This is a genomic window from Streptomyces nymphaeiformis (assembly GCF_014203895.1).
In the GTDB taxonomy this organism is placed as follows: Bacteria; Actinomycetota; Actinomycetes; order Streptomycetales; family Streptomycetaceae; genus Streptomyces; species Streptomyces nymphaeiformis.
The window spans coordinates 1-56,865 of the sequence record NZ_JACHJY010000008.1 but is presented as its reverse complement, the minus strand read 5'-3'; the positions used below and the strand labels follow the sequence as shown (position 1 = coordinate 56,865).

The 56,865-nt window shown below is 72.9% G+C and carries 48 protein-coding genes (1 of these 48 only partly in view); 20 read left to right on the top strand and 28 right to left on the bottom strand.

The genetic code is table 11. The annotated features are described in order from the left end of the window. On the top strand, nt 1-889 hold the 3' portion of the coding sequence (locus tag GGE06_RS26280) for an ArsR/SmtB family transcription factor (protein WP_184931988.1). Its footprint begins 140 nt before the window's first position; only the last 889 of its 1,029 coding nucleotides appear in the window; its start codon lies beyond the left edge, outside the window; its stop codon occupies nt 887-889. A gap of 69 nt (nt 890-958) precedes the next feature. On the opposite strand, the gene gcl is transcribed toward GGE06_RS26280, so the two are convergent. Further along, on the bottom strand, nt 959-2,746 hold the full coding sequence (gcl, locus tag GGE06_RS26275; protein ID WP_116158148.1) for a glyoxylate carboligase: 1,788 nt from the start codon (nt 2,744-2,746) through the stop codon (nt 959-961). Nucleotides 2,747-3,704: 958 nt separating this feature from the next. Here gcl and GGE06_RS43810 point away from each other — a divergent pair. The 3 genes from GGE06_RS43810 to GGE06_RS26260 all read left to right on the top strand — a co-directional run bounded on the left by GGE06_RS43810 (nt 3,705) and on the right by GGE06_RS26260 (nt 6,085). Then, on the top strand, nt 3,705-4,676 hold the full coding sequence (locus GGE06_RS43810; RefSeq protein WP_312883340.1) for a hypothetical protein: 972 nt from the start codon (nt 3,705-3,707) through the stop codon (nt 4,674-4,676). An 88-nt stretch (nt 4,677-4,764) separates the two neighbouring features. Continuing rightward, nucleotides 4,765-5,550 carry a TIGR04222 domain-containing membrane protein gene (locus GGE06_RS26265; RefSeq protein WP_184931987.1) on the top strand — a complete coding sequence of 262 codons (786 nt, stop codon included), beginning with the start codon at nt 4,765-4,767 and terminating at the stop codon, nt 5,548-5,550. A 19-nt stretch (nt 5,551-5,569) separates the two neighbouring features. Then, a complete protein-coding gene (locus GGE06_RS26260) occupies nt 5,570-6,085 on the top strand; it encodes a GNAT family N-acetyltransferase (RefSeq protein ID WP_116158149.1) in 516 nt (171 codons plus the stop codon). Here the strand turns inward: GGE06_RS26260 and GGE06_RS26255 are convergent. Together GGE06_RS26255 and GGE06_RS26250 are read right to left on the bottom strand one after the other, a co-directional pair. Next, a complete protein-coding gene (locus GGE06_RS26255; protein WP_116158150.1) occupies nt 6,082-7,668 on the bottom strand; it encodes an AMP-binding protein in 1,587 nt (528 codons plus the stop codon). The genes GGE06_RS26260 and GGE06_RS26255 overlap by 4 nt on opposite strands. Next, entirely contained in the window at nt 7,665-9,350 is a 1,686-nt protein-coding gene (locus GGE06_RS26250; protein ID WP_116158151.1) for an AMP-binding protein, read from the bottom strand. Before GGE06_RS26250 ends, GGE06_RS26255 begins: the two co-directional genes overlap by 4 nt. Nucleotides 9,351-9,441: 91 nt before the next feature. Here GGE06_RS26250 and GGE06_RS26245 point away from each other — a divergent pair, with 91 nt between their 5' ends. Further along, nucleotides 9,442-10,257, top strand: a complete 816-nt coding sequence (locus GGE06_RS26245; protein ID WP_116158152.1) for a helix-turn-helix transcriptional regulator — start codon at nt 9,442-9,444, stop codon at nt 10,255-10,257. A gap of 9 nt (nt 10,258-10,266) precedes the next feature. On the opposite strand, the gene GGE06_RS26240 is transcribed toward GGE06_RS26245, so the two are convergent. Further along, nucleotides 10,267-11,367 (bottom strand): winged helix DNA-binding domain-containing protein, encoded by a 1,101-nt coding sequence (locus tag GGE06_RS26240; RefSeq protein WP_184931986.1) that lies wholly within the window; start codon nt 11,365-11,367, stop codon nt 10,267-10,269. Nucleotides 11,368-11,568: 201 nt separating this feature from the next. Between GGE06_RS26240 and GGE06_RS26235 the strand changes: the two genes are divergently transcribed. The 3 genes from GGE06_RS26235 (at nt 11,569) to GGE06_RS26225 (ending at nt 14,586) form a co-directional block, all read left to right on the top strand. Next, nucleotides 11,569-12,675 (top strand): magnesium and cobalt transport protein CorA, encoded by a 1,107-nt coding sequence (locus tag GGE06_RS26235; RefSeq protein WP_184931985.1) that lies wholly within the window; start codon nt 11,569-11,571, stop codon nt 12,673-12,675. Nucleotides 12,676-12,810: 135 nt separating this feature from the next. After that, entirely contained in the window at nt 12,811-13,788 is a 978-nt protein-coding gene (locus GGE06_RS26230; RefSeq protein ID WP_116158154.1) for a GlxA family transcriptional regulator, read from the top strand. Between the two features lie 72 nt (nt 13,789-13,860). Further along, nucleotides 13,861-14,586 carry an MBL fold metallo-hydrolase gene (locus GGE06_RS26225; protein ID WP_116158155.1) on the top strand — a complete coding sequence of 242 codons (726 nt, stop codon included), beginning with the start codon at nt 13,861-13,863 and terminating at the stop codon, nt 14,584-14,586. Nucleotides 14,587-14,650: 64 nt separating this feature from the next. On the opposite strand, the gene GGE06_RS26220 is transcribed toward GGE06_RS26225, so the two are convergent. Next, the gene (locus tag GGE06_RS26220; RefSeq protein WP_184931984.1) at nt 14,651-15,478 is read right to left on the bottom strand and encodes a DUF4118 domain-containing protein; all 828 of its coding nucleotides are present in this window, start codon (nt 15,476-15,478) and stop codon (nt 14,651-14,653) included. Nucleotides 15,479-15,785: 307 nt separating this feature from the next. On the opposite strand from GGE06_RS26220, the gene GGE06_RS26215 reads away from it, so the two are divergent. Further along, nucleotides 15,786-17,747 carry an APC family permease gene (locus GGE06_RS26215; RefSeq protein WP_116158157.1) on the top strand — a complete coding sequence of 654 codons (1,962 nt, stop codon included), beginning with the start codon at nt 15,786-15,788 and terminating at the stop codon, nt 17,745-17,747. On the opposite strand, the gene GGE06_RS26210 is transcribed toward GGE06_RS26215, so the two are convergent. Continuing rightward, on the bottom strand, nt 17,748-19,151 hold the full coding sequence (locus tag GGE06_RS26210) for a serine hydrolase domain-containing protein (RefSeq protein ID WP_184931983.1): 1,404 nt from the start codon (nt 19,149-19,151) through the stop codon (nt 17,748-17,750). Nucleotides 19,152-19,263: 112 nt separating this feature from the next. On the opposite strand from GGE06_RS26210, the gene GGE06_RS26205 reads away from it, so the two are divergent. Further along, nucleotides 19,264-19,941 (top strand): TetR/AcrR family transcriptional regulator, encoded by a 678-nt coding sequence (locus GGE06_RS26205; protein WP_116158159.1) that lies wholly within the window; start codon nt 19,264-19,266, stop codon nt 19,939-19,941. Between the two features lie 58 nt (nt 19,942-19,999). On the opposite strand, the gene GGE06_RS26200 is transcribed toward GGE06_RS26205, so the two are convergent. The 3 genes from GGE06_RS26200 to GGE06_RS26190 all read right to left on the bottom strand — a co-directional run bounded on the left by GGE06_RS26200 (nt 20,000) and on the right by GGE06_RS26190 (nt 23,226). Continuing rightward, nucleotides 20,000-20,683 carry a Clp protease N-terminal domain-containing protein gene (locus GGE06_RS26200; protein WP_246532785.1) on the bottom strand — a complete coding sequence of 228 codons (684 nt, stop codon included), beginning with the start codon at nt 20,681-20,683 and terminating at the stop codon, nt 20,000-20,002. 163 nt (nt 20,684-20,846) lie between these two features. Further along, nucleotides 20,847-22,688: an APC family permease gene (locus tag GGE06_RS26195; RefSeq protein WP_184931982.1), complete on the bottom strand. Its 1,842-nt coding sequence runs from the start codon at nt 22,686-22,688 to the stop codon at nt 20,847-20,849. Between the two features lie 226 nt (nt 22,689-22,914). Then, entirely contained in the window at nt 22,915-23,226 is a 312-nt protein-coding gene (locus GGE06_RS26190) for an alkylmercury lyase (RefSeq protein ID WP_184931981.1), read from the bottom strand. Nucleotides 23,227-23,367: 141 nt separating this feature from the next. Between GGE06_RS26190 and GGE06_RS26185 the strand changes: the two genes are divergently transcribed. Further along, entirely contained in the window at nt 23,368-23,979 is a 612-nt protein-coding gene (locus GGE06_RS26185) for a histidine phosphatase family protein (protein WP_116158162.1), read from the top strand. A 37-nt stretch (nt 23,980-24,016) separates the two neighbouring features. Here GGE06_RS26185 and GGE06_RS26180 read toward each other — a convergent pair whose 3' ends face one another. The 3 genes from GGE06_RS26180 to GGE06_RS26170 all read right to left on the bottom strand — a co-directional run bounded on the left by GGE06_RS26180 (nt 24,017) and on the right by GGE06_RS26170 (nt 26,930). Further along, nucleotides 24,017-24,721 carry a DUF1345 domain-containing protein gene (locus GGE06_RS26180; RefSeq protein ID WP_184931980.1) on the bottom strand — a complete coding sequence of 235 codons (705 nt, stop codon included), beginning with the start codon at nt 24,719-24,721 and terminating at the stop codon, nt 24,017-24,019. Beyond that, a complete protein-coding gene (locus tag GGE06_RS26175; RefSeq protein WP_184931979.1) occupies nt 24,718-26,064 on the bottom strand; it encodes a diacylglycerol/lipid kinase family protein in 1,347 nt (448 codons plus the stop codon). Before GGE06_RS26175 ends, GGE06_RS26180 begins: the two co-directional genes overlap by 4 nt. Before the next feature lie 125 nt (nt 26,065-26,189). Further along, a complete protein-coding gene (locus tag GGE06_RS26170; protein ID WP_116158165.1) occupies nt 26,190-26,930 on the bottom strand; it encodes a class I SAM-dependent methyltransferase in 741 nt (246 codons plus the stop codon). Nucleotides 26,931-27,197: 267 nt separating this feature from the next. On the opposite strand from GGE06_RS26170, the gene GGE06_RS26165 reads away from it, so the two are divergent. The 3 genes from GGE06_RS26165 to GGE06_RS26155 all read left to right on the top strand — a co-directional run bounded on the left by GGE06_RS26165 (nt 27,198) and on the right by GGE06_RS26155 (nt 35,410). Next, entirely contained in the window at nt 27,198-28,919 is a 1,722-nt protein-coding gene (locus GGE06_RS26165; protein WP_184931978.1) for a sigma-70 family RNA polymerase sigma factor, read from the top strand. 193 nt (nt 28,920-29,112) lie between these two features. Then, complete coding sequence (locus tag GGE06_RS26160) at nt 29,113-31,068, top strand: APC family permease (RefSeq protein WP_184931977.1); 1,956 nt, start codon at nt 29,113-29,115, stop codon at nt 31,066-31,068. Nucleotides 31,069-31,246: 178 nt separating this feature from the next. Beyond that, entirely contained in the window at nt 31,247-35,410 is a 4,164-nt protein-coding gene (locus tag GGE06_RS26155; protein ID WP_312883303.1) for a bifunctional nitrate reductase/sulfite reductase flavoprotein subunit alpha, read from the top strand. Nucleotides 35,411-35,429: 19 nt separating this feature from the next. Here GGE06_RS26155 and GGE06_RS26150 read toward each other — a convergent pair whose 3' ends face one another. From GGE06_RS26150 to GGE06_RS26135, 4 genes are all read right to left on the bottom strand, one after another. Beyond that, nucleotides 35,430-35,816, bottom strand: a complete 387-nt coding sequence (locus GGE06_RS26150) for a VOC family protein (protein ID WP_116158169.1) — start codon at nt 35,814-35,816, stop codon at nt 35,430-35,432. Nucleotides 35,817-35,850: 34 nt separating this feature from the next. Beyond that, the gene (locus GGE06_RS26145; protein WP_116165248.1) at nt 35,851-37,098 is read right to left on the bottom strand and encodes a serine hydrolase domain-containing protein; all 1,248 of its coding nucleotides are present in this window, start codon (nt 37,096-37,098) and stop codon (nt 35,851-35,853) included. 124 nt (nt 37,099-37,222) lie between these two features. Continuing rightward, the gene (locus GGE06_RS26140; protein WP_116158170.1) at nt 37,223-37,429 is read right to left on the bottom strand and encodes a cold shock domain-containing protein; all 207 of its coding nucleotides are present in this window, start codon (nt 37,427-37,429) and stop codon (nt 37,223-37,225) included. Between the two features lie 201 nt (nt 37,430-37,630). Beyond that, nucleotides 37,631-38,233: a TetR/AcrR family transcriptional regulator gene (locus tag GGE06_RS26135; protein ID WP_116158171.1), complete on the bottom strand. Its 603-nt coding sequence runs from the start codon at nt 38,231-38,233 to the stop codon at nt 37,631-37,633. A 114-nt stretch (nt 38,234-38,347) separates the two neighbouring features. On the opposite strand from GGE06_RS26135, the gene GGE06_RS26130 reads away from it, so the two are divergent. After that, nucleotides 38,348-39,517: an alkane 1-monooxygenase gene (locus GGE06_RS26130; RefSeq protein ID WP_116158172.1), complete on the top strand. Its 1,170-nt coding sequence runs from the start codon at nt 38,348-38,350 to the stop codon at nt 39,515-39,517. A 10-nt stretch (nt 39,518-39,527) separates the two neighbouring features. Here GGE06_RS26130 and GGE06_RS26125 read toward each other — a convergent pair whose 3' ends face one another. After that, nucleotides 39,528-40,580, bottom strand: a complete 1,053-nt coding sequence (locus tag GGE06_RS26125; protein WP_181924460.1) for a LysR family transcriptional regulator — start codon at nt 40,578-40,580, stop codon at nt 39,528-39,530. 147 nt (nt 40,581-40,727) lie between these two features. Then, nucleotides 40,728-41,276: a carboxymuconolactone decarboxylase family protein gene (locus tag GGE06_RS26120; RefSeq protein ID WP_246532783.1), complete on the bottom strand. Its 549-nt coding sequence runs from the start codon at nt 41,274-41,276 to the stop codon at nt 40,728-40,730. A 145-nt stretch (nt 41,277-41,421) separates the two neighbouring features. Here GGE06_RS26120 and GGE06_RS26115 point away from each other — a divergent pair, with 145 nt between their 5' ends. Next, nucleotides 41,422-42,000 (top strand): TetR/AcrR family transcriptional regulator, encoded by a 579-nt coding sequence (locus tag GGE06_RS26115; RefSeq protein WP_116158175.1) that lies wholly within the window; start codon nt 41,422-41,424, stop codon nt 41,998-42,000. Here GGE06_RS26115 and GGE06_RS26110 read toward each other — a convergent pair. The 7 genes from GGE06_RS26110 to GGE06_RS26080 form a co-directional block, all read right to left on the bottom strand. Continuing rightward, complete coding sequence (locus GGE06_RS26110; protein ID WP_184931975.1) at nt 41,990-43,720, bottom strand: acetate--CoA ligase; 1,731 nt, start codon at nt 43,718-43,720, stop codon at nt 41,990-41,992. The two genes, GGE06_RS26115 and GGE06_RS26110, sit on opposite strands and share 11 nt — an antisense overlap. Continuing rightward, nucleotides 43,717-46,962, bottom strand: coding sequence for an FAD/NAD(P)-binding protein (locus GGE06_RS43805; RefSeq protein ID WP_312883302.1), 3,246 nt, complete (start codon nt 46,960-46,962; stop codon nt 43,717-43,719). The genes GGE06_RS26110 and GGE06_RS43805 overlap by 4 nt, the downstream gene beginning before the upstream one ends. After that, entirely contained in the window at nt 46,959-47,432 is a 474-nt protein-coding gene (locus GGE06_RS26100; protein ID WP_116158177.1) for a cobalamin B12-binding domain-containing protein, read from the bottom strand. Before GGE06_RS26100 ends, GGE06_RS43805 begins: the two co-directional genes overlap by 4 nt. A 99-nt stretch (nt 47,433-47,531) precedes the next feature. After that, nucleotides 47,532-47,948, bottom strand: coding sequence for a cupin domain-containing protein (locus GGE06_RS26095; protein ID WP_116158178.1), 417 nt, complete (start codon nt 47,946-47,948; stop codon nt 47,532-47,534). Continuing rightward, nucleotides 47,941-48,846, bottom strand: coding sequence for a sulfurtransferase (locus tag GGE06_RS26090; RefSeq protein WP_116158179.1), 906 nt, complete (start codon nt 48,844-48,846; stop codon nt 47,941-47,943). Before GGE06_RS26090 ends, GGE06_RS26095 begins: the two co-directional genes overlap by 8 nt. Before the next feature lie 41 nt (nt 48,847-48,887). Further along, the gene (locus tag GGE06_RS42790) at nt 48,888-49,427 is read right to left on the bottom strand and encodes an HPP family protein (protein ID WP_184931974.1); all 540 of its coding nucleotides are present in this window, start codon (nt 49,425-49,427) and stop codon (nt 48,888-48,890) included. Between the two features lie 47 nt (nt 49,428-49,474). Then, complete coding sequence (locus tag GGE06_RS26080) at nt 49,475-51,004, bottom strand: vanadium-dependent haloperoxidase (RefSeq protein WP_116158181.1); 1,530 nt, start codon at nt 51,002-51,004, stop codon at nt 49,475-49,477. Nucleotides 51,005-51,396: 392 nt separating this feature from the next. Between GGE06_RS26080 and GGE06_RS26075 the strand changes: the two genes are divergently transcribed. After that, nucleotides 51,397-51,912: a hypothetical protein gene (locus GGE06_RS26075; protein ID WP_116158182.1), complete on the top strand. Its 516-nt coding sequence runs from the start codon at nt 51,397-51,399 to the stop codon at nt 51,910-51,912. Between the two features lie 81 nt (nt 51,913-51,993). Further along, nucleotides 51,994-52,644 (top strand): ScbR family autoregulator-binding transcription factor, encoded by a 651-nt coding sequence (locus GGE06_RS26070; protein ID WP_116158183.1) that lies wholly within the window; start codon nt 51,994-51,996, stop codon nt 52,642-52,644. A gap of 13 nt (nt 52,645-52,657) precedes the next feature. Here GGE06_RS26070 and GGE06_RS26065 read toward each other — a convergent pair whose 3' ends face one another. Genes GGE06_RS26065 through GGE06_RS26055 form a run of 3 tightly spaced genes read right to left on the bottom strand, consistent with a single transcriptional unit; the run spans nt 52,658 to nt 55,400 of the window. Further along, nucleotides 52,658-53,422 carry a glucose 1-dehydrogenase gene (locus GGE06_RS26065; RefSeq protein ID WP_116158184.1) on the bottom strand — a complete coding sequence of 255 codons (765 nt, stop codon included), beginning with the start codon at nt 53,420-53,422 and terminating at the stop codon, nt 52,658-52,660. Between the two features lie 51 nt (nt 53,423-53,473). Then, nucleotides 53,474-54,412 carry an NAD-dependent epimerase/dehydratase family protein gene (locus GGE06_RS26060; protein ID WP_116158185.1) on the bottom strand — a complete coding sequence of 313 codons (939 nt, stop codon included), beginning with the start codon at nt 54,410-54,412 and terminating at the stop codon, nt 53,474-53,476. A 34-nt stretch (nt 54,413-54,446) separates the two neighbouring features. Beyond that, nucleotides 54,447-55,400 (bottom strand): ScbA/BarX family gamma-butyrolactone biosynthesis protein, encoded by a 954-nt coding sequence (locus GGE06_RS26055; RefSeq protein WP_184931973.1) that lies wholly within the window; start codon nt 55,398-55,400, stop codon nt 54,447-54,449. Between the two features lie 128 nt (nt 55,401-55,528). Between GGE06_RS26055 and GGE06_RS26050 the strand changes: the two genes are divergently transcribed. Both GGE06_RS26050 and GGE06_RS26045 read left to right on the top strand, forming a co-directional pair. Next, nucleotides 55,529-56,209: a ScbR family autoregulator-binding transcription factor gene (locus tag GGE06_RS26050; protein ID WP_116158187.1), complete on the top strand. Its 681-nt coding sequence runs from the start codon at nt 55,529-55,531 to the stop codon at nt 56,207-56,209. Nucleotides 56,210-56,380: 171 nt separating this feature from the next. After that, nucleotides 56,381-56,865, top strand: a 485-nt coding sequence (locus GGE06_RS26045) for an acyl-CoA dehydrogenase family protein (protein WP_184931972.1), incomplete at its 3' end; no start/stop codon positions are given.

The window sequence follows — 56,865 nt, the reverse complement described above, 5'->3', positions numbered from 1 at the left end:
GCACCTGCCCGCGTACCGGGAGCGGCTCGCGGCCGAGCCGCTCGACGCCCTGCTCGTACGGGCGGCGATCGGCCCCACCTGGAACGCGGACTTCCTCACCCCGACCCCGCTGGGCGACCGCGAGCGGAGCTTCGAGGAGGAGGTCGAGGCGGTCCGCTCGGCCGAACCCGCCGACGCCGTCGACCAGTTGGCGGTGGCGATGGGCGGCCCGGTACCGGAGCCGCTGCGCTCGGCACGGGACCTGCCGGACCGGCTCGCCGGCGTGCTCGGCTGGGTGTGGCGGGAGACCGTGCTGCCGGACTGGGCGCGGCGGCGGAGGGTCCTGGAGGCCGATGTGACGGCCCGGACGGCCCTGTTGAGCCGGGGAGGCTGGGCGGCGGCGCTCGACGAGCTGTGCCCGGGGAAGATGCGCTGGCTCGGCGACGGGCGGCTCCAGGTGAACACCCGTGACTATCCCCCGCGTTCGGTCGACCGGGGGCGACTCCTCTTCGTGCCGGTGACGCCGGCCACCGGCTGGGTGTCCTGGGAGGGGACGGAGCGCTACGCGGTCGTCTACGCCTGCGCGGGAGCCCTCGCGGACGCGACCGGCCCGACCGTCCCCGAGGCCCTGGGAGCCCTGATCGGAACGGCCCGCGCCGGAGTGCTCGTACGACTCGGGACCCCCCTCTCCACCAGCCAGTTGGTGGCGCTCACGGGGCAGGGGCTCGGCTCGGTCGGCCGCCATCTGAAGGTGCTGCTCGACGCCGGGCTCGTCCGGCGGGGGCGGTCGGGCCGCTCGGTCCTCTACGAGTGGACGGCGGCGGGCGCGGTGCTCGTACGGGCGCAGGAAGGCCGAGGTCCGCGGGAAAGACGGAAAGACGGGAAAGACGGGAAAGGCGGGAAAGGGTGAGGCCCCCGCCCCGGTGCTCCTCGGGGCGGGGGCCGTCTCACGGCTCCGCGATCAGAGTGATCAGAGTGATCAGACCTGGAGGGCCTTGATCGCGGTCGGCGCGTGGCCGGGCTCGGTGGCCAGGTCCTCGAACTCGGTGACGTCGCTCATGTCGACCGTCTTGCTCATGGCGATGTTGGTGATGCGCTCCAGGATGGCCTCGACGACGACCGGGACCTGGTGCTCGACGGCCAGCTTCTTGGCCTCCTCCAGCGCCTCGCCCAGCTTGTTCGGGTCCTCGACGCGGATCGCCTTGACGCCCAGGCCCTCGGCGACCTTGACGTGGTCGACGCCGTAGACGCCGATCTCCGGGGTGTTGATGTTCTCGAACTCGAGGTTGACCTCGAAGTTGATGCCGAGGCCGCCCTGCGCCTGCCGGATCAGACCGAGGTAGGCGTTGTTCACGAGGACGTGGACGTAGGGGACCTTGTGCTGGGCGGCGACCGCCAGCTCCTCGATCATGAACTGGAAGTCGTAGTCGCCGGAGAGCGCGACGACCGGGGTCTCCGGGTCGGCGGTGGCGGCACCGATCGCGGCCGGGATCGTCCAGCCGAGCGGGCCGGCCTGGCCGCAGTTGATCCAGTGGCGCGGCTTGTAGACGTGCAGGAACTGCGCGGCCGCGATCTGGGAGAGACCGATGGTGGTGACGTAGCGGGTCTCCGGGCCGAAGGCCTTGTTCATCTCCTCGTAGACGCGCTGCGGCTTGATCGGGACGTTGTCGAAGTGCGTGCGGCGCTGGAGGGTGGCCTTGCGCTCCTGCGCGGAGGCGGCCCAGGCGGAGAAGTCGGGCAGCGTGCCGGCCGCCTTCCACTCCTTGGCGATCTCGACGAACAGCTCCAGGGCGGCCTTGGCGTCGGAGGCGATGCCGTAGTCCGGGGCGAAGATCTTGCCGAGCTGGGTGGGCTCGATGTCGACGTGGACGAACTTCCGGCCCTTGGTGTACGCCTCCAGGTTGTAGCCCGTGTGGCGGTTGGCCCAGCGGTTGCCGATGCCGAGGACGAAGTCCGACTCCAGGAAGGTCGCGTTGCCGTAGCGGTGCGCGGTCTGGACGCCGACCATGCCGGCGGCGAGCTCGTGGTCGTCCGGGATGGTGCCCCAGCCCATGAGGGTGGAGATGACCGGGATGCCGGTCAGCTCGGCGAACTCGACGAGGAGGTCGGAGGCGTCGGCGTTGATGATGCCGCCGCCGGCGACGATGAGCGGGCGCTCGGACTCCAGGAGGAAGCTCAGCGCCTTCTCGGCCTGCGCGCGGGTCGCGGACGGCTTGTAGACCGGCAGCGGCTCGTAGGTCTCCGGGTCGAACTCGATCTCGGTCAGCTGGACGTCGATCGGCAGGTCGATGAGGACCGGGCCGGGACGGCCGGAGCGCATCAGGTGGAAGGCCTGCTGGAAGACGCCGGGGACCTGCGCGGCCTCCAGGACGGTCGTCGCGGCCTTGGTGACCGGCTTGGCGATCGAGGCGATGTCGACGGCCTGGAAGTCCTCCTTGTGGAGCTTCGAGACCGGGGCCTGGCCGGTGATGCAGAGGATCGGGATGGAGTCGGCGATGGCCGAGTACAGGCCGGTGATCATGTCGGTGCCGGCGGGGCCGGACGTACCGATGCAGACGCCGATGTTGCCGGCCTTGGCACGGGTGTAGCCCTCGGCCATGTGGGACGCGCCCTCGACGTGGCGGGCGAGCGTGTGGCTGACGCCGCCGACGTTCTTGAGCTCGCGGTAGAAGGGGTTGATCGCCGCGCCGGGGACGCCGAACGCCTGGGTGACGCCTTCGCGCTTGAGGATCTCAACGGCCGCTGCGGCGGCGGTCATACGAGGCATGGGAGTGCTCCTGCTTCGGCCGGGCGGATCCAGGCGGGCGGCTCGTCTCGGAGGCCGACCCGACTGTTTCCGTAATGCGGAAATACTGTTCTGCTATACGGAAGCAATGTAGGTCGGGGTTCGGAGAGCCGTCAAGAGAAGTCCGCCCGCCGGGATCACGGAAGTGGCCGAACACCCTCCCCCGGGTCGTCGGATGGGTGGACGATGGGGCGGAACGACAGGGGGTTGGGCTGTGGGCGAGTCGGTACCGGTGCGCTGTCCGGAATGCCTGCGCACGCAGGCGTACGCGGCACCCGTCTTCCCCTGCGCGTGCGGGAGCCCGGTCGCGGCGCCGGTCGCGGCGGGGGCGGTCGCGGAACCGATCACGCACCGGAACTGGGCGGACGAATGGGTCACGGTCCGCTGCGGAGCCTGCGGCCGCGACAACGACTGGCCCCACCCGGAACTGGGCTGCCCGTGCGGGACGGTCCTCCGGGTGCCGGTCCACCCGCCGGCCCCGACGCCGGGACCGATGGGCGTCGCCTCAAACGACCCGGGGAGCGGGGTGGCCGGATCGAACGGGCCCGACGCCGCCGACGCCGGGAGGGGTGGTGCGGGGCGGGGCCTGAGGGCGGGCGGTCGCGGGGCGGGCGGAGCTCCTGCCGGCGGGCCCGGGGCGGACGGCCGCGGTTTAAGCGGATTCGATACGGGAGCACCCGGCACCCGCGGGCCCGGCACCGGCAGGGCAGGGACGGGCGGTCCCCGTGCGGACGGGCTGCGTCCGGGCGAGGTCGGTACGGACGGCGCGGCCACTGGCCGGGGTGATACGGGGCACGGCCCGGAAACGGACGGGGCCGGGTCTGGCAGGGCGGGGACGGGGAGTTCCGGCCTGGGCGGACCCGAGGCGGGCGGGCCCGGCGCAGACGCGTTCGGCTCCGAAGGGGCCGGGGTGGACTCGTTCGGTCCCGAAGGGGCCGGCGTGAACGGGTTCGGCCCCGGAGAGGCCGGCGCGAACGGGTTCGGCCCCGGAGAGGCCGGCGCGAACGGGTTCGGCCCCGGAGAGGCCGGCGCGAACGGGTTCGGCCCCGCGAGGGCCGGGGTGGACGGGTTCGGATCCGGCGGGGTCGCCCCCGGTGGAGCCGCGACGGCCGGCGGCGCCGGCGGGGCGGACCGCGGCGAGGCCGACGAGGCGGCCGGGGGTGTACCCGGCTCCCCCACCGGGGCCGACGGTGACCGGGTGGGCGAGGAAGCCGATGGGCGGGGCGGGAGCGAGGGCTCCCGGAACGGGGCTCCCTCCGTATCGGGCGAGGCCGGCTCCCCGTGGTTCGGACCGGGGCCGAAGGCCCGGGGCGATGCCGGGCGCGGCGCGGGCCGGACCGGCCCGACCGGGCTCGGTACGACCGCGACGGGCCCGGCAGGGCACGGCACGGACGGCGCGGCCGGGCGCGGCGCGGACGGCGCAGCAGGGCGCGGCGCGGACGGTGCCGGCCCCGGGCGGCCCCGGCCCTTCGCCGAGCGGTACCCGCTGCGGGTGTCTCCGCCGCCCGTCGCGCCGCGGCCCGTCCCCCTCCGTGGGGCCTTTCGCCCCGTGACGATCCGGACCTCTCGGGACGCCGTCGCGGCGGCGGCCGGGTATCTGCGGTGGCTCGGGTTCCGGGACGTCGTCCAGCCCGAGGAGCGGCCCTCGTCCGGTGTGGACCTGCGGGCTCCGGGGCTCGTCGCCCAGGTCGACCCGAGCACCCGGCCGACCGGGCTGCGGGCCGTCGAGTGCCTCTGGCTCAACGGGCTGAGCAGGGCCACCGTGAGCGTGTTCTTCTCGCTCGCCGGCTACACCCCGGAGGCCCGCTCCCGCGCCGCCGAGGTCGGTCTCCCGCTGTTCGTCCTGGACCTGACCGGCACCCCGCAGCCCGTCAACCACTCCGCGGCCGAACTCGCGGCCGGCGGCGCCTGAGCCTCACAACTCCTCGGCATCCGAAATCGGCCATTCACGCGTGACGATCACGCTCGGCCGGGCACAACACCCTCGGGGGGTGGGCGTGATGCCGACGGGGACGTGGTGGTTCATCGGGGCAGTCTGGGGCGAACTGCTGATCGCCGCCCTGCTGTTGAGGAGCGGCGGAACGCGCAGCAGGAAGGGCGGGGCGGCCGCCGTGCCGCCGCCCCAGGCGCTCGCGCTGCTGCGCGGCGGGCGCCGCGCGGCCGTCACCGTGGCGCTCGTGGCGCTGCACCAGCGCGGGGCCGTCGCCGCGGGCCGTAAACGTACGATTCGGGCCAACGGCGGACCGGGCCGCACCCGTGACCCCGTACAGCTCGGAGTGCACGGGGCCCTGCACCGGGCCCTCGCGCTGCGGACGCTCGCGCAGCGCCCCGAGGCACGGCGGGCCGTGGACACGTTGCGCGGCGAGCTGCGCGGGGCGGGGCTGCTGCGGCCGCTCGCGCGGCTGTGGACGGCCAGGGTGTTGCTGGGGTGCGTGCCGCTGACCGCGCTGGCGGGGCCGTTCGCGACCGGGGTCTCCGGAGCGGGCCTCGTCGGCGCGCTCGCCGCCGGGGCCCCGGCGGTCCTCGTCGCCGTGGCGCTGCTGCGGCTGCCGGACACGACGGCGGCGGCGCGGCGGCTCCTCAGCGGTCTGCGGGAGCGGTATCCGCTGCCGGCGCACCGGCGCGAGGTGACGGACGGGTGGCTCGTCCAGCTGTACGTGGCGCTGTACGGCGACCCCGCCCTGGCCCTGTTCCTGCCGCGGTTCTCGCGCGACGGCGGGCTGCTCGACCGCCCCCAGGAGGACGACGGCGGTCCCGGTACGAGTGCGGGCGGCGCCCCGTGCTGAGCCCGCGCCATACTGTCCTATGCGCATCAGAGCGGCCGCTCCGGCCGAACTCCCGCTGCTCCAGGACATCGAACGGGCGGCGGGCGAGCCCTTCCGTTCCCTCGGCATGGCGGCCATCGCCGACGACGATCCGCTGCCCCTGGACGTCCTGGAGACGTACCGCTGCGCGGGCCGGGCGTGGGTGGCGGTGGACGCCGCCGACCGCCCGGTCGCGTACCTGCTCACGGACACGGTCGACGGCGCCGCCCACATCGAGCAGGTGTCGGTGCATCCGGACGCCGCCCGCCGGGGCGTCGGCCGGGCGCTGATCGAGCACGTGGCGGCGGCCGCCAGGGAGCAGGGCCTGGCGGCCCTGACCCTGACGACCTTCACCGAGGTCCCGTGGAACGCCCCGTACTACACCCGCCTCGGCTTCCGCCCGCTCGCCGACTCCGACCCGGCGCTCACGGACGGCCTGCGCGCGATCAGCCTCGCCGAGGCGGCCCACGGCCTGTCGCTCTGGCCGCGCGTCTGCATGCGCCGGGAGGTGGTCTAGGACCCGTACTTCTGCCGCAGCTCCACCTTCCGCACCTTCCCGCTCACCGTCATCGGGAACTCGGCGAGGATCTCCACCCTCCGCGGGATCTTGTAGTGGGCGAGCCGGTCGCGGCAGAAGGCGGTGATCTCGTCCAGGGTGGGCGGGGCGGCGGGGTCGCGCGGGATCACGCAGGCCAGGATCTCCTCGCCGTACCGCTCGTCGGGTACGCCGACGACCTGGACGTCCGCGATCTTGGGGTGCCCGTAGAGGAACTCCTCGATCTCGCGCGGGTACACGTTCTCCCCGCCCCGGATGATCATGTCCTTGATGCGGCCGACGATCTGCACGTAGCCGTCGTCCCGCATGACCGCGAGGTCCCCGGTGTGCATCCAGCGGCCCGCGTCGATCGCCTCGGCGGTCTTCTCCGGCTCGTCCCAGTAGCCGAGCATCACGCTGTAGCCGCGGGTGCACAGCTCGCCCGCCGTGCCGCGCTCGACGGTCAGCCCGGTCGCCGGGTCGACGACCTTCACCTCGACGTGCGGCATGACCCGGCCGACGGTGCCCGTACGGCGCTCCAGGTCGTCGTCGCGGCGGGTCTGGGTGGAGACGGGCGAGGTCTCGGTCATGCCGTAACAGATCGACACCTCCGCCATGTTCATCTCGGCGACGACCCGCTTCATCACCTCGACCGGGCACGGCGAGCCCGCCATGATCCCGGTGCGGAGCGTGGAGAGGTCGTACGAGGCGAAGTCGGGCAGGTTGAGCTCGGCGATGAACATCGTCGGCACCCCGTAGAGGGAGGTGCAGCGCTCCTCCTGGACCGCCCGGAGGGTGGCCGCCGGGTCGAAGGAGGCGGCCGGGATGACCATGCAGGCGCCGTGCGAGGTGGCCGCGAGGTTCCCCATGACCATGCCGAAACAGTGGTAGAACGGGACGGGAACGCAGATCCTGTCCTGCTCGCTGTAGGCGATCATCTCGCCCACGAAGTAGCCGTTGTTCAGGATGTTGTGGTGGGAGAGCGTGGCGCCCTTCGGGAAGCCCGTCGTCCCCGAGGTGTACTGGATGTTGACGGGCTCGTCGCAGGAGAGCGGCTCCGGGCGGAGCTCCCCCGGCGTCCGGGCGAGCAGTTCGTCCCAGCTCGGGTCGCCGAAGTAGACCGCCTCGCGCAACTCCGGGCACGCGCCCCGCACCTGCTCGACCATCGCGCGGTAATCGCTCGTCTTGTGGGTGAGCGAGGCGAACAACAGCGAGATGCCGGCCTGCTTGAGCACGTACTCCAACTCGTGCGCGCGGTAGGCCGGGTTGATGTTCACCATGACGGCGCCGATGCGGGCGGTGGCGTACTGGACGAGCACCCACTCGGCGCAGTTCACCGCCCAGATCCCGACCCGGTCGCCCTTGCGGACCCCGCTGCCGAGCAGCGCGGACGCCAACCGGTCGACGTCCGCGCCGAATTCGGCGTACGTCCAGCGGCGTCCGGTGGGGACGTCGACGAGGGCCTCGCGGTCGGGCCAGGCGGCGACGGCGCGGTCGAGGTTGGCGCCGATGGTGTCGCCGAGGAGCGGCGTCTCCGACACCCCGTGCGCGTACGAGATCGTCATCGCAGGTCCCCTTCCACGTACTCCGTACCGCCGCCCTCCGCCGTCAGCCGGCGCAGTTCGACGCGCCGGATCTTGCCGGAGACCGTCTTGGGCAGGTCGGCGAACTCGATGCGGCGGACGCGCTTGTACGGGGCGAGGACCGCGCGCGAGTGGGCGAACAGGGCCTTCGCGGTCTCCTCGCCCGGCTCCCAGCCCGCCGCGAGGACGATGTACGCCTTGGGGACGGCGAGCCGCAGCGGATCGGGGGCGGGCACGACGGCGGCCTCGGCGACGGCCTCGTGCTCCAGGAGCGCGCTCTCCAGCTCGAAGGGGGAGATCTTGTAGTCGCTCGCCTTGAAGACGTCGTCGGCGCGCCCGATGTACGTGATGTAGCCGTCCGCGTCGCGGGAGCCGATGTCGCCGGTGCGGTAGTAGCCGCCGGACATCGCCTCCGCCGTGCGCTCCGGGTCGCCGTGGTAGCCGGTCATCAGGCCCACCGGGTTGGCGGCGAGGTCGAGGCAGATCTCGCCCTCCTCGACGTCCGGCGTGCCGCTGACCGGGTCGACGAGGGTGACCCGGAAGCCGGGGCTGGGGCGGCCCATGGAGCCTTCCTTGAGCCGCTGGCCGGGGCTGTTGGAGACCTGGACGGCGGTCTCGGTCTGGCCGAAGCCGTCGCGGATGGTGACGCCCCAGGCGCGCCGCACGGACTCGATGACCTCGGGGTTGAGGGGTTCGCCGGCGGCGACGACCTCGCGCGGCGGGGTCTTCAGCTGGCCGAGGTCGGCCTGGATCAGCATCCGCCACACGGTCGGCGGGGCGCAGAAGCTGGTGACGCCGTTGCGCTCCATCTCGTCCATGAGCCGGGCCGGGTCGAAGCGGGTGTAGTTGTGGATGAAGACGGTCGCCTCGGCGTTCCACGGCGCGAAGAGGTTGGACCAGGCGTGCTTGGCCCAGCCCGGCGAGGAGATGTTGAGGTGCACGTCGCCGGGCTTGAGGCCGATCCAGTACATCGTCGAGAGGTGCCCGACGGGGTACGAGGTGTGGGTGTGCTCGACCAGCTTGGGGCGGGCGGTCGTGCCGGAGGTGAAGTACAGCATCAGGGTGTCGTCGGCGAGGGTGACGCCGTCGGGCTCGAAGACGTCCGACTCCTGGGCGGCGAGCTCGTACCCCAGCCAGTTCACCCCGTCGCCGCCGACCGAGATCCGGGTGTAGTCCCCGGGGACGTCGTCGAACTTGGCGGTGTCCTCGGCGCGCACGATGACGTGCCGGGCGTGGCCCCGGTCGACGCGGTCGCGCAGGTCGGCGGGGCCGAGGAGCGGGGTGGCGGGGATGAGGACGGCGCGCAGCTTCATCGCGGCGAGCACGGTCTCCCACAGCTCGACCTGGTTGCCGAGCATCAGGACGATCCGGTCGCCGGCGCGGACGCCCTGGGCCCGGAGCCAGTTCGCGACCCGGTTCGAGCGGGCGGACATCCCGGCGAAGCTCACCCGCGTCTCGGAGCCGTCCTCCTCGACGATGTGCAGCGCGGTGCGGTCGTTGTCCCGTGCGATGACGTCGAACCATTCGAGCGCCCAGTTGAAACGGTCGGGCCGGGGCCAGGCGAAGCCCTCGTAGGCCGTCTCGTAGTCCTCGCGATGCTGCAGCAGGAAGTCCCGGGCGGCCCGGAACCTCTCCGTCGCGCCGGTCGCGCTCGTGGGCGTCATGTGTCCTCCTCATTGCGGGACCTGTCCCGGACATCGTGTAATCGGTGACCCAGGTCTCACTACCCCCGTTCGGGGGTGAAGGAGTGTTTCCGTGCCCGAGATGGTGGAAGCGGTGGAGTTGCGCACGGCGCTGCTGCGGCTGAGGCGCGTCAGCGGGCTGCCCGTCGTCTTCGGCGGACTGCTCCAGGAGGGCCGTACGATGCGGATCGCCCAGCTGAGCGGGGCGGTGACGCCCGCACTGCGGGGCCTGGCGATCTCGGCGGGCTCCGGTCTGGGCGGGAAGTGCCTGGCACTGTCGCGGCCGTGCGCGGTCACGGACTATCCGACGTCGCGGCACATCACCCACGAGTACGACGTCCCGGTGTCGGCGGAGGGGCTGCGCTCGGTGATCGCCGTCCCCGTCGTCGTACGGCGCAAGGTGCGCGGCGTGCTGTACGGGGCGCTGCGCGAGTCCCTCCCGATCGGCGAGCGGGTCTTCGACGCGGCGATGGCGGCGGCGCGCGACGTCGAGCAGGCCCTCGCGGTACGGGACGAGGTGCGGCAGCTGATCGCGCCGCCGGCGCCCGGTCCGTCCTGGGAGGAGGTCCGCCAGGCGTACGGGGAGCTGCGGGAGCTCGCGCCGAAGGTCCTGGACCCGGAGCTGCGGGCGCGGCTCCTCGCGGTGTGCGGCCGCCTGGAGACGGCCGCCTCCGCCCCGTCGCCGGTGCCGGGCGTGACCCTCACCCCGCGCGAGACGGACGTCCTCGCGGCGGTCGCCTCCGGCGCGACGAACGCGACGGCGGCGGAGCGCCTGGGCCTGCGCCCGGAGACGGTGAAGGGCTACCTCCGCTCGGCCATGCGCAAGCTGGGTGCCCACACCCGCCTGGAGGCGGTGGTGGCGGCCCGGCGGGCGGGGTCGCTGCCGTAGCCCCGGCCGTCAGACGATGTCGTACGGGGTGCCGGGAGGCGTCATCAGCCGGAGGGTGCGCTCGGCCTCGGCTTCGAGGGCGGTCCGGGTTGCGCGGGGCAGCGGCGCGAAGGGTTCGATCGTGAGGGTCGTGCGGTCCTTCGCCTCGTCGAGGCGCCAGATGCCGGCGAGGAAGCCGTCGACGAGGAACGTGCGGTGGGCCTGGTTGCCGGTCCAGGTGCGGCCGTGGTGCTCGGCGGGGATCACGCGGGTGCGGTCGGCGTGCGAGAGGAGCAGGTTGTCGAACTCGGGCAGGAGGCGGGGCGGCGCCGGGGTGTCCTCGTCGGGGCGGGGCGCGTCGGGGAGGTCGAAGAGCTCGGTGCCCCGCTCGTCCTGGAAGACGAGGAGCTCGGGCCGCAGCCGTTCGAAGGCGGGGCGCAGGCGCGTCAGGCCGCACCAGGTCTGCATGTCCTTGACGGAGGCGGGGCCGAAGGCGCCGAGGTAGCGCCGTACGGTCTCGTCGACGTCGGCGGCCTCGTCCTCCTGGCCGTCGAACCACGCGCGGGTGGTGGTGAGCGCGACCTGCCCGCTGCGGCCCCACAGACCGCGCGGGGTGACCTGCACCATCAGGAGCAGGCAGCGGGCGGCGATGGTCAGTGCCTGCGGGTCGGCCTCCGGCCACTCCTGTCCGAGATGCTCCCGCAGCGCCTTGGGCGTGCGGGGCCGTTCCTCGACGTACGCGGTCGCGAGGGCGGTGAGCCGGTCGAGGTCGGCGCCGCCGAGCCCCTTGCGGAACATCTGCAGCTCCCGGTCGATGGCCCCGGCCTGGACGAGCCGGCGCAGGCCGACGGCGTCGCGGGCCGTGTGGGTGTGGACGGTGGACCGGAGCGAGACGATGCGGGCGACCCGCCGGGACTCCATCAGGGCGGACAGGTCCTCGGGCCGGAAGCCGTCGAGCCGGGCGGCGAGCGCGTAGTACGGGGGCTTGGTGTTCTGCGCCTGGAGGCCGACGAGGTGGGTGACGGCCTCCTCGACGCCGAGCGGCGCGGGGCGCAGGAGGAGCTGCCGGTCGAGGGTGGCGCGGTTCAGGGCGCGGCGTCCGAGCACGGGGTGGGTCGTCTTGAGGGCCATGACCGGCACGCTACCGATGATCGAGGACAGTTTCTGTCCTATATGAGAGGGCGGGTCGGTTCGACGGATCGATTCGGCCGGTCGGTTCGGCGGGTCGGTTCGAGGGATCGGTTCGAGGGATCGGTTCGGCAGACCAGGGCCATGGAGATTCACCCCATATATCCTGCTCTCGGCCACAGACCGAGGAGGAGGTGAGCGACGATGTCCGACCGCCGTCCCCGCGCGGCCTGGCGCCGCCACCCCGAACCGCCGCCCGAGTCCTCGGCCGGACGGCCGCCCTCGGTGGAGCCGAGCGTGGTGCAGTCGACGCTCTACCGGGACGGCCGCCGGGTCTCCTCCCCCCTCACCCTCGCGGACACCTTCCGCCAGCTGCGCGAGCATCCCGACGGCATGGCCTGGATCGGCCTCCAGCGCCCGACCGAGGAGGAACTCCTCTCCCTGGCCGCCGAGTTCGACCTGCACGAGCTCGCCGTCGAGGACGCGATGGAGGCCCATCAGCGCCCGAAGCTGGAGCGGTACGGCGACACGCTCTTCGTCGTCCTGCGCGCCGCCCGCTACCTCGACGCCCCGGAGGAGGTCGACTTCGGCGAGCTCCACGTGTTCGTGGGCCCGGACTTCCTCATCACCGTCCGGCACGGCGCCGCCCCTGACCTCTCGGCCGTCCGCCACCGCATGGAGGAGAACCCGGACCTGCTGGCCCTGGGTCCCGAGGCGGTCCTGTACGCGATCCTCGACGCGGTGGTCGACGGCTACGCCCCGGTGGTGGCGGGCGTCCAGAACGACATCGACGAGATCGAGACGGAGGTCTTCGGCGGCGACCCGGCGGTCTCCCGCCGCATCTACGAACTCTCGCGCGAGATGGTCGAGTTCCAGCGCGCCACCCGCCCCCTGGTGGGCATGCTCCACGGCCTGATGGCCGGCTTCGCCAAGTACGGCACGGACGAGGAGCTCCAGCGCTACCTCCGCGACGTCGCCGACCACGTCACCCACACCAGCGAGCGCGTGGACGGCTTCCGCCAGGCCCTGACGGACATCCTCACGGTCAACGCGACCCTGGTCACCCAGCAGCAGAACGCCGAGATGCGCGCCTTGGCGGAAGCCGGCTTCGAACAGAACGAGGAGCTCAAGAAGATCTCCGCCTGGGCCGCGATCCTCTTCGCGCCCACGCTCGTCGGGACCATCTACGGGATGAACTTCGACACCATGCCCGAACTGCACTGGGTGGGCGGGTACCCGTTCGCGATCGGCTTGATGGCGCTCGTCTGCACGAGCCTGTACGTGATCTTCAAGCGGCGGGACTGGCTCTAGGAGCGGTCGGGGGAACGGCCGACAAAAAGCGGTCGGCGGGGAGCGGTCGGCGGGGAACGGCCAGCCCCACTCGATGTCCGGATCTGACAGAACATGGTCATTGCGGCCGTCGGAGCGGGGCGAAATGATCGGCGCATGCCCCCACCGCACCGAGTCGTCATCGCGGCCTTCCCCGGCGTCGAACTGCTCAACGTCACCGGTCCCGCCGAGGTGTTCTCCGTCGCGACGCGGATCGCCGACGGCGACCGGCCCGGCTACACCGTCCGCATCGCCACGGCCGGGGGCGAACCGGTGACCACCTCCAGCGGGGTCCGGCTGATGGCCGACCTCGCGCTCGACGAGGCGAACGGCGACGTGGACACCCTGCTCGTGTCGGGGGCCGTCCGCGTGCACGACCACCAGGTGGAGCCGGTGCTCGACCGGGGGATCATCGACTGGCTGCGCGAAGCGGGCCCCGGCACCCACCGCCTGGGCTCCATCTGCTCGGGCGCCCACCTGCTGGCCGCGGCGGGCCTGCTGGACGGCCGTACCGCCACGACCCACTGGCGCACGGCCGCGCGACTGGCCGCCGACCACCCGCTCGTCACCGTCGATCCCGACCCGATCTTCCTCCGGGAAGGCCGGCTGTGGACCTGCGCCGGCATCGCCTCGGGTATGGACATGGCACTGGCCATGGTCACCGAGGACCACGGCCCCGAACACGCCCTCGCCACAGCCCGGACGATGGTCATGTACGTCAAACGCGCGGGCGGACAGAGCCAGTTCAGCGCCCCGCTCGCGCCTCCCGCGGCGCCCGGCGACCCGCTGGACGACCTGCGCATGTGGATCGGCGAACACCTCGCCGAGGACCTCTCCGCCGAAGTCCTGGCCGGGCGGCTACATCTGAGCGTGCGTCACTTCTCCCGGCTGTTCCGTGAGCGCACGGGCACCACCCCGGCCGCGTACGTCGAGTCCGTCCGCCTCGACGCCGCCCGCCGGCTGCTCCAGGACACCGTCCACGGCCTGCCCGAGATCGCCGCCCTCAGCGGCCTCGGTTCCGTGGAGAGCCTGCACCGTTCCTTCCGGCGCCGCCTCGGCACCACCCCCGCCCAGTACCGGCGCCGCTTCCGCTGAACCCCGCCGTACCCACCGACCGCCCGCGAACCGTCGCGCGGCGGAAGTCAGCCATGCCCCCAGGAGAGAGCCGTGTCCCGAACCAAGGTCGTCCCCATCCCGGTCATGGGCCGGCACAACATCAACGCGTACCTGCTGCTCGGCCGCCGCCCCGTGATCGTCGACGCGGGAACGCCCGGCAGCGGCCGGAAGATCCACGACCAGATCGCCGCCCACGGGGTGGACCCCACCGACGTGTCGCTGATCGTCATCACCCACGGCCACATCGACCACTTCGGCTCCGCCGCCGAGCTCCACCGGCTGACGGGCGCGCCCGTGGCGGGCCACGCCGCCGACCTGGGGCCGTACCGCAGCGGCCGGGCCCGCGAACCCTACCTGCCCACCGGGCTCATGGGCCGGATCATGGCCAGGAACAAGAACCTGCACGTCCGCGCCGAACCGTTCGAACCCGACGTCCTGGTGACCGGCGAGACCGACCTGGCGGACTTCGGGATCGCGGCGCGCATCATGCCCACCCCCGGCCACACCGCCGGATCGGTCTCCGTCCTCACCGACCGAGGAGACCTCGTCGCCGGCGACCTGGTCGCCGACTCCCTCTTCGGTCTCGTCCGGGGCCGACCCGCCAACCCTCCCTTCCACGACGACCCCCTGCGCAACCTCGCCAGCCTGCGCGAGATGCTCGCCCTGAACCCCGCCCGCCTCCACGTCGGCCACGGCACCCCACTGGAACCCGACCGGGTCCGCCGCTGGGCCGAGCGGGAACAGCAGCGGCTGTCGCGACGCGAAGCGAGGAGGTAGCCGGACCGTCAGCCCTTGCCCGGTTCCTCGAGTGCGCCGGGGAGGCCGCCGACGGTCTCGGCGTTCACCGCCGCACGGCACCCGGCGCCGGGTCGCCGTCCAGCGCGGCGGCGGCCTGGACCGCCAGGTCGACGGCCACCAGCCGCGCTTCCAGAGGCGGTGGTACGACCCCGGGCGCGGGGGTCAGCACGTAACGGCCCCGGGAGCGCCCGTGGACGACGGCGGGCAGTTCGATCTCCTCGTACGGCCATCCCTGCCGTTCGAGGTCCCAGATCCAGCCGGGCACCGTCACGCTCCCGTCCGGCTCCAGGCGGGCCGGGGCGCCGGTGGAGGCCCCGTGCACGAAGCGGCACGCCTGGAGGTCCAGTACGTCGACCAGTTCCCGTCGCACCCGCTGGACGACCTCGTCGGCGTCGGTGCTGTGCCTGGCCAGGCGCGTGACGCCGTGCAGCCGCTCCAGGTGCGAGGCGTCCGCGAGCGCGGCGCGGCCCAGGGTCCGGCCGCGCGCGGCGAGCTGCGACACGATCAGGCCGACGACGAGGAGCAGGACGGCCGTCTCGACGTCGGCCCGGTCCTGGATGTGGAAGCTCTGGTACGGCTCGGTGTGGAAGAAGTCGAACCACGCGGCGGCCGAGAGGGCCGCGAGCGCCCCGGCGAACCGGTTGCCGAGCGCGGAGACCGCCACGACCACGACGACGAACAGCAGCGCGAGGTTCGTGTGGGTGACGCTCGCACGGAGCGGCAGCAGGACGAGAGCCGCGAGGAACGGTCCGACGAGACCGGCGAGGACCGCGAACGCGTCACGGACCGAGGATGCGTCACGGACCGGGAACGCTTCACGGACCGAGGACGCTTCACGGGCGGAGGACGTCGGGAAGGACGGGAACGTCATGACGCACCTCGCAGAACCTGGCGGCTGGCCCCTGCGTCCAGAGTCCGCCCGGCGCGGCGCCGGGGGTGTCGGACGGAGGGGTCCTTGACGCATCCCTGATGAGACGGATCCCTGACGCATACGGGGATCACGGCCGCCGCCCGGGGCTGCGCAAGCCGCGTGGGTGTGAGGCATCCGACGCCCGCACCGGGGGATCTTGACGCTTCCCTGACGCCTACGGGCGGGTCGACGCGCCCCGGCGTGCTTACGCTGACTCGGCCATCCGTGCGATGGCCGAAACCTTCACCCGAACAGCTCAGGAGCACCCATGGCCACCACGACCGATACGCGCATGCGCAGCGGGCGCTTGCGCGCGTGGATGCTGGAGGGCCTCTCCGACATGGGGAAGGGCAAGCCCTCCCGGCCCAAGGAACCGGAGCCGGACGCCGGGCACAAGGGCCAGCGCTGGTGGCGGGTGATGTGCCTGACCGGCGTCGACTACTTCTCCACCCTCGGCTACCAGCCCGGCATCGCCGCCCTCGCCGCCGGCCTGCTCTCCCCCATCGCCACCATCGTCCTGGTGATCGTCACCCTGGCCGGCGCACTGCCGGTCTACCGGCGGGTGGCGGAGGAGAGCCCGCGCGGTGAAGGCTCGATCGCGATGCTGGCGCGGCTGCTGTCGTTCTGGAAGGGCAAGCTGTTCGTCCTCACCCTCCTCGGCTTCGCGGCGACGGACTTCCTGATCACGATCACCCTGTCGGCGGCGGACGCCTCGACCCACCTGGTGGAGAACCCGCACCTGGAGTCGGCGCTGCACGACAAGCAGGTGATCATCACGCTCGTGCTGATCGCCCTGCTCGGGGCGGTGTTCCTCAAGGGCTTCCTGGAGGCCATCGGCGTCGCCGTCGCCCTGGTCGGGATCTACCTCGCCCTGAACGCGGTGGTCGTGGTGAACGGGCTGTGGCACGTGATCACCGAGGGCCACGTCGTCACCGACTGGACCACCGCGCTGACGGCCCAGCACGGAAACGTTTTTGCCATGATCGGGGTGGCCCTGGTGGTCTTCCCGAAGCTGGCGCTCGGCCTGTCCGGTTTCGAGACCGGTGTGGCGGTCATGCCGCACGTCCAGGGCGACGAGAGCGACACCGAGGAGAAGCCGACCGGCCGTATCCGGGACACGAAGAAGCTCCTCACCACGGCCGCGCTGATCATGAGCGTCTTCCTGATCTGCACCAGCTTCATCACCACGGTGCTGATCCCGGCGAAGGAGTTCGAGTCCGGCGGCAAGGCCAACGGACGCGCGCTGGCCTACCTCGCCCACGAGTACCTGGGCAACACCTTCGGCACCGTCTACGACATCTCGACGATCGCCATCCTCTGGTTCGCGGGTGCCTCCGCCATGGCCGGGCTGCTCAACCTCATGCCCCGCTATCTGCCGAAGTACGGCATGGCACCCCACTGGGCCCGCGCCGTACGCCCCATGGTCATCGTCTTCACCCTGGTCGCCTTCCTCGTCACGTGGATCTTCGACGCGGACGTCGACGCCCAGGGCGGCGCCTACGCCACCGGCGTCCTGGTCCTGATCTCCTCGGCGGCCATCGCCGTGACCATCGCCGCCCGCAAGGCGGGGCAGAAGGGCTGGACCATCGGCTTCGGCGCCATCTCGGTGGTCTTCCTCTACACCACCGTCGTCAACATCATCGAACGTCCCGACGGCGTGAAGATCGGTGCCTGCTTCATCGCCGGCATCATCCTGATCTCGCTCCTGTCCCGCCTCGGCCGCGCCTTCGAACTCCGCGTCACCCACGTCGAACTCGACGAGATGGCCGAGCGCTTCATCCAGGACATCTCCCGCCGCACCCCCCGCTTCATCGCCAACGAGCCCGGCGCCCGCGACGCCGACGAGTACCGGGCCAAGAAGGACCAGATCCGCGCCGACAACGACATCCCCGGCGCCGAGGACTTCGTCTTCGTCGAGGTCACCGTCACCGACCCGTCCGAGTTCGAGTCCGGCCTGACCGTGAAGGGCGAGGTCCTCCACGACCGCTTCCGCGTGCTGACCGTCGAGTCCTCCTCGATCCCCAACGCCCTCGCGGCCCTGCTGCTCCACGCCCGCGACCTCACCGGGGTCCGCCCGCACATCTACTTCGAGTGGACCGAGGGCAACCCCTTCGCCAACTTCTTCCGCTTCTTCCTCCTCGGCCGCGGCGAGGTCGCCCCCACCACCCGCGAGATCCTCCGCGAGGCCGAACCCGACCGCGACCTCCGCCCCCGCGTCCACGTCGGCTGACTAGGCACCGGCCCGGGCGAAGAGGCGGCCGCCCAGGTCGACCCCGGTGACGCGTCCGTCGGCGTCGCGGGTGAAGAAGCCGCGCTGGCCCGCGAGGGTGCCCTCGGTGAGGACGTACTCGTCGCCGTCGCCGGGCAGGAAGCCCATGGCGGCGGGGGCGATGTCCGGCGGCATGTCCGCGTCCGAGGCCTGGCGGAGCTCCGGCTTGATCTCCACGGCGAGCGTGAGCCGCGCACCGTCGGTGGCGATGTCGAGGTTCATGGCGTCGATCTCGTAGCGCCCGACGACCTCGCGGGCCTTGGACTCGTCGTACGGCACGGGCTCGGGGTCCTTCTCGACCAGGCCGAGGAAGTGCTCGAAGGCGGCCCGGACGACGGCCTGGTTGAAGAGGTAGCCCTCCTCGCTGTTGGCGAGGGACACGACGGCGAAGTCGTGCTCGGGCGCGAGGTGCAGCTCGGCGTACTGCCCGTTGCCGGATCCGCCGTGGCCGATGGTGCGGACGCCGTCGACGGGGCGGCGGAACCAGCAGATGCCGAAGCCGTCGCCCATCGTGCTGCCGCGCAGCTTCGCCGTCTCGTCGCGCATGGCGTGCAGGGTGTCGGTGCGCAGCAGGCCGTCGCCGTCGCCCAGGTGGAAGCGGGCCCAGGCGAGGAGGTCGGCCGTGGTGGAGGCGATGCCGCCGCCGGGGTTGTCGCCGCGGGTGCCTGCGCGGAAGGCCTTCCAGGGGCGAGCCGCCTTCAGCTCGCCGTCCTCTCCGTGGACGTGGCCCAGGGCGAACGGCCGGACCATGACGTCGTCCACGTCGAAGACGGTGTCCGTGAGGCCGAGCGGCTCCAGGACGAGGGCGGTCACGGCCTGCTCGAAGCTCCGGCCGGTGACGTTCTCGACGATCCGCCCGGCCATGTTGTAGCCGGCCTGGCTGTACGAGGCGCGGGCGCCGGGTCGGGCGATCAGTGGGAGCCGGTCCAGCTTGGCGACGAACGCGGCGAGGGAGCCGTCCTCGTCCTCCGGGTCGATGAGGTTCCAGTCCAGGCCCGCGGTGTGGTTGAGCAGGTTGAGGACGGTGATCCGCTCGGCGGCCTCCTCGTCGGCGAGGACGAGCTCGGGGACGTAGCGCCGGACCGGGGCGTCGAGCTCGACCCGGCCCTGCTCGACCAGGCGGAGCAGGGCGGTCGCGGTGAAGGTCTTGGAGATCGACGCCAGGTGGAAGACGGTGTGCTCGTCGACCGGGCGCGGGTGGGCGAGGCTGGTGACCCCGTGGTTCACGAGGGTCGTCCGGCCGTCGGCCAGGATTCCGACGGACGCGCCGGGCACGCCGTGCTCCGCGACGAGGGCCGCGACGATCGCCGCGAAGTCGTTCTCGTCGTTCTGCTCGTGCTGCTCGTGCTGCTCGTGCTGCTGCATGACGGAGCTCCCCTGGGACTCGGTTCGGACCGGCTTCTTGAACTAAGTGCAAGAGCACTGTAGGCCCGCAACTTCACTAAGTTCAAGTACTAAGTTCAAGTAGGGTGCGGGCATGGCCAGGAACACCCTCACCCCCGACCAGATCGTCCGCGCCGCGATCGAGCTCCTCGACGACGAAGGGCTCGACGGACTCAACATGCGCAGCCTGGGCGCGCGGCTCGGCACCGCCGCCACCGCCGTCTACTGGCACATCAAGACCAAGGACGAGCTGGTGCGGCTGGCCGGCGACGCGGTCTGGAGCGAGGTCGAGCTGCCCGACCTCGACGCGATGGGCTGGCGGGCGGCGGCGGCCGCCATGGCCGGGAGCATGCACGCGATGCTCACCCGGCATCCGTGGCTCGGCCAGGCCTTCGGCAGCCACCTGCTCTACGGCCCCGGCAAGTCACGGCACGACGACCACAGCCTCGCCCTCTACGAGAAGGCCGGCTTCTCCCCCGCCGACGCCGACCGGGCGGCCGCCACCGTCTTCGTCCACGTGCTCGGCAGCGCGCTCGGCGGCGCGGCCCAGGTCTCGCTGACCCGGCGCCTGGGCAAGAGCGGGGACCCGGAGAAGGAGCTCGCCGCCGCCATGGCGGCGGCCGCCGAGGTCGCCATGGCCTTCCCCAGGCTCCGCGAACGCCTGGACGACGCCGCCGCGACCGGGTACAGCGCGGCCCCCGACCGCACCTTCGAGTTCGGCCTGGACGCGATCCTCGACGGCTTCGGGGCACAGCTGGCGAAGACGGCCTGACAGGGCATCCCCTGCTCCCGCACGGCGGGGAGCAGGGGATGCCGGGACCGTGAAAGGTTCAGGCGCCGTCGGGTGTCGGGCCGAGGGCGGCCGGGTCGAAGCCGGCCTCGGTCAGGACGTCGGCGGCGACTCCGCGGCCGATCTCGGCGAGGCCGATCAGCAGGTCGTCGCAGCGGATGTGGTCGGAGCCGTTCCGCCGGGACCGCGCCTCCGCGATGTCGATGGCCCTGCGGGAGTAGGGAGTCCAGGCGATCCGTTCGGCCGCCTGGGACGCTCCCATGCACAGCCGGCTTCCGACGGATCGGTGGACGGTGTCCGGTGAGACGCCGGCGGCCCGCAGGAGGCGGGGGGCGCTGTTGTCCTCCGCGGTCAGGCCCCAGAGCAGGTGCTCGGTGCCGATGTAGTTGTTGCTGTGGCGCACCGCCGCCTGCTTGACGTGGATCATCGCCCGGCGGAGGTCATCGGTCATGGCCTCGGGGCTGTAGCGCTTGTGCGGGGCGCGGAAACGTTGCTGGACCGCTTGCCGGGTCACGCCCAGGGCAGTGCCGATGTCGGTCCACGAGTTGCCGTGCATCCGGCAGTGTTCGACGTAGTCCTCGACCAAGTCGTCTGCCAGTTCCTGGAGTTGGCCGGCGAGTTGGGCGGCGACGGTGAGCAGGGCGAGCCGGTCGGGCTGTTCCTGTCCGCCGGGGCGGTGTGCGGTGTCGCACTTCCGGTCGACTTCCGCGATGAGATCGTCCAAGTCCGGGAGAGCCGTCAGGCAAGTACGCCTTGACACTTCGAAACCGTCAAGACGTACTTGCCTGTCTCGTTCGTGTCCGCGAAACGACCGGGTCAGGTGACGGGCCGGCCCAGAGGCATGGCAGGAGACGCCGAGAGAGAGCGCTCGATCTGCCGGACAGGCCTCAGCGGGCCCCGAGCCGGAACCTCAGCCGGCAGATCACGGCGTCCGTGTCCCGGCGTACGGCGTGGGCGACGACCGCGCCCCGCTGGTTCTGCAGCAGCCGCTGCCACAGGTGTTCCGGCTCCGCCTCCGGTACGAGCACGGTGACCCGGGTGTCCGGCTCGGTCTCGCGCAGTGCGCGGACGTACGCGGTGATCGGCCGGCCGAGGGAGCGCCGCTCGGAGGGGAGCCGGACCAGAGGCACACCGGGGTTCCAGAGCGCCCAGTCCCGCTCCAGTGCCTCGGTCTGGGCCCGGTCCTCCGGGTCCGGGTGGCAGACGGTGACCGCGCGGACCTCGTCGCCGAGGGAGACGGCGGCGGTGAGGGCCTCGCTGGTGAGCCGGGTGAGCGAGGAGACCGGGACCAGGACGAGCGAGCGCTCGCGGTGCGGGGCCTCGGGGATCCGGCCGATGCCCAGGCGCTCGTCCAGCCTGCCGTACGCCCGGTGGACGGCTTCGAAGGCCAGGACGAGGACGGGCAGGGCGATCACGATCAGCCAGGCGCCGTCGTGGAACTTGGCAGCGGTGACGACGACCGCGGACACCCCCGTGAGCAGCGCGCCCAGGCCGTTGAGCAGGGCCTTGCCCCACTGCCGGCGTGCCCGCCAGTGCAGGACCATGCCGGTCTGGGCGAGGGTGAAGCCGATGAAGACGCCGATCGCGAAGAGCGGGACGAGGGTGTTGGTGTCGCCGCCGGAGAAGACGAGCAGGGCGGCGGAGACGACGGCGAGCCACACCACTCCGTGCCGGTGCACCTGCCGGTCGGCCTTGAGGCCGAAGACGTGCGGGACGTAGTTGTCACGGGCCAGCAGCTTCAGCAGGACGGGCAGGCCGCCGAACGAGGTGTTCGCCGACAGGGCGAGCAGCACCATGGTCGCGAACTGGACGACGTAGAAAGCGGCGTTGTGGCCGAGGGAGGCGTCGGCGAGCTGGGCGAGGACGGTGACGCCCTCGACCGGCTGGAGGCCGAAGCGGGAGATCAGTACCGACAGGCCGATCAGCATCACACCGAGCAGTGCGCCGAGCGCGACCTCCGCGCGCATCGCCCGCCGGGCGGCGGGGGCGCGGAACGACGGCACGGCGTTGGCGATGGCCTCGACGCCGGTGAGCGCCGAGCAGCCGGACGCGAACGCCTTCAGCAGGAGCAGGGCGCCGACGGTGGTGGCGTTGTCCGCCAGGACCGAGGCGTGCCCGGCCGAGGCCTCGGTCGAGACCGGGGCGTCGCGGAAGAGGCCGGCCACGATCAGGGCCAGGATCGCGCCGACGAACACGGCGGTGGGGACGATGAAGGCGCGGGCCGAGTCGACGATGCCGCGCAGGTTGACGGCCGTGACGAGGACGAGGACGGCGAGGCAGATCCACAGCCGGTCGTCGTAGAGGCCGGGGAAGGCGGAGGTGAGGGCGGCGACGCCGGCCGTGACGGCGACGGCCACGTTGAGCACGTAGTCCAGGACGAGGGAGCCGGCCGCCACGAGGCTGGTGCGGCGGCCGAGGTGCGTCCTGGCGACGGCGTAGGAGCCGCCGCCGTCCGGGAAGGCGGCGATGACCTGCCGGTACGAGGCGACGAGCACCGCGAGCAGACCGGCGATGGCGAGCGTGACCGGCAGCGTGAAGCCGAGGCCGTGACCGCCGGCGGCGGCCAGGACGAGGACGATCGCCTCGGGGCCGTACGCCACGGAGGCCATCGCGTCGAGCGACAGCGCGGCGAGACCGGTGACGGCGGTCAGCTTGTGCCGCGCGCCGGTATCGGGAGGCTCTTCGGCGCCGGGAAGGGCGTCCTTCTCGGCGGTCGGGGCGGTCGTCATGCGGGCGGACTCCTTCGGACTCAGGTCCGCTCAGCGTGCGCCCCGGCCGGAACGGCCTCCGCCGTTCCTGGCGGGATCTTTGCGCCCGTACGCCCACTCTTCACGCGTTCCTGACGCGCGGGGACGTCGTGCCGGCCCTTCTCGAAGCCGACTTCCCCGAGGGGGCGGCGTGCCGGGTAGGAGGACGATCCGCGCCGCGCCCGACGCGCGCTTCCATGCGGGCGCCTCAGGCCAGGAGCCTCCGCAGGTCGACGACCGCCGGGGCGCCGTCGACCGTGCCGTCGGCGTGGCGGTAGATCCGGCAGGACAGGCTCGGTACGGAGCCGGGCGGGGCGAACGGGTCGGTGCCGTCGAGGAGGAGCGTGGGCGAGCCGGTCATCCCTTGCCGGACGGCCTCGTCCTCGTCCGCCACCTCGATCCACTCGACGGGCACCGTCCGCCCCCGGAGCGCTGCGGTGATCCGCTCGCGGACCAGTCGGGCGTTCGGGCAGTCGGGCACGGTCAGCACCGTGATGCGGGTCGTCCCGGAGCTGCTCATGACGTCCTCCCTCGTTCCATGGACCCACCTCGACCGCGCGCGGGCAAGCGGGCGCGGTGCCGCGGGAGACGGGCGTGCGTGGGCCAGTATGTCGTCCTCGGGAAGCTGCCGAGGAAGCCGGAGAGGAAGGAGCGGTGAGTCATGGGTGACCTCCTCCTGATCCGTCACGGGGAGACGGAGTGGAGTGCCGCCGGGCGGCACACCGGACGGACCGATCTGCCGCTCACCCCGGACGGTGAGGCGGAGGCGCGTTCGCTCGCGCCGTACTTCTCCGGCCGGTCGTTCGCCTTCGTGCTCACCAGTCCGCTGCGGCGGGCCCGGAGGACGGCCGAGCTGGCCGGGCTGCGGGGCGCGGAGGCCGACGAGGACCTGTGCGAGTGGGACTACGGCGGGTACGAGGGGCTGACCACCGCCCGCATCCAGGAGGACCGGCCGGACTGGTCGCTGTGGCGCGACGGCGTGCCTCCGCATCCCGACGGGCGCCCGGGCGAGTCCGCCGGGGACGTGGGGCGGCGGGCCGACCGGGTCCTGGCCCGCGTCGCGCCCGTCCTCGCGGGCTCCGACTCCGGGCGGGACGGCGTGGTGGTGGCGCACGCGCATCTGCTGCGGGTCCTCACCGCCCGCTACCTGGGGCTGCCTGCGGCCGACGGGCGGCTGTTCCTCCTGACGACGGCGACGGTCGGACGCCTTTCGACGGAGCACGGGCTGCCGGTGGTCGCGGGCTGGAACCAGCGGCCGTTCCCCGCCTCCTGATCCTCGGGCCCTTCCCCTCCTCTTGAGCTCCGGGCCGTCAGATGCTGTCCAGGGCGGAGACCAGGCTCGCGACCGTGACGGTGTTGAACACGAACGCGATGCACGCGTTGACCGCCACGGTCCGGCGCATCTCCCGGGACGTCACGTTGACGTCGGTCGTGCCGAAGGTCGTCATGACCGAGAGGGCGAAGTACACGTAGTCGGCCCAGGCCGGGTTCTCCTCGTCGGGGAACTCCAGTGCCCGCTGGTCCTCCACGAGGTTGTCGGCCTGGAAGGCGACCGCGAAGGACACGGCCACGCAGATCCAGGCGAGGGCGACCAGGACGAGCGCCACCACGGCCCGGCCGACCGGTTCGAGCGTGGTGCCGATGTGCCCGGGCCGCCACACCACGGCCACCCCGAGCGCGGCGGCCGAGATGAGGATCGACACCCCCGGCCCGGGCGCCGTGCCGTACACGTACCGCTGGAGCACCGTGCCCCGCGACTCGCGGTCGGCCCAGGCGCGGACCCGTTCCGGGGACGCGGTGGAGAAGGCGACCACGGTGAGCACGAGGTACGGCAAGAGGTAGGTGAGCAGCAGCAGTACGCAGACGTCCGCCCCGGAGACGCCGGCCCCGCTGCTGTCGAGGACGAGGAGGAGCGCCGCCGTTCCCACGGCGACGAGCCCGCTGACCGACCCCCGGCGGCGCTCGGAGAGCCAGCGGTTCCGGCGGTGCCGGGAGGCCGGTTCGGGTTCCGTCACGGAGAGGACCCGGCGGGCCGCTCCGTGCGGCCGAACGCGAGGTCGAAGATCCGGCGCCACCGCACGGCCGGCACCGGTGCGGGGACGCCCGGGCGGTCGCGGGGGACGAGGACGCGCAGGGCGCCGGGGCGCAGCGTGCACACGACCGGCGTCGGCATCCGCAGCGCCTCGCCGTCGACCGCCACGGGGATCTCCTCCATGTCGGAGTCCACCTCGACGCGGTGTGCGGTCAGGACGGTGAGGCCCGTGGACTGTGAGCCCCGTACGGCCAGGTCGGCGGCCTGGGCCGCGTCCTCCACCTTGATCCCGAGCACCCCCAGCTCGCCGTCGTCGAGGCTGGGCCGGCGGCCGGCTCCGCTGAGTTCGTCGGGCGAGACGTACGGGTTGTTGCTGACGAGCAGGGCCTGCTGGGACGAGAGCGTGGTGTCGTCGACCCGTGCGTCGAGCCGTCGCACGCCCTCGCCGAGCAGCAGGTCCGGCATGACGGTGAGGATCGTGCCCGCCTTGTCGTCGCGGTACTCGGGGCGCTGGACGACGTCGGCGTACACCCCGAAGGAGACGGTGTTGACGAAGGGCCGGCCGGCGACGTCGCCGAGGTCGATGCGGAGCTCCTCGCCGTCGGTCAGCGCGTCGAGGCAGCGGGACGGGTCGGTGCGGTCGAGGCCGAGGTCCATGGCGAAGTGGTTGCGGGTGCCGGCCGACACGACCAGGAACGGCAGGTCGTGCTCGGCGGCGACGGCCGCGACCAGGGCCTGGGTGCCGTCGCCGCCCGCGACGCCGAGCAGGTCCGCGCCCTCGGCCACCGCCCCGCGGGCCAGTGCGGCGACGTCGGCGTGGACGGACGGGTCGAGCAGGATCACCCGGGCGCCGAGCGCCTCCGCCCGCTCGACCAGTCCGAAGCGGCCGACCTTCCCGCCCCCGGACTTCGGGTTCATGATCAGGACCGGTCGCCTCGGCGGGGGCGCCGCGACCGCCGCCCGTTTCGACCGCTCCGGGCGCGATCTGCGCAGCGCCTGCCGCGCGCAGGCCAGGGCCGCGGCCCAGCACAGGACCAGGAACAGCGCGAGCAGCCACACTCCCTCGTACGCGAAGAGGACGAAGACGCCGACGGGTGCGGCGACCGCGAGAAGCGCCCCGAAGAGGCGCGTCACCCCGCGGTGGGCGACGAACCACCAGATGCCGGCGGCGCAGAGGACGAGGCCCAGGAATCCTGCCACGACCACGACCAGGCCGCCGTCCCCCACCGCGAGGAGGAGTACGACCAGTGAACCGACGGCCGCGAGCAGGGCCAGTCGGGCCAGCAGCCGCGCGGCCGGGCTCCCTGCGGGGCCTGACCCTTCCATGCCGTCCTCTCCCCTGCCTCGTCCGGGGTACCAGCCTGACCCCTCCCGGCGCCGGAGGCATCCGGACACGGCCGTTCGGGCTCCCCGGGGCACGCGCGCGCGTGCCCCGGGGAGCCGGCCGGTCGTCAGGCGCGGCAGCGCAGGAGCTCGAAGGGCGGGTTGGCGAGGCAGTCCGCCCAGAAGTCCGCGCCGTACTCGCGGACGCCGGCCTCGGACACCTCGAGCGGCACCCAGGTCAGCTCGCTGAAACCGGCCGCCCGCAGGGACCCCTCGTAGACCTCGCGGCGCGGACAGGCGCCCACGAACGAGACCGGCGGGTCGAGCAGCGCCGTGATCCGGACGCGCGGCCCGGTCTCGATCTCCTCGCCGGTCGCCTCGCAGAGGAAGCCGTACTTCTCCAGGGACGGCCCGTCGAAGCGGTAGTCGGGCTTCTGGGCGAGCACGAAGAACTCGCCCCCGGGCTTCAGGCCGCGGTGCACGTTGCGGCACATCCGCTCCATGGCCGCGACGTCCGGGGCGTAGTTGAGCAGCTGGACGCCCAGCGCGAGGTCGAAGGGCTCGTCGAGCTCGCGCAGCTCGACCACGTCGCCCACCTCGTAGCGCACGCCCAGCGGCTCACTCTCCTCGAACGCCCGCGCGGCGGCGACCATCTCGCCGGAGATGTCGATGCCGAGCACCTCGGAGGCCCCGCGCCGCTTGAGCTCCCTGCTGTAGAAGCCGGTGCCGGAGGCGAGGTCGAGCACCGACCTGCCCCGTACGTCACCGACCATGGCCAGGAAGCTGGGCACCTCCCCGTACTTCGTCAGCGGCAGGGACTTGAACCCCTCGAACGCCTCACCGATCTCGTCGTACAGCTGCACGCTCATCGCGCTGCCCTCCCCGTGCTCGGTCGTGCTCCTGATGATCAGTCGCGCCTCGGCAGTCTTGCCGGACGGCCGCGGTACTCCGTACTGGCAGATCCCACGAAGTCCGGGACCCCGCGCTGGCCTCCCGTACGGGAGGGCGTACGGTTCCGTCCGGCCGACGAGGATTCCGGATCTCCTCCGCCGATTCCTGTTATCGGGCCCGCTCCCGGTGATCTCCCCTCGTGTTGGCCGTCGACGACAGCGGGAACAGGCAGGGTGATTCGAGGCATGGGCGCACAGCACGGTACGGAACTGGTCAGGGCGGCACAGAGCGGGGATCCGCGGGCGCAGGACCGGCTCATCGCGCTCCACCTGCCGCTGGTCTACAACATCGTGGGCCGGGCGATGAACGGGCACCACGACGTCGACGACGTCGTGCAGGAGACGATGCTGCGGGCGCTCGCCGGACTCGGCGACCTGCGGTCCCCGGACAGTTTCCGGTCCTGGCTGGTCGCCATCACCATGAACGGCGTGCGCGCCCACTGGCACCGGCAGCAGCAGGCGGGCTTCCCCGCGGGCGGTCTCGAGGACGCCCGCGAGATCCCGCAGCCGGGGTCCGATTTCGTCGAGCTGGCCGTGGTCCGGCTCAACCTGTCCGGCCAGCGGCGCGAGACCGCCGAGGCGACCCGCTGGCTGGAGCCGGACGACCGGGACCTGCTGTCCCTGTGGTGGCTGGAATGCGCCGGCGAGCTGAGCCGGCACGAGGTGGCGGCCGCGCTTCAGCTGTCCCCGCAGCACACCGCGGTGCGGGTCCAGCGGATGAAGGAACGGCTGGAGACCGCGCGGGTCGTCGTGCGGGCGCTGTCGCAGAACCCGGCCTGCGAGACGCTGCGGTACGAGACCGGCACCTGGGACGGCCACCCGTCCGCCCTGTGGCGCAAGCGCATCGCCCGGCACGCGCGCGCGTGCGCGTACTGCGCCGGGATGTGGAGCGGGCTCGTACCGGCGGAGGGCCTGCTCGCCGGACTCCTCCTGGTGCCCCCGGCCGCGCTGCTCCTCGCCCATGTCCGCGAGCGGGCGGGCTTCGGGACGACCGGGGCCGAGACGGCCGGTTTCGAGACAGCGGCGGCCACGACCACGAGCGCTCCGCTCACCTCACCCCGCCCCAGGGAGGGAGCCGGGTCCGGGTCCGGGCCGGGGGGAGCGTCCGCCGGCCGTGGCGCCCGGAGCACCCGCGCCACCCGCCGTCGGCGCCGGCAGCAGCGGGGCCGCAGGCGCGCCGTCGTCGCCGCGGGCATAGCCGTGGTGACGGTCGCCGGCGGCGCGTTCCTGCTGACCACCGGCCCCGAGGGGGGCACGGGGACCAGGGACACGACCCTCGCCACGACGACCGACACCGGCCTGCCCACCCCGCAGGAGACCACCACGGCCCCGGTGGCGACCTCCTCCTCGGCCACCCCTCCGCCGTCGCCGTCCAAGACCCCCCGCAAGACCCCCAAACCGTCGCGCCCCACGCCGACCGCCACCCGCACCTCGCCGCCGGCACCGCCCCGCCCGACGCGTACGACCGCGTCCGCGACCGCACCCGCGCCCCGGCCCACCAGCACGAGCAGCGGCTCCGGCTCCGGTTCCGGTTCCACCGCGCAGCAGGTGATCAGCCTGGTGAACTCGGAGCGCGCCAAGGCGGGCTGCGGGCCGCTGACCGAGAACTCCCTGCTCACCAAGGCCGCCCAGGGCCACTCCGACGACATGGCCGCGCGGAACTTCTTCGACCACACCAACCCCGACGGCGACGGGCCCGGCGAGCGGATCACGGCCGCCGGGTACGCGTGGTCGTCGTACGGCGAGAACATCGCGAAGGGCCAGACCACCGCGGCGCAGGTGATGGAGTCGTGGATGAACAGCCCCGGCCACCGGGCGAACATCCTGAACTGCGGTTTCAAGGAGATCGGCATCGGGATCCACACCTCCGGCGGCCCCTACTGGACGCAGGCCTTCGGCAGCCGCTGAGGCCGGCGGGCATCAGGCGTTCCGTACGAGGACGGCGTCCGAGAGGGGGATCTTGCCGCCTCCGTGACACGTGACCCGGGGATCCGGGGCATATGTGCTGTTCAGGCTTGCGCGGCCGTCCATCCGGCGGCCGGGAGCCGACAGCCGGGTCGACCGGCCGCGTCGACACCCGCCCACACCTCAGGGACATCCGATGGCCGCCACGAACGACGCCCGCTCCGGACGCTTGCGCGCGTGGATGCTGGAGGGCCTCTCCGACATGGGGAAGGGCAAGCCCTCCCGGCCCAAGGAACCGGAGCCGGACGCCGGACACAAGGGCCAGCGCTGGTGGCGGGTGATGTGCCTGACCGGCGTCGACTACTTCTCCACCCTCGGCTACCAGCCCGGCATCGCCGCCCTCGCCGCGGGGCTCGTCTCCCCCATCGCGACCATCGTCCTGGTGATCGTGACGCTGGCCGGCGCGCTGCCGGTCTACCGGCGCGTGTCGGAGGAGAGCCCGCACGGCGAGGGATCGATCGCGATGCTCTCCCGGCTGCTGTCGTTCTGGAAGGGCAAGCTGTTCGTCCTCACCCTCCTCGGCTTCGCCGCGACCGACTTCCTCATCACCATCACCCTGTCGGCCGCCGACGCCTCCACCCACCTCGTCGAGAACCCCCATCTCGACGAGGCGCTGCACGACAAGCAGATGATCATCACGCTCGTGCTGATCGCCCTGCTCGGCGCGGTGTTCCTCAAGGGCTTCCTGGAGGCCATCGGCGTCGCCGTCGTCCTCGTCGGGATCTACCTCGCCCTGAACGCGGTCGTCGTGGTCACCGGCCTGTGGCACGTCATCACCGAGGGCCACGTGGTCACCGACTGGACCACCGCCCTGACCGCCGAACACGGCAACGTCTTCGCCGTGGTCGGAGTCGCCCTGCTCGTCTTCCCGAAGCTCGCGCTGGGGCTCTCCGGCTTCGAGACCGGCGTCGCCGTCATGCCGCACGTCCAGGGCGATCCGGACGACACGGAGGCCGAGCCCACGGGCCGCATCCGGGGCACGAAGAAGCTCCTCACCACGGCCGCGCTGATCATGAGCGTCTTCCTGATCTGCACCAGCTTCATCACGACCGTGCTGATCCCGGCGAAGGAGTTCGAGCCCGGCGGCAGCGCCAACGGACGCGCGCTGGCCTACCTCGCCCACGAGTACCTGGGCAACACCTTCGGCACCGTCTACGACATCTCGACGATCGCCATCCTCTGGTTCGCGGGTGCCTCCGCCATGGCCGGGCTGCTCAACCTCATGCCCCGCTATCTGCCGAAGTACGGCATGGCACCCCACTGGGCCCGCGCCGTACGCCCCATGGTCATCGTCTTCACCCTGGTCGCCTTCCTGGTGACCTGGATCTTCGACGCCAGTGTCGACGCCCAGGGCGGCGCGTACGCCACCGGCGTCCTGGTCCTGATCTCCTCGGCGGCCATCGCCGTGACCATCGCCGCCCGCAAGGCCCGCCAGAAGAACTGGACCATCGGCTTCGGCGCCATCTCCCTGGTCTTCCTCTACACCACCGTCGTCAACATCATCGAACGCCCCGACGGCGTGAAGATCGGTGCCTGCTTCATCGCCGGCATCATCCTCATCTCCCTCCTCTCCCGCCTCGGCCGCGCCTTCGAACTCCGCGTCACCCACATCGAGCTCGACGCCATGGCCGAGCGCTTCATCCAGGACATCTCCCGCCGCACCCCCCGCTTCATCGCCAACGAACCGGACAAGCGGGACATCGTCGAGTACCGCGACAAGATCGAGCAGATCCGCGCCGACAACGATCTGCCGACCACGGAGGACTTCGTCTTCATCGAGGTCACCGTCACCGACCCGTCCGAGTTCGAGGCGGGCCTGACCGTGCGCGGCGAGGTCCTGCACGAGCGCTACCGCGTCCTCACGGTCGAGTCGTCCTCCGTCCCCAACGCGCTGGCCGCCCTCCTGCTCCACGCCCGCGACCTCACCGGGGTCCGCCCGCACATCTACTTCGAGTGGACCGAGGGCAACCCCTTCGCCAACTTCTTCCGCTTCTTCCTCCTCGGCCGCGGCGAGGTCGCCCCCACCACCCGCGAGATCCTCCGCGAGGCCGAACCCGACCGCGACCTCCGCCCCCGCGTCCACGTCGGCTGAGCCGCCGCGCGATCTCACACCCGGCCGGGCCGGTGCGTGCGGCGGGTGTAACGCCGGGGGCCTCCGAGGTGTGACGGACCGAAATTCGATCTTCCTACGGTGCTGTTCACGGGCCTGTTCCGCCGCGGCGGACCGGGCCCGGCTCTGGACGGTACGCGCACCGTGAGGTGGGATTTCGGTGGGACCTGACTCGAACGCGGACGTGGGCGACGGCAGCGTCCGCACCGTCTGCTCCTACTGCGGGGTCGGCTGCGGGATCGTCCTGGACGTACGCCGTGACCCCGCCACCGGCCGCCGCCTCGCGGTGAAGGCGACCGGGGACCGGGCACACCCCGCCAACGCGGGCCGCCTCTGCACCAAGGGGGCGACCAGCGCGGACATGCTGGCCGCGCCCGGGCGGGCCGAGAAGGCACTCGTACGGCCCGAGCGGGGCGCGCAGCCGGTCGAGACGGACGTGGACGAGGCGATCGCGTCGGTCGCCGCCCGGCTGAAGCGGGTCGTGGACGAGCACGGTCCCGACGCGCTGGCCTTCTACGTGTCGGGGCAGATGTCCCTGGAGGCGCAGTACCTGGCGAACAAGCTGGCCAAGGGCTTCGTCCGCACCAGCAGGATCGAGTCGAACTCCCGGCTCTGCATGGCCTCCGCCGGGTCCGGCTACAAGCTGTCGCTGGGCGCGGACGGCCCTCCCGGCTCGTACCAGGACTTCGACCACGCGGACGTGTTCCTCGTGGTCGGCTCCAACATGGCGGACTGCCACCCGATCCTGTTCCTGCGGATGATGGAGCGGGTCAAGGCCGGCGCCAAATTGATCGTCGTCGACCCGCGCCGCAGCGCCACCGCCGACAAGGCGGACCTCCACCTGCCGCTCAGACCCGGCACCGACCTGGCGCTCCTCAACGGCCTGCTGCACCTGCTCGTCGAGAACGGTCACACCGACGAGGAGTTCATCGCCGAGTTCACCGAGGGCTGGGAGCAGCTGCCCGGGCTCCTCGCCGACCATCCACCGCATCGTGTCGCGGAGATCACCGGGCTCGCCGAGGCCGACATCCGGGAGGCCGCCCGGTGGATCGGCGAGGCCGGTGCCTGGACGAGCTGCTGGACCATGGGGCTGAACCAGTCCACGCACGGCACCTGGAACACCAACGCCCTGGTGAACCTGCACCTCGCCACCGGCGCCATCTGCCGCCCCGGGGCGGGCCCCTTCTCGCTGACCGGCCAGCCCAACGCCATGGGCGGGCGCGAGATGGGCTACATGGGGCCCGGTCTGCCCGGGCAGCGGTCGGTCCTCGTCGACGAGGAGCGGGCGTTCGTGGAGCGGCTGTGGGACATGCCGGAGGGCTCGCTGCGCACGGAGGCGGGAAGCGGCACCGTCGAGATGTTCGAGCGGATGGCCGCGGGCGAGATCAAGGCCTGCTGGATCATCTGCACCAACCCGGTCGCCTCCGTCGCCAACCGGAAGACGGTCATCGCCGGCCTGGAGGCCGCCGAACTCGTCGTCGCCCAGGACGTGTTCACCGAGACGGAGACCAACGCGTACGCCGACGTCCTCCTCCCGGCGACACTGTGGGCGGAGTCCGACGGCGTCCTGGTCAACTCCGAGCGGAACCTCACCCTCGTCCAGGGGGTCGTCGACCCGCCGGGGCAGGCGCTGCCCGACTGGGAGCTGATCGCCCGGGTCGCCCGCGCCATGGGGTTCGCCGACGCCTTCGCGTACTCCTCCGCCGAGGAGGTCTTCGAGGAGCTCAAGCAGGCGTGGAACCCCGCGACCGGCTGGGACCTGCGGGGCGTCTCGTACGAACGGCTGCGCGCCGCGCCGGTCCAGTGGCCGGCCCCCGCGGCCGGAGGACCCGACCGCAACCCGATCCGGTACCTCAACGACGGCGTCAGCCAGACCCTCCTGGAGCGCGCCGACGGCACCCGTCCGCGCCTCGCCTTCCCGACCCCGGGCGGCCGCGCCCGCTTCTTCGCCCGCCCGCACCTGCCGGCCGCCGAACTGCCGGACGACGACTACCCGTTCGTCCTCAACACCGGTCGCCTTCCGCACCAGTGGCACACCATGACGAGGACCGGCAAGGTCCCGAAGCTGGCCAGGCTCCACCCGGGCCCGTTCGTCGAGATCCACCCCGGGGACGCGGAGGGCCTCGGGATCGCGGAGGGCGACCACGTGGAGATCGCGTCCCGTCGCGGGCGCGCCGTCCTGCCCGCCGTCGTCACCGACCGGGTCCTGCCCGGGAACTGCTTCGCCCCCTTCCACTGGAACGACCTGTTCGGCGAGTACGTCAGCATCAACGCCGTCACCCACGACGCCGTCGACCCCGTCTCCTTCCAGCCCGGGTTCAAGGCCTGCGCCGTCACCCTGACCAGGACGACCGCGCCGACGACGGCGGATGTGCCCGAGGCCGCGGACCCCGTCCCCGCGGTCGCGGAGCCCGTCCCCGCGCTCGCCGCGCTGTTCGGGATCGACGACCTCGCCCCCGTGGCGCTCGCCGGACCGGAGCGCCGCTACCTCGCCGGTTTCCTCTCGGGGCTCGCCCTCGCGCCGGCCGACGGGCGCGTGCCCGTGCTGCCGCCCGACGCGCCGTTCGCCCCGGAACCCGCCTCCTGGGTCAACGGCGTGCTCGCCGGCATGTTCTCCCGTACGACGACCGCGCCCGTGGCGGCCTCCCCCGGAGAACCGGAGGCACCCGCCCGCCGCCTGCTGATCCTCTGGGCCTCGCAGACGGGCACCGCCGAGGAGTTCGCCGCCACCGCCGCCGCGCGCCTGACGGCGGCCGGCCGGCTCCCCGAGCTGCTGTCCATGCCGGACATCGCCCCGGCCCGGCTCGGCCCCGGCACCGATCTCCTCGTCGTCACCAGCACGTTCGGCGACGGGGACGCCCCCGACAACGGCGCCGGGTTCTGGGAGGCGCTGTCCGCCCCGGACGCCGCGCCCCTAGAGGGCGTCCGGTACGCCGTGCTCGCCTTCGGCGACACCGCTTACGACGACTTCTGCGGGCACGGCCGACGCGTCGACGAACGGCTCGCCGCGCTCGGCGGGACCCGCCTGGTCCCTCGTACCGACTGCGAACCCGACTTCGAGGAGGCCGCCGAGAGGTGGCTCGGCCAGGTCGTCACGGCCCTGGACGCGACCGGGGAACGGCAGGCCGCCACCACCGCCACCACGAGCACGAGCACGAGCACAACCACGGCCACGCCCACGCCCACGCCCACGCCCACGCCCACGCCCACCAAGGCCTCCCCCTTCGCCACCCTCCTCGTCGGCAACAGGCTGCTGAGCCTGCCCGGTTCGCAGAAGGAGGTACGGGAGTTCGCCTTCGACACCCGGAACGGCGAGCTCGCCTACGAGGCCGGTGACGCGCTCGGCGTGTGGCCGGTCAACGGCGCCGGGCTCGTCGCCGAGTGGCTGGCCCTCACCGGCCTCGACCCCGCCGGGCCCGTGGACCTCGGGGACGGGACTCCGCTGCCCTTCGAGGAGGCGCTGCGCACCCGCCTGGACATCTCCCGCATCAGCTCCGAGCTGCTGCGGTTCCTGGCTGCGCGCACCGGCAGCCAGGAGCTGAAGCGGCTCCTCCGCCCGGACAACAAGGAGGCGCTGGCGAAGTGGAGTTGGGGCCGGCAGGCCGCCGACGTCGCCGCCGCGTTCCCCGTCCGGGCCCCGGCCGCGGAGTGGGCGGACGCGCTCGGGCGCCTACGGCCCCGGCTGTACTCGATCTCGTCCAGCCCCCTCGCGCACCCCGGCGAGGTGCGGCTCACCGTCTCCGTGGTCCGCTACACGAACGACCTCGGCCGGGACCGCAGGGGCGTGTGCTCGACGTATCTGGCGGACTGCGCCGACGACGGCCCGGTGCAGGTCTTCGTGCGGCGCTCGCCCGGCTTCCGGCCGCCCGCCGACCCGTCGACGCCCATGGTCATGGTCGGTCCCGGCACGGGCGTGGCCCCGTTCGTCGGTTTCCTCCAGGACCGTCTCGCCCGCGGCCACACCGCCCCCAACTGGCTGTTCTTCGGCGAGCAGCGCGAGGCCACGGACTTCTACCACCGGCGGGAGTTGGAGGCGTACCTGGAGTCGGGGCACCTCGACCGCCTCGACCTGGCCTTCTCGCGGGACCAGCGGAACAAGGTGTACGTCCAGGACCGGATGCGGGAGAACGGCGCCCGGCTGTGGCAGTGGCTCCGGGACGGCGCCCACTTCTACGTGTGCGGCGACGCGGAGCGCATGGCCAAGGACGTCGACCGGGCGCTGCGGGAGGTCGTCGCCGCCCATGGGGGCATGGACGACGACGAGGCCGCCGCCTACGTGAGACGGCTCGCCGCGGACAAGCGCTACGTCCGGGACGTGTACTGAGGTCCTCCGAAGGGTCCGGTCAGGGGAGCTGGACGATCTGGATGAGGTTGCCGCAGGTGTCGTCGAGGACCGCGATGACGACCGGGCCCGCCTCCGTCGGCGCCTGGGCGAAGCGGACGCCGAGGGCGCTCAGCCGCTCGTACTCCGCGCGGACGTCGTCGACGGCGAAGGAGGTGGCCGGGACGCCGTCGTGGAGCAGGGCCTTCGCGTACGTCTTCGCCGCCGGGTGCGCGTCGGGCTCCAGGAGCAGTTCGGTGCCGTCGGGGGTCTCCGGGGAGACGACCGTCAGCCAGCGGTAGTCGCCGAGGGGGACATCCGTCTTCTTCACGAAGCCCAGCTTCTCGGTGTAGAAGCGGAGGGCCTTGTCCTGGTCGTCGACGAAGACGCTGGTGACGTGGATCCTCATGGCGATTCCTCCTGTGATGGGGACGGATGCGGGGTCAGGTGATCGCGAGCGGGTCGTTCGGGGCGAGCGCGGCCGCGATGCGCTCGGCGACCACCTCGGCCATGTTGCCGTCGGGGGTGGTCGGGGTCTTCGTCGCGGAGACCGCGATGGCGAGCCCCTTGGACGGGAGGTACGCCTGGATCGCCGCGTACCCGGAGAACGACGGGTTCTGCAGCACCCACCCGTTGACGACGATGACGCCGAGGCCGAAGTGCTTGGCCTCGGTCTGCTTCAGGCAGATCGAGGCGGGGCACCTGGCGGTCCCGCCGCCGAGGCCGACCGTCCCCGGGTTCAGCAGCGTGCGGTACGAGCGGTACGAGAGGAGTTCGCCGCTGCCGATGGCCCGCGCGGACGTCGCCAGGTCGCAGATGTGGGTGGTGATGACGGCGCCGGGCGCGGTGGTCCACGACGGGTTCCAGAAGGTGGACTCCTCGTAGAGGCCGCGTTCCGAGGTGAAGGCGTGCAGGACCGGGCTCGGGATGTCGGGGGTGAAGTTGTTCCGGGTGTCGCGCATGCGGAGGGGGCCGGTGACCCGCTCCTTCACCAGCCGGTCGATCCGGGTGCCGGTGATCTTCTCCAGCGCGGCGACGAGGAGGACGTAGTTGGCGTGGGAGTAGCTCCAGCTGGTGCCCGGCTCGTACCAGAAGGAGTGCTTGAGGGGGTAGGCGACGAGCTGCGCCGGGGTCCACTGGCGGAAGGGGTGTGCCTCCAGCTCGGCGAGGAAGGCCGGGTCGGTGACGTAGTCGTGGAGGCCGGTGGTGTTGGAGGCCAGCATCCTCAGCGTGATCCTGTCCGCCTTGGGCAGGTCGGGCAGCCACTGCTCCACGGTGTCGTCGAGGCCGACCCTGCCCTCCTCGACGAGCTGGAGGAGGGCCGTGGCGATGTGGGAGAAGGCCACGGAGCCGGCCCGGAAGTGCATGTCCGGCTCGGCGGGGACGCCGGTCATGGACTCGCCGAGGGCGTCGGTGACGACCTCGCGTCCGTCGACGGTGACCCGCAGCTCGACGGACTTGAGCTTGAGGTCGCTCTTGGCCTTGCGGGTGATGTCCAGGATCCGGCGGGCTTTGCCGTCGAGGGGCCGCTCGGTCCGCACGCAGTCGCTCTTGCCGTGTCCGCCGGGACCGCCGGGGCTCTCGGGGCGCGAGGCGAGTGCCGGGGCGGCGGCGGTCTGGACGGCGAGGGCGAGGAGTGCGGCGCAGAGGAGGGCCCGGCGGGACCGGGTCCGAGTGGGGGTGTGTCTCATGTTCCGCACTATGTCGGGAGCAAGGTGCGGATACGGTCGAACACTCCACGGTCGGGACGAGAGGCATCCATGTGGGGCAGGGCCGGCCCACGGCCTCCGTCCGCACGCCGAGGCCCGGCCGGGGTCAGAGGCGGATCTCCTTCGCCTCGAAGCGGCCGTCGCCGAGGACGAGGACGAAGGAGATCTGCTGCCCCTCGGAGACGGTCCGCTCGGCGCTCTCGATGTCGTCGGCGCTGAAGTACACCTGTTCCTCGGAGCCCACGGGAACGACGAAGCCGTACCCGCCGAGACGGTTGAAGGACTGTACGAACCCGTTGCTTCTGCCTTCCACTGCGGCCTCCTCGTCGTGTCCGGGCCTCAGGGGAGATGTACCCCGTCCGCCCGGCCCCCGCCACCGCGTGTACGGATCCCCCCGACGATCTCGTACAATGTTCAACAGAGGCCTGCTGTCGGAGATCCCCCGTGTCCGCCAGCAGGCCTCGCCCCTTTCCCGAAGCCCATGCCCTGAGGCCCACGCCCCGAGGCGCGCGCCTCAGGCGCGGCCGTCGCCGCCCGGGTAGGCGATCCGCGCCGTGATCCGGGCGATGCGCCGCGCCGACTCCTCCGGCGGGGCGACCGGCTGGACGATGTGGCTGACGGTGAGCCGCACGATCGTCTCGACGGCGAGTCCACGGGACTCCTCGTCGACGTCGGGCCAGGCGTCGATCGCGTACGCGTCCAGCATCGCCATCGCCGTGCCGAAGACCGGCTCCGGGCGGGTCGTGAGGTAGGCGAGCAGATCGTCCTCGCCGCCGCGCGCCGCGAGCAGGACGCTCTTGATGAGGGGGTTGTCCACGGCCTGCTGGAGCGTGTAGCCGACGCCGGCCGCGGCCGCCGCCTCCAACTCGCCCCGATGGGAGTCGAGTTCGCGCTGGATACCGACCAGGAAGCCCTCCAGCTCGCGCTGGATCAGGGCCTGGCCGATGGCCTCCTTGGAGCCGAACTCGTTGTAGAGCGTCTGGCGGCTGATGCCGGCGGCCCGCGCGATGCCGGCCATGCGCAGGACGCCCCAGCCGTCGGCGGCGACGAGCCGGTAGGCGGCGTCGAGCACCTGCTCGCGCAGGAGGGACCGAACACTCTCGCGGAAACGTGTCATCGTGCCCCCACTTTATCCACCGGACACTGTCCAGAGCATTGACGCTCCACAGTCGGTCCGTCTATGAACTGGACAGTAGGCATGTGAAGTGTCCAACACTCTGAGGAGCCGGTCTTGGCCCTGCACAGCGACTCCCCCGAAGCCCCCGCCGCCTGGCGCGACCCCAAGCGCTGGCTCTGGCTGTTCGGCCTGCTCATCCCGGCCTTCCCCTTCCTCTCCTGGGGACTGGTGGCCGCCACGGGGCTCCGCGTCTTCTGGTGGACCGGGGTCCTCGTCCTGTACGTGATCTTCCCGGTCGTCGACCACCTCATCGGCAAGGACTCCGCCAACCCCCCGGACAGCGCGATCGCCCACCTGGAGCAGGACCGCTACTACCGCTGGTGCACCTATCTCTACCTCCCCCTCCAGTACGCCGGGCTCGTCCTCGGCTGCTGGCTGATCACCCGGGGCGACCTCTCGTTCGTCGACCGGATCGGGCTGACCTTCACCCTCGGCGGGGTCGCCGGCATCGCCATCAACACCGCCCACGAGCTGGGCCACAAGACGGAGGCCCTGGAGCGCAGGCTCTCCCGGATCGCGCTCGCCCAGACCTGGTACGGCCACTTCTACGTCGAGCACAACCACGGCCACCACATCCGCGTCGCCACCCCGGAGGACCCGGCGAGCGCCCGGCTCGGCGAGAGCTTCTGGCGCTTCCTGCCCCGGACCGTCCTCGGCAGCCTCACCTCGGCCTGGCGCCTGGAGAAGCGCCGGCTCGCCCGCCGCGACCGGTCCGTGTGGAGCCTCCGCAACAGGGTGCTCGGCTCCTGGGCGCTGTCGTTCGCCCTCTTCACGGGACTCGCGCTCGCCTTCGGTCCCGGGGTCCTGCCGTACCTGGCGGTCCAGGCGGTCTTCGGCTTCTGCCTGCTCGAGGTCATCAACTACACCGAGCACTACGGCCTCAAGCGGGAACTCACGGCGGGCGGACGGTACGAGCGCTGCGCCCCGCGCCACAGCTGGAACAGCGACAACGTCGCCTCGAACGTCTTCCTGTACCACCTCCAGCGGCACAGCGACCACCACGCCCACCCCACCCGCCGCTACCAGTCGCTGCGCCACTTCGACGAGGCCCCCGAGATGCCGACGGGGTACGCGGGGATGATCGTCCTCGCGTACGTCCCCCCGCTGTGGCGCCGGGTCATGGACCACCGGGTCCTCGCCCACTACGACGGCGACGTGACCCGCGCGAACCTCCAGCCGTCCCGCCGGGCCCGGCTGCTCGCCCGGTACGGGACGACGTCCTGACCGTGCCGGGTCAGGGTCCCGAGGCGACGCTCGGGTCCGGACCGAGGCCGGCGGTCCCGCCACCGAGGGCATCGCCCCCGAGCACACCGCCGTCGAGGACCTCTCCGGGGAGGACGTCACCGGGGAGGACGTCGTCCCTCAGGCCGGCGCCGCCGAGGGCGACGGCCTGACGGAGGGTCTCCGTCAGGTTCTGCCGGTCGGCGGCGGGCCGGGTGTCGTGGCGGCCCAGGATCAGGGAGGCGTTCCAGCGCATCCGGGGCACGCCGTGCAGGGGGCGCAGCCCGCCGGCCTCCTCGTGGTCGGCGGCGAGGGCCGAGGGGAGCATCGCGCAGCCGAGGCCCGACTGGGCGGCGGCGCGGACGCCCGCCATGGAGCCGAGCTCGTGGATCTCGGGCGGGCTGTCGCAGCGGAGCCGGAGGAACTCGGGCAGCCAGCGCTGGGAGGGGCAGTCGGGGTCGGCGACGGCGACCTGCCGGGGGCCGCCGGGGCGCCGCCCGGCCCCGGTGACGGGGACGAACTCCACGTCCTGCAGCCGGATCTCGGTGAGCTCGTCGGAGCGGTCGCTGTACGACTGGTCGGCGAACAGCTCGGCCGGATCGTCGGCGTCGAGGACGGTGAGGACGAGCGCGCCGTCGATCGTGCCGGCCCGGAAGGCGTCGTGGACCTCGGCCGTCCCCATGACGCGCAGGGCGAGCTGGACTCCGGAGAGCAGCCGCCGCCCGACGTGGGTGACCCGGGCGAGCTGCTGCCCGTACGCGAGGGCGGGGACGATGCCGATGGTGAGGCGCGGCGGGTTGGCCGCGGGCCGGCGCAGGGCGGTCTCCATCTCGCCGACGAGGGTGAGGATCTGGCGGGCGTAGTCGCGCAGGACCGATCCCGCGTGGGTGAGCCGGACGCCGCTGGGGAGCCGCTCGAAGACGGGTTCGCCCACCTGCCGTTCCAGGGCACGCATCTGTGCCGTGACGCTGGACTGCGAGTACCCGAGGCGGCGCGCCGCCTGGGTGAACGAGCCGGTGAGCGTCACCTCTCTGAAGGTCCGCAGGGTTCTTGCGTCGATGTCCACGTGAATTCCCCCCTGCCGCGCGGGCGGCAGTGTCCTCGCACGGGGTGGTTGGTCGTCCACCCGTTTCGATCGCCCCGGTCGGCCGGAAAGCCGCAGGGGTGCCGGTCGCGTCCTCGCGCCCGGCACCCCTGCTCGGCCGCAAGGACTCTACTCGGCGAGCTGGGCCGGGACCAACGGAAAGTCCAAGTCCGGCTGCGCGACGTGGTTGAAGAAGTTCGACAGCACGTTGAGCGCGACGTGGCCGACGACCTCCGCGATCTCGGCGTCGGTCACGCCGGCGGCGCGGGCGTCGGCGAGGGCCTCGTCGGTGACGCGGCCGCCGGTCTCCATGACGGCGCCGGTGAACCGGAGGACCTGGTCCATGTGCGGGTCGCCGGCGTCGCCGCCGCGGCGGGTGTCGAGCAGCTGCTGCTCGCTCAGGCCGACCTTGCCGCCGCGCAGGGTGTGCGCGGAGACGCAGTACGTGCAGTCGTTGCGCTGCGCGATGTAGAGCGCGAGCTGCTCACGCTGCCGGGCGCTGAAGCTGCCGCCGACGAGGGCTTCGCGCATGGCGAGGTAACCGCGGAGCGCGGCGGGCCCGTTGGCGAGGGAGGCGTACAGGTTGGGCAGCTTGCCGAGCTGCTTGAGGGTGCCTTCGAGCAGCTCGCGCTGCTCCTCGTTCGCGGTCTCGACGGTCAGCTGGGGCAGACGGGGCATCGCGCTCTCCTTGGTCGTGAACAAGACGGAACTGATCGGTACCATCAGGACGGTACCGATCGGTTCCGTCCGGCGCAACGGGAAGGCCCCGCTCCGCCCCTTCGCATCGGAATCCCTGATACGGCACCGAGTGGTACCGTCTCGTATGGCCACGAACGCGAAAGAGCGGCTCCTCAGCGCGGCGGAGCGGCTTTTCTACGAAGAGGGCATCCGGGCCGTCGGGATCGAACGGATCCTGTCCGAGTCCGGAGTCGGCCGCGCCTCCTTCTACCGCCACTTCCCCAGCAAGGACGACGTCGTCGTCGAGGTCCTGCGGCGCCGCGACACCCTCTGGCGCAGCTGGCTCGACGACCGGATCACGGCCAGCGGGCGCTCCCCCGAGGAGCTGCCGCTCGCGCTCTTCGACGGGCTCGCGGAGCGGTTCTCCGCGAGCGACTTCCGCGGCTGCGCCTTCATCAACACGATGGTCGAGACCGCCGACCCCGACAGCCCCGCGCACCGCGTGGCCGCCGCGCACAAGGAGAAGGTCATCGAGGTCCTCGACCGGCTCCTCGCCCAGGCCGGCTACCGGGACCACGAGCGCCTGGCCCGCCAGCTGGCCCTGCTCGGCGACGGCGCCATCGTCACCGCCCTGCGCGAGGGCACGCCCGAGGCGGCGGTACGCGCCGGGGGCGTGGCGGAGGTCCTGCTGCGCGCGGCGGACCGGGAGCCGGTCAGACACTGAGAGGCGCCCCCTGGGATCCCGGACTCAGCTCGCCCCGGCGCACCTTGCCGGAGCGGGTGCGGGGCAGACGGGGGACGACGTCGACGCCCCGGGGGACGAAGACGGGCGCGAGCCGCCCGGCGGCGAGGGCGAGGAGTTCGGCTCCGACCCGCGGGTGCCGGGCGGCGGGCGGTTCGGCGCTCTCCTCGTGGAGTTCCACCACGGCGTACGGTGCCAGGCCGCCGTCCGGGTCCGGGCAGGGGATCACCGCCGCGTCGGCGACCTCCGGGTGGGTGCGCAGGACCGCCTCGATCTCCGGCGGGGAGACCCGGTGGCCGTGGGACTTGAAGACCTCGTCCATCCGGCCGAGCAGCCGGATGGAGCCGTCCGCGCACCGCTCCCCCCGGTCGCCCGTGCCGTACAGGCCGCCGGCGAAGGCCTCCGCCGTGCGTGCGGGCAGGTCGGCGTAGCCCCGCATGAGGCCGGGCGGGCGGTCCGTCAGGTCCACGCACACCTCCCCGGCCTCGCCCGGCTCGCCCGTCTCCGGGTCCCGCAGCACGATCCGGTAGCCGGGCAGCGGGTGCCCGAGCGGGGCGAGCGGGGCGGGGCCGCCGGGGGCGCGGCCGATGAGGGCGGTGGCCTCGGTCTGGCCGTACCCGTCGCGTACCCGTACGCCCCACGCCGCCTCGACGCGGTCCGCGGTCTCGGCGGTCAGGGGCTCCCCCGCGGCCGTCGCCTCGCGCAGCCGCGGGACGTCCGCTCCCCCGGTGACGTGCGGGAGCATCGCCCGCCAGGCGCTGGGCGGCGCGCAGAAGCTGGTGACGCCGTGCGCGGCGAGGGCCCGGGGCAGGACGGCCGGCGGGAGGCCGCCGTCGGGTGGTGCGAGGACGGTCGCCTCGGCCGCCCAGGGCACGAAGAAGCTGGACCAGGAGTGCTTGGCCCAGCCGGGGGCGGAGAGGTTGAGGTGCCGGTCGCCGGGGCGCAGCCCGCTCCAGTACAGGCTGGAGAGGTGTCCGACGCCGTAGCCGGCGTGGCTGTGCTCGACGAGCTTCGGCAGGGAGGTCGTCCCGGAGGTGAAGTAGCAGAAGGAGGGGTCGTCGGCGCGGGTGGGCCCGTCGGGGACGAAGGGCGTCCGGCCGGGACCGCGCGTGTCGGGGTACGGGGACCAGCCGGGCCGGTCGGCGCCGGGCGCCGTCCGGAGCCCCGGCACCGGCAACCCGTCGAGCATCGGGACGAGTTCGGGCGCGCAGACCACGTGCCGGATGCGGCCGCGGGTGATCCGGTCGGCCGCCTCGTCGCGGGTGAGGTCCTGGTAGGCGGGGACGACGACCGCGCCGAGCTTGACGCAGCCGAGCAGGGTCTCCCAGAGTTCGGCCCTCGTCCCGAGCAGGACGAGGACGCGGTCGCCCCGGGCGACCCCCCGCTCCCGCAGGGCGGTCGCCAACGCGCCGGAGCGTGCGGAGAGTTCGGCGAAGGAGACCCGGTCGACGACGGGGACGGCGCCGTCCGGGTCCGGGTGGCCGAGGAGCTCCAGGGCCGGCCGGTCGTTGCCCTCGGCGATCACGTCGAACCAGTCGAGGGCCCAGTTGAAGTGCTCGGCCCGCGGCCACCGGAAGGCGGCGCGGGCCGCCTCCCGGTCGCCGCGCAGCCGGAGCAGCAGGTCGCGGGCGGCCCGGTACTCCTCGTGGGCGGGCGTACGGGCGGCACCCTGGACGCCCCCGGGCGTTCGGACGGTGCTCACGCGGCACCACCGGCGAGGAGGGCCTCCGCGATCGCGTCGGCGTCCCGGGTGAAGGAGCCCCAGGGGCCCGGCCGGCCGCTGCCGACCTGGGTGAACCAGCGGGTGTGCTCGCTGGGGATGCCGAGCACGTGCGTGGTGAGGTCCACCGAGCCGTCCGCCCGGACCGGGTGGAACGGCGCGTCCGTGCAGTCGAGGCCGCCGGTGGCGAACTCCCCCGCTCCCTCGGCCGCGTTGGTGAAGGTGCGGATCTCGCCGTCGACCATGAGGCCCCGGATCAGCGGGTCCCGGTCCGCCGCCAGGTCGGTGCCCGGCACCCGGGCGTCGACGAGGACGTCCAGGGCGGTCCAGGAGTTCTCGACCTGCGCGGACTCCACGGCGAACCGGCCCTCGACGGGGTCGGCCTCGAAGCGGGCGCCGGGGCCCACCGGTTCGAGGACCCCGGCGGCGAGCAGGGCGAGGAACTGCCGCGAGCGCAGCTGCGGCGGTCCCGTCGAGACCATCGCGGCGACGGGGCCGAACTCGGCGAGGAACCAGCGGTGCGAGTCGGGGGTGAGTCCGCCGAAGTCGACCACGGAGCGGATCGTCTGCCGGACGTCCCGCAGCACGTCGGCGGCGGCCTTGAGGGGTCCGTCGGCGTTGCCCCGGCGGGCTTCGGCCAGGTCGGCGCGGAGCCACTCGGTGAGCACCTTGTGGTACTCGGCCGTGGAGCCGAAGCGCCGGCCGGCGAACGGGCGGGCGAGCGCGTCGAGCCCGGTGAGCGGCCGCGGGTCGACCCGGTAGCCGTAGCCGGCGGCGAGCGGCTCCAGGAGCCGCGGGCGGGGGTCGGAGCGGTCGGCGAGGAGGGCCACCGCCCGCTCGGTGAACTCCTCGGCCGCCGCCGTGCCGTGGAACCGGCGGATGCGGGTGGCGAGGAGCACCAGGTTCACCTCGGCGAGCAGCCAGGGCAGGACGGTGCGCTCGAAGTCGAGTGGCGCCCCGGTCGCCCTGAGCTCGGCCATCCGCTCGGGGGTGAAGAGCCGTGCCCGGTAGCGGTGTTCGGGTCCCTTCTGGTTGGCGCCCCGGGTGAGCAGCGGCACTCCCCCGCGTGAACCGGCCAGGATCCGGGGCTCCTTCCCGCTGGGCAGGTAGAGCAGTCCGTCCTCGCCCTCGGTGAAGGTGCCGCCGCGCCCGAGGGTGAGCTCGGTGAGGACGTCGTAGAAGGTGAGGCCCATGCCGAGGACGCCCACGGTCGCGCCCGCCGGGACGTGGCAGAGCGGCATCTCGCTCGCGGAGCCGCCGGCCACGTACCGCACGGGCCGGGCGGGGGTGCTGTGCTCGCGGGCGAACCGCTGCCAGGCGCGCTGCTCCGGGTCGAGTTCGGTGAGGGGGTGTCCGGTGGCGAGGACGAGCCGGTCGACGGTGAGGACGTCGCCGGTGTCGAGTCGCAGCCGGTGCGCTCCCGCGTCCGGCCCGTCGTCCTCGCGCGTCCGGTCCGCGCAGATCACCCGGGCGGGGACCCGGTGGACGGTGACCCAGGACGGCAGCGTGGCCTCGATCCGCGCCATGACGTACGTCAGGTAGCGGCCGTAGACGGCGCGGGGCGCGTACCCGTCGGGCTCGGCGGCCGCCGGGTCGTCCTGCGCCCACCACTCGCCGAGCGTGGGTCCGGCGCCGGGCCGGTGGGGCCCGTCGTCGGCGGGCCCGGAGAACATGGTGACCTCCTGGGCGGGGGTGTTCATCAGGAACCAGGGCGACTGGTCCGTACGCCAGATCCGCCCGGCCCCCGCCTCGTACGGATCGACCGCGAACACCTCCAGGGGCCGCGCGGGCCGCTCCTCGGCGCAGCGGGCGGCGAGCCGTTCCAGTACGGAGAGGCCGCGCGGGCCCATGCCGGCGAACGCGACCCGCAGGGGTGCGGTCGTCGGCGGCGGGGTGGCCGGGGGCGCCGGGTCGGGGGTCGGATGGGTCTCGCCCAGCCGGTCGTGTGCGCGGGCGACGCGGCCGAGCATGCCGGAGAGCTGTCGTGAGGTCATCGGAACGGTCCTCCTGCTGGTGGTGAGCAGCGGCAGCGCGCCCAGGTCGGTCCACCGCAGGCGCCCGTCGGGTGCGACGGTGGACCGGACGGCGCCCCGGTTGTCCGGGTGCAGGCAGAACGGCACGTCGAGGAGACCCCGGTCGAAGGCCTTCAGGAGGGCGGTGCCGAGGTCGTCGGAGAGCGCGAGGACGGTGGTGACCAGGGTGCGGGCCTCGGCGTACGTGTCCTCGGCGTCGGTCCCGGCGACGAGGCGGGTGCCGTGGGCGCCGCGGGCCGCTTCGGCGGCGATCCGCAGGGCGGTGAGGTTCTCGTGGACGGTGGGGATCCGGTGCGCCTCGGTCTCGGTCTTCACGATGAGGCGCTGCGCCCCGCCGCGCACGGCGAGTTCGGCGCTGCGGCGCAGCAGCAGCCGGGCGCCCTGCACGGTCTTCGGGTACACGCCCATGTACGTGTAGAGCACGATGTGCCGGTCGACGGCCGGCGGCAGGAACTCGTCGGCGAGCCTCCGCAGCGCGGTGAGGGCTCCCGCGTCCTGGCCGGGGTGGGTCTGCTGGGTGTAGCTGAGGGAGACGCTGGTCGCGCCGTTGGCGACGAAGAAGAGGCATTCGAGGACCGAGACGGCGACGAGCAGCGAGGGCGGGCAGAGCTGGCCGAGCAGGCAGCCGCCGAAGGATTCGAGGTGGGCCCGGCGGCCGTGCGTACGGCTCTCCTCCGTGAGGAACTGGACGGAGTCGCGCCAGGCGGCGACGGATTCGGCGAGCGGGGTGCGGCCGTAGGGCAGGCAGTACGAGACGGGGCCGCCCTCGGAGGCGGCGAGCCCGGCGGCGGTCATGGTGCGGAAGATGGCCATCGGGTCGGCGGAGCCGTGCCGGACCTGGACGGGGGTGCCGCGGCCGGCCGCGGCGGCGACCTTCGCGCCGGTCCTCGGGCCGTGGCTGACCAGCGGGAAGCCGTTGAGGGGGCGTCCGGCGCGGAGGGCGGCGGTGGCGGCGGCGTGGTCGCCGACGCGGGTGTAGCTGTCGATGGTGAGGGTGGCGACGGTCCGTTCGGGCAGGGCGGCGACGGCGGCGACTCCGCGGGCCATGTCCCCGGGTCCCGCCATGCCCATGCGGGGCTGGACGACCAGCTCTCCGGCGTCGGCGGACTGCCGGACGAAGGCGCCGAGGTCTCCGGGGGCGATCGGGGGCGGGGTCGGGGGCCGCGTCGGGGGCGGGGCGAGGACGGTCACGCCGCTGCCCTCCCTCTACACGCGCCGTCGAGGCCGGCGAGCCGGCGGAGCAGCGCGGTGGGCGGGGTGCCGTCCGCGTACACCTCGTCGTATCCGGCGTCGAGGAGTTCGGCGGCGCGGGTGGAGGCGCCCTCCGGGGAGATGCCGAGGAGTCCGCCGATGACCATCGGCACGGAGCGGGTCCGCTCGTCGGCGCGCAGGGCGCGGGCGGCGCGCAGGCCGTCCTGGTGGCCGTGGCCGTTGACGGAGGAGAAGACGACGAGGTCGGGGTCGGTCATCCCGACGGTGTCGACGAGCAGCTGCTCGGGGACGCAGGGGCCGAGGTTGAGCACGGAGTGCCCGTGCTCCTCCAGGAGGAGCTGGAGGTGGACCAGGTTCCAGGTGTGGGCGTCGGAGGAACCGGTGGTGAGCAGGACCCGGCGGGAGGGCTGGGGACTGCGCAGGGACTGAGGCCGTGCGGACGGTGTCATGGCGTCTCTCTCCGGAAGGGGGCGGGGGACGGGCGGGTTCGGGTACGGAACGAGGCCGCCGGGCCTTCGCGAAGCGCCCGGCGGCCTCGGGGTGCCGGGTCAGGCGGCGGCGCCGACGCCCGTGGTGATCTCGCCCGGCTTCGGGGTGCGGGCGGCGGCGGGGCGGGCGCGGACGGCGAGGACGGTGCAGCCCTCGGCGCTGGACATCTGGTGGCGGGTGCCGGGCTCCTCGACGACGAGGTCGCCGCGGTGGAAGCGGCGCCCGTCGCTGTGGTCGAGGGTGCCGTCGAGGACGAGCATCAGCTCGTGGCCGAGGTGCTCGTGGAAGTCGCCGTGCGCGCCGGGCGGGAAGCGCAGCAGGAGGGAGGCGGAGTCCTGGTCCTGGGCGGGGTCGGGGCCCCACAGCACGACGTACTCGACGCCGACGCGGCCGGGTTCGGTCCAGGGCACCCAGGGCAGTTCGGTCTGGTCGAAGCCGTTGCGGAGCACATTGCGGAAGACGGTGACGTCAGGCATGGGCGGGGACCTCCGGGGCGCGCTGGGCGACGAGGGACGGGATGCCGTCGGGGCCCCACGGCTGGGGGCCGTTGACGATGGGGGCGCCGATGAGCGAGCCGAACTCGCGCCAGGCGCCGTCGTAGTTGCGGACGTCGGGGAGCCCGAGGAGCTCGCTGAGGACGAACCAGCTGTGGGCGGAGCGCCAGCCGACCCGGCAGTACAGGACGGTGGGGACGTCGGTGCGGACGGCCGCGTAGGCGGCGGCCAGCTCCTCCCGGTCGCGGAAGGTGCCGTCGGCGCGGACGGCGGTGTTCCACGGGATGTGCTCGGCGGAGAGCGCGTGCCCGCACCGCACGCCGAGGTCCTCGGGCACGCCGGGCGGGGTGTTGCTCCGCCCGAGGTACTCCTCCAGGGAGCGGACGTCGAGGAGTTGGTGGCGGCCGATGTGGTCGAGCATGTCCTCGCGGCGGGCGCGGACGGTCTCGTCGACGGCGGGTACGGGGTAGGTGACGGGCGCACGCTCCGGGACGTCCCCGGTGAGGGGGCCGCCGAGCGCCTGCCAGCGGGCCCGGCCGCCGTCGAGGAGCCGCAGCTCCCGGTGGCCGTACAGCCGGAACTGCCAGTATCCGGCGGCGGCCCACCAGTTGTTGTTGCCGCTGAGGAAGACCACGGTGTGATCGGCGGTGATGCCGTGCCGGCCGAGGAGCGCGGCGAAGGCCTCGGGGCCGATGAGGTCCCGGCGCACCGGGTCCTGGAGGTCGGCGGTCCAGTCGAGGCGGACGGAGCCGGGGATCCGGCCTCCCGAGCCGCCGCCGTCGGTGATCTCGACGACGACCGTGCGCTCGTCCCCGGTCGTCGGGTTCCGCAGCTGCTCCATGAGCTGCTCGCAGCTGACGAGCAGTCTGTCTCGGTTCATGGTGGCTCCGTTGAGGGTGTGGGCGGGAGGGGGGGCGGGGGTCACCACCAGTACGACGGGTACTTGCCGATCGCGCCGAGCCGCGAGGCGACGAGGCCCACCAGGACGAGCAGGGCGCTGCCGACGGCGAGCAGGACGAGGAAGCGCAGGGGCGCGGGGTCCTGGAGGACGGCGAGGACGGCGGTGGCGGCGGCGGGCGCGTGGACGGCCCGCAGCAGCAGCATCAGTCCGACGCTGAGACCGGCGGCGAGGGCGGCCACCCACAGGGAGTGGCCGAGGACGGCGACCGCGACGAGGCCGAGGGCGCCGGAGCCGAGCTGGCCGAGGAGGACGCCCCGGGGCTGGGCCGGGGGCAGGGCGGGGGTGCTGCAGATGATCATCGCGGTGGCGGCGAGCGGGGCGATCATCAGGAGGTGGCCGGTGGCCTCGCCGAGCGCGACGAGGATCAGCAGCGACACGACGGTGGCGAGGCTGCCGAGCACGGCGGGCCGGGGGCCGGGGAAGGGCGGGGCGCCGCCCGCCCATCGGCTCGGGGCGGGCGGGGCCGCCGCACCCGCGGGGGTCTGGGTCTGGTTGCTCACGGTGTACTCCTCGTGCGACGGGCGGGGGCGGATCGACGGCGGCCGGCTCAGCGGTGGGAGCCGTTGAAGTAGCGCATGGCCTTGCGGTGGACGACCTCGCCGATGCGGTGGCCCATCTCGATGCCGGGCTCGTTGTCGAAGCTCCAGTGCATGCCGCCGTACACGCGGGAGATGCCGGCCTGGTGGGCGGCCTCGCTGAAGGTGGCCCAGTGCAGGACGACGTCGGTGCGCGGGGTGAGGCCGGGCTCGACGGTGGAGGCGCCCGCCTTGAAGCGGTACGAGTCGCCGAAGGAGTCCGAGCCGGTGAAGCGGCGGAGGAACTCGGAGGCGGCGCCGGAGAACGTGCTGTGCCCGGAGACGGTGGAAGGGAACGGCGGGACGGCCACGTACGCCTGCCAGTTCACGCCGTCCATGGTGACGGTGCCCTGCCCGGGGCCGCCCCAGGCGCGGATCTGCTGCCCGCGCCGGTCGTACGGGACGAGGGTGGAGGGACGCGCGAAGTTGTACTGGGCCTTGACCGCCCAGGAGCCGATGGCGGCGTCGCACTCGGCCATGTTGAGGCCGAAGAAGAGCTTGGCGTCCTCGTCGACGCCGTGCCCGTCGCGGGCGGAGACGTACCGCCCCCACATCTGCTGCGCGCCGGGCGGGGTGACGTCGTCGTTGAGCCAGAACTCGGCTATCGCCTTGTGCTCGTCCGTCAGGCCGGCGCTGATGTCGAGGAGTTCCTCGATGGCGGCCGTCATGCGGACGGAGGGGTACGCGGGCGGGGCGGGGACCGTGAACTGGTCGGGGCTGCTCAGCGCGAAGGGCTGCATCACCGCGAACTGCGGGGTGAGGTACTTCTGCGTCTTGCCGTTCACGATCAGCGGGGTCCAGTGCGCCGGGTCCGTGACCGTGGCCGGGTCGAAGGCGCCGGCGATCTGCGGGCTGTTGCGCGGCTGGTAGCCGGTGGTGTCGGAGTACGCGGGGGTGCCGAGCTGGTTGGCGCCGTCGGCGTGCCGGTACTCGATCACGGCGCGGGCGGTGCGGAGCCCGATCCAGGCGGGGCTGTACGGGCGGGGGTCCGTGAGCTCGGGGTCGCCGCCGAGGCTGCGCAGCATCGAGTCGATGGCGACCTTGTACTCGGGGTACAGGTCGAGCAGGGCGAGGTGTGCCGCGTAGTTGATGGCCTCGTTCTTGTTGTCGAGGGTCCGCTCGGCGCGGGGGCGGCGCAGGGAGCCGCCGAAGCGGGTGCCGACGGCGTGGCGGTCGTAACAGGCCCAGGCGTCGTAGATGGCGTTGTGGACGACCGCGAGGGCACGGGCGTTCACGGTGGCGGGGCCGAAGCGGTTGCCGGCGGCGTGGTAGCGGCCGAGGATCGCGTCCATCGCGGCCTGGTTCCAGCGGACGACGACGCTGGGGTCGGCCACGGCGCCGGGGGCCCGGCGGCCGGTGCGGGTCTCGGCCTCGAAGCTGGTGGGAACGGCCCGGGCGGCGGTGCCGGTCAGGGCGAACGCGCCGGCCGCGGCGGCGGTCGTGGTGAGCACCCGGCGCCGGGTGAGCGGGGTGCGGGCGGGGGTGGCGGGGCGGTGGGTCATCCGGGGGTTCCTTCGCAGACGGGCGCAGACGGGCCGGGGAGTGGACGGACTCGGGGTCCGGGCCTGTGCATCAGCCCCGGACCGGCCGGAGATCAAACACAAACTCGAACGTTCTTCAGGCTGGCGAGATCCGATCGGGCCCGGCAACGGCCGATCGACTTCTTCCATCGCGGGCATGCAAGGAAGCGATGGGCGTCGCCGGGGGCCCCGGAGGCTCGTTAGCGTGGGCCCACGGCGTCCACCCCTCCGGCCGCGATTTCGGCGTGATCCGAACGGTCCGCCCGCCCGGCCCCACCTCGGCGGGGTCTCGAACCGCCTTGCCCGGCTCGCCCCGTCCGGCCTCGATCCGCCCCGTCCGGCCCCGCGTCGACTCGTGTTGGAGATGCCCGCCCATGACCGTTTCCCCGGAACTCTCGCCTCCCGTCACGACCACCGCTCCGCCGCCACCGCCACCGCCGCCCCGCACCGGCGCCTTCTACCGGCTCGCGCCACGGCTGCACCGGTACGGCCTCGGCATGCTCCGGGCCGGCCTCGGCGGGGTGTTCGTCTGGTTCGGCGTGCTCAAGGTCATCGGGCTGAGCCCGGCGGCCGCACTCGTCGTCGCCGTCCTGCCGTTCCCCGCCGGGGGCTGGTTCGTGCCCGCGCTCGGCTGGGCGGAGATCGCCCTCGGCGTCTGGCTGATGTCGGGCCGCGCCCGCGCCGCCGCGCTCCCGGTGCTCACCGCCCACCTCTGCGGCACCTTCGCGGTGCTCGTCCTCACCCCGGCGCTCGCCTTCGCCCACTCCAACCCGCTGCTGCTCACGCTGGTGGGCGAGTTCGTCGTCAAGAACGTGGTGCTGCTCGCCGGCGCGGTCGTGGTCCTCACCCGACCGGGGCGTCCGGAGGCCGGGTTCACCGAAGCGCCCTGAAGGCACACCAAGGCACACCAAAGCCCCGTACAATACCGCTCAGTCGGTTTGACGTCGGCACAGGGGCTACTGGAGCCAGAGGTGACCAAACAAGAGCGGGCCACACGGACCCGTGACGCGCTGATCAGTTCGGCGGCCAGGGAGTTCGAGCGGCACGGCTACGCCCTGGCCACCCTGTCCGCCATCAGCTCGGGGGCGGGCGTGAGCCCCGGGGCGCTCCACTTCCACTTCGAGAACAAGGCCGCGGTCGCCTGCGCCGTCGAGGACGAGGCCTGCGCCACCCTGCGCCGGACCGCCCGGATCGTGTACGGGCGACGGTCGAACGCCCTGCAGAACCTGGCCGACACCTCGCACGCCCTGGCCAGGCTGCTCCGCGACGACGTCGTCGTCCGCGCCGGGTTCCGGCTCAGCTGCGCCGACGACTCCCGTACGGAGCTCAATCTGCGCCAGGAGTGGCAGAGCTGTGTGCAGCAGCGGCTCGCGGAGGCGGCCGACGAGGGCCTGCTCGCCGCCGGCACCGGGCGTCAGCAGGACCTCGCCCGCATGATCGTGGCCGCCACGATCGGCCTGGAGGCCCTCTGCCGCGACAACGACGAATGGCTCTCACCCCGTTCCGTCACGAGCCTGTGGCGGACGCTGCTCCCGATGCTGGCGGACCCGGGGGCGCTCGACGGGCTCGAACCCGCGGGCAGTCCGGCCGTGACCGGCCTCGTGCACGCGCCCGTCGGCTGAGCGTCCGGCCCGGTCAGAGCTTGTAGCCGCCCGACACGTCCACGCACTGGCCGGTGATCCAGCGCGCGTCGTCGGAGACGAGGAAGGCGACCACGTCCGCGATGTCGGCCGGCGTCCCGAGCCGGTTGAGCACCGAGTGGGCCGCGAGGGCGGCACTCGCCTCCGGCGTCGTGCGGCGGTGCGCGTTCATGTCCGTCGCGACATAGCCGGGGGCCACGGAGTTCACCGTGATCCCCCGGGGCGCCAGCTCCTTCGCGAGGGCCGGGGTCATCGTGTCGACGGCCCCCTTGGTCATCACGTAGGTGACGGACTCGGGGAAGGCGCGCTTCGTCGCGGCCGAGGAGATGTTGACGATCCGGCCGCCGTCGCTCAGCCGGTCGAGACCCCGCTGGACGAGGAAGAGCGGGGCCTTGACGTTGATCGCGAAGAGCCGGTCGAAGACCTCGCCGGTCAGCTCGTGGATCCGGCCCGAGCCGCTGGCCGCCGCGTTGTTGACGAGGATGTCGAAACCCGGACCGGCGCCCCGCTCCGCGAGGCCCGCGTCCAGGGCGGCGTAGAACGTGTCCACGGCGTCCGGCTCCTCCAGTTCCGCGTGGACCGCGAAGGCCCGGCCGCCCGCCTCCTCGATGGCCCGCACCGTCTCGCGGGCGGCCGCCTCGCTGCGGCCGTAGTGCACGGCGACCAGGGCGCCGTCCCTGGCCAGCCGCTCCGCGATGCCTCTTCCGATGCCTCGGCTCGCCCCGGTGACGATCGCGGTCTTTCCGGCCAGCGCGGACATGTCGGTGGTGCCTTCTTTCCGTTCGGATCTGCTGTGCGGGGAGGTTCCGCGTCAGGAGGGGTCGATCGCGGCGCGGTACCACGGCAGGTGGTCCGCGATCGTCGCGGTGAAGCCCGGCCCCGGCTCCCGGCCCCACTCCCGCCAGGGGCGGTCGTCCTCGAACCAGTGGTCGGTGGCGAGCATCGCGAGGTGGTGCTGCGCGAAGGGGAGGTCCGCGAGCAGTTCCCGGGCCTCGGCGATGTCCACCGTCGGCCCCCGGGTCCCGGCCCGCCCGTCGAGGAGCGTCTCGGCGACCGCGAGCAGTTCCGCCACCGGAACCGGCTCCGGATGGTTGACGTAGTGGGCGCCCGGCCGCGTCCGCGGGGAGAGCGCCGCGCCGAGCAGGGCCCCCGCCAGGCTGTCCACGTCGACCAGGGAGTGCAGCGAGGAGCCCCCGTCGAGCGGGCCCGGGAGCGCGGCGAGCAGCCGGACGATGCCGGCCATCAGCTGCCGGTCCCCCGTGCCGTACACGAGGTGGGGGCGCAGGACGGTCCCGCCCGCGTCCAGGACGTACCGCTCCCCCGCCGCCCGGGTGCGGCTGGTCGCCGAGCCCGGGGCGAGCGGCAGGGTGCCGGGCGCCGCCGCGCGGAAGGGGCCGCGGCCGTGGACGGAGGCGGTGCTCAGGGAGACGATCCGGGTCACCCCGGCGCGTACGGCCGCGTCGACCAGGGCCCGGGTCCCCTCGTCGTTGACGGCGCGGGACAGGTCCTCGTCCGCGCCGATCGCCGAGGCGCAGTGGATCAGCACGTCGGTGCCCTCGCAGGCGCGGCGCAGCGAGTCGGGGTCGCGGAGGTCGCCCGGGGCGACCTCGACGCCCGGGGCCGCCGGCGGGGTGAGCGGGCGGCGGGCGAGCAGCCGTACGCTCGCCGGCCCGGCCGAGGCCGCGGCCGTCGCCGCCACCCGGCTGCCGATGAATCCGGTCGCGCCGGTGATCAGTATGCGAGGCCCCATGGTTCCGTTCTGTTCCGTTCCGTCGCGGTCCTGCTCAGCCGGTCAGGCAGGTGCCGAGGCCGGCTCCGGCCACCGCGAGGTCCCGGGACGGGGCGGTGAGCGTGCAGAGGAAGACGGGCTCCCCGTCCTGCGCGCCGCTGACGCGGACGGTGGCCGTCTCGGGGTCGGAGCCGGGCAGGACCTCGGCCTCGATCCAGCAGGGGCTGTCGAGTTCGGCGTACCGCGAGAACGACACGTCCATGTCGGTCGGCAGGTACGCCCGGCTGCCGAGGGTCGCCGTGGCCGCCTGCCGGGCGGCTTCGACGAGCAGCATGCCGGGCACGTGGTCGTTCGGGCGCCGGAAGAGGGTGGAGTGGCCGGTGTTGATGCGCAGCTGCCACTGGCCGGGACGCGTCCCCGGGGCCAGGACGACGTCCTTGGCGTGCTCCCGGCCGACCAGCTGGGGCGCGACGCCCGGGAGCAGCGGGACGGGCCGGCCGAGCGCGGCCATCCGCTCGCCCCGGACCCTGCGGTAGGCGAGGGCGGAGGTGCAGCGTGCCTGGGTGCCGCCGGTGGCGAGGTGCCGGCCGTCGCGGGTCAGCACCATGGTGGTGCGGAGGTTCCGCAGACTGCCGCGGCGGATGTCGAGGTCCGAGCAGATGACGTCGACGGTGACGTCGGAGGAGGGGCCGTCGAAGGCGAGGGCCTCGGCGTCGGCCGTGTAGTGGAGGCCCCACATGACGAACTGATCCTCGACGGGTACCGCGAATTCGGCATGAGCGAGCAGCATGGTCGTCTGGCGTATCGTCTCGGCCACCAGTACGGGGTCGTGCCGGTCCCCTGCCACCGGAGAGAAGAAGGGATGTGCGGCGAGCCAGCGAGCGGAGACGAAAAACCGGTTCTCCGTCAACCGGGTCCACCCCGTGGGGATGATGTCCATGGGATCCGATCGGTGAACGAACTCCCCGGGGACGCGTGTCGACGTCGCTCCTCGAAAGTTCTGATCCATGGATCCCCCTCGCGTCCCCGCGCCCCTGGGCGGCGCGTCCGCCCGGATTAGAATACGTACAGCCCGGTTTTCTTTTCAATGCTTCACGTCACACGACGAGCACAGACAGCGATACAGCGGGAGGCGCCTTGGCGCAGCAAGCGCGCGCGATAAAGACCCGGCAGGCGATCCTGCAGTCGGCTGCGGCCGTCTTCGCCGAGCGGGGCTATGAGCGCACGACCATCGGAGAGATCCTGGTTCGCGCGGGGGTGACCAAGGGAGCTCTTTATTTCCACTTTGCTTCCAAGGAAGACCTCGCCCTCGGAGTGCTCGACGCGCAGATGCTCGACATCCCGCTGCCCCCGCAGGCGATCAAGCTCCAGGAGCTCGCGGACCAGGCGTTCCTGCTGGCCCACCGGCTGCAGCGCGACGCGCTCGTGCGGGCCAGCGTCGCCCTGGCCCTCGACAGTGGCGCCACGGGAGTCGACCGGGTCGCCCCGTTCCAGGCGTGGATCGATCAGGTCTCGGAGATCCTGATGGTCGCGAAGGCGCGCGGCGAGCTGCTCGTCCACGTCGACGTGACGGACACCGCCTCGCTGTTCTCGGGCGCCTTCTCCGGGGTCCAGGCGATGTCCCAGATCCTGTGCGACCGCAAAGACCTGATCCATCGCGTGTCGGTCCTGCTCCAGCACTTCATGCCGAGCATCTGCACGCCGGCGCTGCTGACCGGACTCGGCCTGACGGAGGAGTACGGACGGAAGCTCGGCGCCGATTACGACGCGGAATGGCAGCGTAGAAACGCGGCGAACTCCGCGGAAACCGAAGATTAAGAAAACCGACTGATCGGTTCTTTACATGGCCCCGCCCCAGAGGCGAGCGGCCCCACCAGAGAGCAGAAGCGCCCCGACGCGGAACTGGCGTCGGGGCGCTCTGGCGTATATGGCACTGAGTGTGTTTTGCTGAGGGTACTCAGTGCCACAAGCGTCTAGGGGAGCTCCATCATGGGTAAGGACTTCGACCTGTATCGACCCTCCGAGGAGCACGACATGCTCCGGGAGTCGGTGCGTGCCCTCGCCGAGGCGAAGATCGTTCCGTTCGCCGCGGCGGTGGACGAGGAGGGCCGGTTCCCGCAGGAGGCCCTGGACGCGCTGGTCGCCAACGACCTGCACGCCGTGCACGTCCCCGAGACCTACGGCGGCGCCGGCGCGGACGCGCTGGCGACCGTGATCGTGATCGAGGAGGTCGCGCGCGCGTGCGGCTCGTCCTCGCTGATCCCGGCCGTCAACAAGCTCGGCTCGCTGCCGGTGATCCTGTCCGGCTCCGAGGAGCTGAAGCACAAGTACCTCGGCCCGCTGGCCAAGGGCGACGCGATGTTCTCCTACGCCCTCTCGGAGCCGGACGCCGGCTCCGACGCGGCCGGCATGAAGACCCGCGCCGTGCGCGACGGCGACTCCTGGGTGCTCAACGGCGTCAAGCGCTGGATCAC

Bases quoted from the DNA above. Each gene is read 5' to 3' on its own strand.
- GGE06_RS26220 (WP_184931984.1), bottom strand. From the start codon at position 15,478: ATGACGTTCCCGTCCTTCCCGACGTCCTCCGCCCGTGAAGCGTCCTCG.
- GGE06_RS26265 (WP_184931987.1), top strand. From the start codon at position 4,765: ATGCCGACGGGGACGTGGTGGTTCATCGGGGCAGTCTGGGGCGAACTG.
- GGE06_RS26235 (WP_184931985.1), top strand. From the start codon at position 11,569: ATGTCCGACCGCCGTCCCCGCGCGGCCTGGCGCCGCCACCCCGAACCG.
- GGE06_RS26230 (WP_116158154.1), top strand. From the start codon at position 12,811: ATGCCCCCACCGCACCGAGTCGTCATCGCGGCCTTCCCCGGCGTCGAA.
- GGE06_RS26160 (WP_184931977.1), top strand. From the start codon at position 29,113: ATGGCCGCCACGAACGACGCCCGCTCCGGACGCTTGCGCGCGTGGATG.
- GGE06_RS26240 (WP_184931986.1), bottom strand. From the start codon at position 11,367: ATGGCCCTCAAGACGACCCACCCCGTGCTCGGACGCCGCGCCCTGAAC.
- GGE06_RS26255 (WP_116158150.1), bottom strand. From the start codon at position 7,668: ATGACGATCTCGTACGCGCACGGGGTGTCGGAGACGCCGCTCCTCGGC.
- GGE06_RS26095 (WP_116158178.1), bottom strand. From the start codon at position 47,948: ATGCCTGACGTCACCGTCTTCCGCAATGTGCTCCGCAACGGCTTCGAC.
- GGE06_RS26250 (WP_116158151.1), bottom strand. From the start codon at position 9,350: ATGACGCCCACGAGCGCGACCGGCGCGACGGAGAGGTTCCGGGCCGCC.
- GGE06_RS26145 (WP_116165248.1), bottom strand. From the start codon at position 37,098: ATGAGACACACCCCCACTCGGACCCGGTCCCGCCGGGCCCTCCTCTGC.
- gcl (WP_116158148.1), bottom strand. From the start codon at position 2,746: ATGCCTCGTATGACCGCCGCCGCAGCGGCCGTTGAGATCCTCAAGCGC.
- GGE06_RS26185 (WP_116158162.1), top strand. From the start codon at position 23,368: ATGGGTGACCTCCTCCTGATCCGTCACGGGGAGACGGAGTGGAGTGCC.
- GGE06_RS26060 (WP_116158185.1), bottom strand. From the start codon at position 54,412: ATGGGGCCTCGCATACTGATCACCGGCGCGACCGGATTCATCGGCAGC.
- GGE06_RS26120 (WP_246532783.1), bottom strand. From the start codon at position 41,276: ATGCCCCGTCTGCCCCAGCTGACCGTCGAGACCGCGAACGAGGAGCAG.
- GGE06_RS26190 (WP_184931981.1), bottom strand. From the start codon at position 23,226: ATGAGCAGCTCCGGGACGACCCGCATCACGGTGCTGACCGTGCCCGAC.
- GGE06_RS26170 (WP_116158165.1), bottom strand. From the start codon at position 26,930: ATGAGCGTGCAGCTGTACGACGAGATCGGTGAGGCGTTCGAGGGGTTC.
- GGE06_RS26215 (WP_116158157.1), top strand. From the start codon at position 15,786: ATGGCCACCACGACCGATACGCGCATGCGCAGCGGGCGCTTGCGCGCG.
- GGE06_RS26205 (WP_116158159.1), top strand. From the start codon at position 19,264: ATGGCCAGGAACACCCTCACCCCCGACCAGATCGTCCGCGCCGCGATC.
- GGE06_RS26210 (WP_184931983.1), bottom strand. From the start codon at position 19,151: ATGCAGCAGCACGAGCAGCACGAGCAGCACGAGCAGAACGACGAGAAC.
- GGE06_RS26150 (WP_116158169.1), bottom strand. From the start codon at position 35,816: ATGAGGATCCACGTCACCAGCGTCTTCGTCGACGACCAGGACAAGGCC.
- GGE06_RS26115 (WP_116158175.1), top strand. From the start codon at position 41,422: ATGGCCACGAACGCGAAAGAGCGGCTCCTCAGCGCGGCGGAGCGGCTT.
- GGE06_RS26175 (WP_184931979.1), bottom strand. From the start codon at position 26,064: ATGGAAGGGTCAGGCCCCGCAGGGAGCCCGGCCGCGCGGCTGCTGGCC.
- GGE06_RS26065 (WP_116158184.1), bottom strand. From the start codon at position 53,422: ATGTCCGCGCTGGCCGGAAAGACCGCGATCGTCACCGGGGCGAGCCGA.
- GGE06_RS26090 (WP_116158179.1), bottom strand. From the start codon at position 48,846: ATGAACCGAGACAGACTGCTCGTCAGCTGCGAGCAGCTCATGGAGCAG.
- GGE06_RS26135 (WP_116158171.1), bottom strand. From the start codon at position 38,233: ATGACACGTTTCCGCGAGAGTGTTCGGTCCCTCCTGCGCGAGCAGGTG.
- GGE06_RS26195 (WP_184931982.1), bottom strand. From the start codon at position 22,688: ATGACGACCGCCCCGACCGCCGAGAAGGACGCCCTTCCCGGCGCCGAA.
- GGE06_RS26075 (WP_116158182.1), top strand. From the start codon at position 51,397: ATGACCGTTTCCCCGGAACTCTCGCCTCCCGTCACGACCACCGCTCCG.
- GGE06_RS26080 (WP_116158181.1), bottom strand. From the start codon at position 51,004: ATGACCCACCGCCCCGCCACCCCCGCCCGCACCCCGCTCACCCGGCGC.
- GGE06_RS26055 (WP_184931973.1), bottom strand. From the start codon at position 55,400: ATGGATCAGAACTTTCGAGGAGCGACGTCGACACGCGTCCCCGGGGAG.
- GGE06_RS26100 (WP_116158177.1), bottom strand. From the start codon at position 47,432: ATGACACCGTCCGCACGGCCTCAGTCCCTGCGCAGTCCCCAGCCCTCC.
- GGE06_RS26260 (WP_116158149.1), top strand. From the start codon at position 5,570: ATGCGCATCAGAGCGGCCGCTCCGGCCGAACTCCCGCTGCTCCAGGAC.
- GGE06_RS26165 (WP_184931978.1), top strand. From the start codon at position 27,198: ATGGGCGCACAGCACGGTACGGAACTGGTCAGGGCGGCACAGAGCGGG.